Source organism: Gammaproteobacteria bacterium (genome assembly GCA_034522055.1).
Lineage (GTDB): Bacteria > Pseudomonadota > Gammaproteobacteria > JAABTG01 > JAABTG01 > JAABTG01.
The window spans coordinates 3248879-3305828 of sequence record JAXHLS010000002.1 but is presented as its reverse complement, the minus strand read 5'-3'; the positions used below and the strand labels follow the sequence as shown (position 1 = coordinate 3305828).

General features: G+C 65.5%; 58 protein-coding genes and 1 pseudogene (2 of these 59 cut by a window edge). 23 read left to right on the top strand and 36 right to left on the bottom strand.

Going from position 1 to position 56950, the window contains the following annotated elements:
* The 3 genes from U5S82_16000 to U5S82_15990 form a co-directional block, all read right to left on the bottom strand.
* Positions 1–95, bottom strand: the start of a protein-coding gene (locus U5S82_16000; GenBank protein ID MDZ7753113.1) for a serine/threonine-protein kinase. The gene continues 1189 nt to the left of window position 1, outside the view; only the first 95 of its 1284 coding nucleotides appear in the window; the start codon lies at positions 93–95; its stop codon lies off the left edge, out of view.
* A 121-nt stretch (positions 96–216) separates the two neighbouring features.
* The gene (locus U5S82_15995; protein MDZ7753112.1) at positions 217–3846 is read right to left on the bottom strand and encodes a DUF1631 family protein; all 3630 of its coding nucleotides are present in this window, start codon (positions 3844–3846) and stop codon (positions 217–219) included.
* Positions 3847–4053: 207 nt separating this feature from the next.
* Positions 4054–4335 (bottom strand): hypothetical protein, encoded by a 282-nt coding sequence (locus tag U5S82_15990; protein MDZ7753111.1) that lies wholly within the window; start codon positions 4333–4335, stop codon positions 4054–4056.
* Positions 4336–4704: 369 nt separating this feature from the next.
* Here U5S82_15990 and U5S82_15985 point away from each other — a divergent pair, with 369 nt between their 5' ends.
* Positions 4705–4881, top strand: coding sequence for a hypothetical protein (locus tag U5S82_15985; protein MDZ7753110.1), 177 nt, complete (start codon positions 4705–4707; stop codon positions 4879–4881).
* Between the two features lie 98 nt (positions 4882–4979).
* On the opposite strand, the gene U5S82_15980 is transcribed toward U5S82_15985, so the two are convergent.
* The 5 genes from U5S82_15980 to U5S82_15960 form a co-directional block, all read right to left on the bottom strand.
* Complete coding sequence (locus U5S82_15980) at positions 4980–5345, bottom strand: hypothetical protein (GenBank protein MDZ7753109.1); 366 nt, start codon at positions 5343–5345, stop codon at positions 4980–4982.
* An 18-nt stretch (positions 5346–5363) separates the two neighbouring features.
* Positions 5364–5624, bottom strand: coding sequence for a hypothetical protein (locus U5S82_15975; protein MDZ7753108.1), 261 nt, complete (start codon positions 5622–5624; stop codon positions 5364–5366).
* A 149-nt stretch (positions 5625–5773) separates the two neighbouring features.
* Positions 5774–7594 (bottom strand): RNB domain-containing ribonuclease, encoded by a 1821-nt coding sequence (locus U5S82_15970; protein ID MDZ7753107.1) that lies wholly within the window; start codon positions 7592–7594, stop codon positions 5774–5776.
* A gap of 114 nt (positions 7595–7708) precedes the next feature.
* On the bottom strand, positions 7709–8059 hold the full coding sequence (locus U5S82_15965) for a DUF3301 domain-containing protein (GenBank protein ID MDZ7753106.1): 351 nt from the start codon (positions 8057–8059) through the stop codon (positions 7709–7711).
* Positions 8059–9045: an MBL fold metallo-hydrolase gene (locus U5S82_15960; protein MDZ7753105.1), complete on the bottom strand. Its 987-nt coding sequence runs from the start codon at positions 9043–9045 to the stop codon at positions 8059–8061. The genes U5S82_15965 and U5S82_15960 overlap by 1 nt, the downstream gene beginning before the upstream one ends.
* A gap of 277 nt (positions 9046–9322) precedes the next feature.
* Here U5S82_15960 and U5S82_15955 point away from each other — a divergent pair, with 277 nt between their 5' ends.
* Positions 9323–9787, top strand: a complete 465-nt coding sequence (locus U5S82_15955) for a PilZ domain-containing protein (GenBank protein MDZ7753104.1) — start codon at positions 9323–9325, stop codon at positions 9785–9787.
* Positions 9788–9847: 60 nt separating this feature from the next.
* Here the strand turns inward: U5S82_15955 and U5S82_15950 are convergent, their stop codons facing one another.
* The 6 genes from U5S82_15950 to U5S82_15925 form a co-directional block, all read right to left on the bottom strand.
* A complete protein-coding gene (locus U5S82_15950) occupies positions 9848–10594 on the bottom strand; it encodes a peroxiredoxin-like family protein (protein MDZ7753103.1) in 747 nt (248 codons plus the stop codon).
* 172 nt (positions 10595–10766) lie between these two features.
* A complete protein-coding gene (locus U5S82_15945; protein MDZ7753102.1) occupies positions 10767–11033 on the bottom strand; it encodes a hypothetical protein in 267 nt (88 codons plus the stop codon).
* Between the two features lie 91 nt (positions 11034–11124).
* Positions 11125–11937, bottom strand: a complete 813-nt coding sequence (gene tcdA, locus U5S82_15940; protein ID MDZ7753101.1) for a tRNA cyclic N6-threonylcarbamoyladenosine(37) synthase TcdA — start codon at positions 11935–11937, stop codon at positions 11125–11127.
* Positions 11938–11962: 25 nt separating this feature from the next.
* Positions 11963–12958 (bottom strand): zinc-binding dehydrogenase, encoded by a 996-nt coding sequence (locus tag U5S82_15935; GenBank protein ID MDZ7753100.1) that lies wholly within the window; start codon positions 12956–12958, stop codon positions 11963–11965.
* A 17-nt stretch (positions 12959–12975) separates the two neighbouring features.
* The gene (locus U5S82_15930) at positions 12976–13380 is read right to left on the bottom strand and encodes a hypothetical protein (GenBank protein MDZ7753099.1); all 405 of its coding nucleotides are present in this window, start codon (positions 13378–13380) and stop codon (positions 12976–12978) included.
* Positions 13377–14033, bottom strand: a complete 657-nt coding sequence (locus tag U5S82_15925; protein ID MDZ7753098.1) for an MBL fold metallo-hydrolase — start codon at positions 14031–14033, stop codon at positions 13377–13379. The genes U5S82_15930 and U5S82_15925 overlap by 4 nt, the downstream gene beginning before the upstream one ends.
* Before the next feature lie 149 nt (positions 14034–14182).
* Between U5S82_15925 and greB the strand changes: the two genes are divergently transcribed.
* The gene (greB, locus tag U5S82_15920; protein ID MDZ7753097.1) at positions 14183–14689 is read left to right on the top strand and encodes a transcription elongation factor GreB; all 507 of its coding nucleotides are present in this window, start codon (positions 14183–14185) and stop codon (positions 14687–14689) included.
* Between the two features lie 16 nt (positions 14690–14705).
* Here the strand turns inward: greB and U5S82_15915 are convergent, their stop codons facing one another.
* The gene (locus U5S82_15915; protein MDZ7753096.1) at positions 14706–15254 is read right to left on the bottom strand and encodes an RNA pyrophosphohydrolase; all 549 of its coding nucleotides are present in this window, start codon (positions 15252–15254) and stop codon (positions 14706–14708) included.
* Positions 15255–15381: 127 nt separating this feature from the next.
* Here U5S82_15915 and U5S82_15910 point away from each other — a divergent pair, with 127 nt between their 5' ends.
* Positions 15382–16035, top strand: a complete 654-nt coding sequence (locus tag U5S82_15910; protein ID MDZ7753095.1) for an HAD family hydrolase — start codon at positions 15382–15384, stop codon at positions 16033–16035.
* A gap of 578 nt (positions 16036–16613) precedes the next feature.
* On the opposite strand, the gene U5S82_15905 is transcribed toward U5S82_15910, so the two are convergent.
* Positions 16614–17609, bottom strand: coding sequence for an IS110 family transposase (locus U5S82_15905; protein MDZ7753094.1), 996 nt, complete (start codon positions 17607–17609; stop codon positions 16614–16616).
* A gap of 450 nt (positions 17610–18059) precedes the next feature.
* A complete protein-coding gene (locus tag U5S82_15900; GenBank protein MDZ7753093.1) occupies positions 18060–18638 on the bottom strand; it encodes a hypothetical protein in 579 nt (192 codons plus the stop codon).
* Positions 18639–18974: 336 nt separating this feature from the next.
* Between U5S82_15900 and U5S82_15895 the strand changes: the two genes are divergently transcribed.
* On the top strand, positions 18975–19346 hold the full coding sequence (locus U5S82_15895; protein MDZ7753092.1) for an Mth938-like domain-containing protein: 372 nt from the start codon (positions 18975–18977) through the stop codon (positions 19344–19346).
* Positions 19347–19358: 12 nt separating this feature from the next.
* Here U5S82_15895 and rpoS read toward each other — a convergent pair whose 3' ends face one another.
* The 7 genes from rpoS to U5S82_15860 form a co-directional block, all read right to left on the bottom strand.
* On the bottom strand, positions 19359–20408 hold the full coding sequence (gene rpoS / locus U5S82_15890; GenBank protein MDZ7753091.1) for an RNA polymerase sigma factor RpoS: 1050 nt from the start codon (positions 20406–20408) through the stop codon (positions 19359–19361).
* Positions 20401–21213, bottom strand: a complete 813-nt coding sequence (locus tag U5S82_15885) for a peptidoglycan DD-metalloendopeptidase family protein (GenBank protein ID MDZ7753090.1) — start codon at positions 21211–21213, stop codon at positions 20401–20403. The genes rpoS and U5S82_15885 overlap by 8 nt, the downstream gene beginning before the upstream one ends.
* A 21-nt stretch (positions 21214–21234) precedes the next feature.
* Positions 21235–21870 carry a protein-L-isoaspartate(D-aspartate) O-methyltransferase gene (locus U5S82_15880; protein MDZ7753089.1) on the bottom strand — a complete coding sequence of 212 codons (636 nt, stop codon included), beginning with the start codon at positions 21868–21870 and terminating at the stop codon, positions 21235–21237.
* A gap of 23 nt (positions 21871–21893) precedes the next feature.
* A complete protein-coding gene (surE, locus tag U5S82_15875; protein MDZ7753088.1) occupies positions 21894–22649 on the bottom strand; it encodes a 5'/3'-nucleotidase SurE in 756 nt (251 codons plus the stop codon).
* 159 nt (positions 22650–22808) lie between these two features.
* Positions 22809–23720 (bottom strand): ornithine carbamoyltransferase, encoded by a 912-nt coding sequence (gene argF / locus U5S82_15870; GenBank protein ID MDZ7753087.1) that lies wholly within the window; start codon positions 23718–23720, stop codon positions 22809–22811.
* 2 nt (positions 23721–23722) lie between these two features.
* Positions 23723–24892, bottom strand: coding sequence for an aspartate aminotransferase family protein (locus tag U5S82_15865; protein MDZ7753086.1), 1170 nt, complete (start codon positions 24890–24892; stop codon positions 23723–23725).
* Positions 24893–25074: 182 nt separating this feature from the next.
* Positions 25075–25650 (bottom strand): Fe-Mn family superoxide dismutase, encoded by a 576-nt coding sequence (locus U5S82_15860; protein ID MDZ7753085.1) that lies wholly within the window; start codon positions 25648–25650, stop codon positions 25075–25077.
* A gap of 353 nt (positions 25651–26003) precedes the next feature.
* On the opposite strand from U5S82_15860, the gene U5S82_15855 reads away from it, so the two are divergent.
* The 3 genes from U5S82_15855 to grxD all read left to right on the top strand — a co-directional run bounded on the left by U5S82_15855 (position 26004) and on the right by grxD (position 30149).
* Complete coding sequence (locus U5S82_15855) at positions 26004–27545, top strand: hydantoinase B/oxoprolinase family protein (protein MDZ7753084.1); 1542 nt, start codon at positions 26004–26006, stop codon at positions 27543–27545.
* A gap of 389 nt (positions 27546–27934) precedes the next feature.
* Positions 27935–29716, top strand: coding sequence for an N-acetylglutaminylglutamine amidotransferase (locus tag U5S82_15850; protein MDZ7753083.1), 1782 nt, complete (start codon positions 27935–27937; stop codon positions 29714–29716).
* 103 nt (positions 29717–29819) lie between these two features.
* The gene (gene grxD, locus U5S82_15845) at positions 29820–30149 is read left to right on the top strand and encodes a Grx4 family monothiol glutaredoxin (GenBank protein ID MDZ7753082.1); all 330 of its coding nucleotides are present in this window, start codon (positions 29820–29822) and stop codon (positions 30147–30149) included.
* 32 nt (positions 30150–30181) lie between these two features.
* Here the strand turns inward: grxD and U5S82_15840 are convergent, their stop codons facing one another.
* Genes U5S82_15840 through U5S82_15825 form a run of 4 tightly spaced genes read right to left on the bottom strand, consistent with a single transcriptional unit; the run spans position 30182 to position 32599 of the window.
* A complete protein-coding gene (locus U5S82_15840) occupies positions 30182–30565 on the bottom strand; it encodes a SirB2 family protein (GenBank protein MDZ7753081.1) in 384 nt (127 codons plus the stop codon).
* A 51-nt stretch (positions 30566–30616) separates the two neighbouring features.
* The gene (gene dnaQ / locus U5S82_15835; protein MDZ7753080.1) at positions 30617–31339 is read right to left on the bottom strand and encodes a DNA polymerase III subunit epsilon; all 723 of its coding nucleotides are present in this window, start codon (positions 31337–31339) and stop codon (positions 30617–30619) included.
* On the bottom strand, positions 31336–31794 hold the full coding sequence (rnhA, locus tag U5S82_15830) for a ribonuclease HI (GenBank protein MDZ7753079.1): 459 nt from the start codon (positions 31792–31794) through the stop codon (positions 31336–31338). Before rnhA ends, dnaQ begins: the two co-directional genes overlap by 4 nt.
* The gene (locus U5S82_15825) at positions 31787–32599 is read right to left on the bottom strand and encodes a methyltransferase domain-containing protein (protein ID MDZ7753078.1); all 813 of its coding nucleotides are present in this window, start codon (positions 32597–32599) and stop codon (positions 31787–31789) included. The genes rnhA and U5S82_15825 overlap by 8 nt, the downstream gene beginning before the upstream one ends.
* 194 nt (positions 32600–32793) lie before the next feature.
* On the opposite strand from U5S82_15825, the gene U5S82_15820 reads away from it, so the two are divergent.
* From U5S82_15820 to U5S82_15805, 4 genes are all read left to right on the top strand, one after another.
* Positions 32794–34176 carry a LysM peptidoglycan-binding domain-containing protein gene (locus U5S82_15820; protein ID MDZ7753077.1) on the top strand — a complete coding sequence of 461 codons (1383 nt, stop codon included), beginning with the start codon at positions 32794–32796 and terminating at the stop codon, positions 34174–34176.
* Between the two features lie 99 nt (positions 34177–34275).
* On the top strand, positions 34276–35556 hold the full coding sequence (locus tag U5S82_15815) for a serine/threonine-protein kinase (protein ID MDZ7753076.1): 1281 nt from the start codon (positions 34276–34278) through the stop codon (positions 35554–35556).
* Positions 35557–35569: 13 nt separating this feature from the next.
* Positions 35570–36328, top strand: coding sequence for a phosphodiesterase (locus tag U5S82_15810; GenBank protein ID MDZ7753075.1), 759 nt, complete (start codon positions 35570–35572; stop codon positions 36326–36328).
* Between the two features lie 119 nt (positions 36329–36447).
* The gene (locus tag U5S82_15805) at positions 36448–36666 is read left to right on the top strand and encodes a hypothetical protein (GenBank protein ID MDZ7753074.1); all 219 of its coding nucleotides are present in this window, start codon (positions 36448–36450) and stop codon (positions 36664–36666) included.
* An 11-nt stretch (positions 36667–36677) separates the two neighbouring features.
* Here the strand turns inward: U5S82_15805 and U5S82_15800 are convergent, their stop codons facing one another.
* Positions 36678–37082, bottom strand: a complete 405-nt coding sequence (locus tag U5S82_15800) for a diguanylate cyclase (GenBank protein ID MDZ7753073.1) — start codon at positions 37080–37082, stop codon at positions 36678–36680.
* Positions 37083–37484: 402 nt separating this feature from the next.
* Here U5S82_15800 and U5S82_15795 point away from each other — a divergent pair, with 402 nt between their 5' ends.
* The 4 genes from U5S82_15795 (at position 37485) to U5S82_15780 (ending at position 43003) form a co-directional block, all read left to right on the top strand.
* Positions 37485–40388, top strand: coding sequence for an MMPL family transporter (locus tag U5S82_15795; protein MDZ7753072.1), 2904 nt, complete (start codon positions 37485–37487; stop codon positions 40386–40388).
* A gap of 40 nt (positions 40389–40428) precedes the next feature.
* Positions 40429–41208, top strand: coding sequence for an outer membrane lipoprotein-sorting protein (locus U5S82_15790; GenBank protein ID MDZ7753071.1), 780 nt, complete (start codon positions 40429–40431; stop codon positions 41206–41208).
* Positions 41205–42572, top strand: a complete 1368-nt coding sequence (locus U5S82_15785; protein ID MDZ7753070.1) for a hypothetical protein — start codon at positions 41205–41207, stop codon at positions 42570–42572. Before U5S82_15790 ends, U5S82_15785 begins: the two co-directional genes overlap by 4 nt.
* Positions 42573–42811: 239 nt before the next feature.
* Positions 42812–43003, top strand: a complete 192-nt coding sequence (locus U5S82_15780; GenBank protein ID MDZ7753069.1) for a hypothetical protein — start codon at positions 42812–42814, stop codon at positions 43001–43003.
* Between the two features lie 11 nt (positions 43004–43014).
* On the opposite strand, the gene U5S82_15775 is transcribed toward U5S82_15780, so the two are convergent.
* Positions 43015–46155: an MMPL family transporter gene (locus U5S82_15775; protein MDZ7753068.1), complete on the bottom strand. Its 3141-nt coding sequence runs from the start codon at positions 46153–46155 to the stop codon at positions 43015–43017.
* 166 nt (positions 46156–46321) lie between these two features.
* On the opposite strand from U5S82_15775, the gene U5S82_15770 reads away from it, so the two are divergent.
* The 7 genes and pseudogenes from U5S82_15770 to U5S82_15740 all read left to right on the top strand — a co-directional run bounded on the left by U5S82_15770 (position 46322) and on the right by U5S82_15740 (position 51399).
* Entirely contained in the window at positions 46322–47770 is a 1449-nt protein-coding gene (locus U5S82_15770) for a serine/threonine-protein kinase (protein MDZ7753067.1), read from the top strand.
* Complete coding sequence (locus U5S82_15765; protein MDZ7753066.1) at positions 47767–48639, top strand: DUF3365 domain-containing protein; 873 nt, start codon at positions 47767–47769, stop codon at positions 48637–48639. Before U5S82_15770 ends, U5S82_15765 begins: the two co-directional genes overlap by 4 nt.
* A gap of 528 nt (positions 48640–49167) precedes the next feature.
* Positions 49168–49866, top strand: coding sequence for a DUF3800 domain-containing protein (locus tag U5S82_15760; protein MDZ7753065.1), 699 nt, complete (start codon positions 49168–49170; stop codon positions 49864–49866).
* Positions 49866–50336, top strand: coding sequence for a hypothetical protein (locus U5S82_15755; protein ID MDZ7753064.1), 471 nt, complete (start codon positions 49866–49868; stop codon positions 50334–50336). Before U5S82_15760 ends, U5S82_15755 begins: the two co-directional genes overlap by 1 nt.
* Before the next feature lie 169 nt (positions 50337–50505).
* Positions 50506–50865: a hypothetical protein gene (locus U5S82_15750; GenBank protein MDZ7753063.1), complete on the top strand. Its 360-nt coding sequence runs from the start codon at positions 50506–50508 to the stop codon at positions 50863–50865.
* Between the two features lie 24 nt (positions 50866–50889).
* A pseudogene (locus tag U5S82_15745) lies at positions 50890–51102 on the top strand (DUF3365 domain-containing protein).
* Complete coding sequence (locus U5S82_15740) at positions 51079–51399, top strand: HAMP domain-containing protein (protein MDZ7753062.1); 321 nt, start codon at positions 51079–51081, stop codon at positions 51397–51399. The pseudogene U5S82_15745 and the gene U5S82_15740 overlap by 24 nt, the downstream one beginning before the upstream one ends.
* Before the next feature lie 19 nt (positions 51400–51418).
* Here U5S82_15740 and U5S82_15735 read toward each other — a convergent pair whose 3' ends face one another.
* From U5S82_15735 to U5S82_15710, 6 genes are all read right to left on the bottom strand, one after another.
* Positions 51419–52165, bottom strand: coding sequence for a VC0807 family protein (locus tag U5S82_15735; protein ID MDZ7753061.1), 747 nt, complete (start codon positions 52163–52165; stop codon positions 51419–51421).
* 200 nt (positions 52166–52365) lie between these two features.
* Complete coding sequence (locus tag U5S82_15730) at positions 52366–53418, bottom strand: class I fructose-bisphosphate aldolase (protein MDZ7753060.1); 1053 nt, start codon at positions 53416–53418, stop codon at positions 52366–52368.
* A gap of 167 nt (positions 53419–53585) precedes the next feature.
* Positions 53586–53789 carry a cold-shock protein gene (locus U5S82_15725; protein MDZ7753059.1) on the bottom strand — a complete coding sequence of 68 codons (204 nt, stop codon included), beginning with the start codon at positions 53787–53789 and terminating at the stop codon, positions 53586–53588.
* Positions 53790–53983: 194 nt separating this feature from the next.
* A complete protein-coding gene (locus U5S82_15720) occupies positions 53984–54514 on the bottom strand; it encodes a GNAT family N-acetyltransferase (GenBank protein MDZ7753058.1) in 531 nt (176 codons plus the stop codon).
* 412 nt (positions 54515–54926) lie between these two features.
* Positions 54927–55442 (bottom strand): DUF1269 domain-containing protein, encoded by a 516-nt coding sequence (locus tag U5S82_15715; GenBank protein MDZ7753057.1) that lies wholly within the window; start codon positions 55440–55442, stop codon positions 54927–54929.
* Positions 55443–55594: 152 nt separating this feature from the next.
* Positions 55595–56950: the 3' portion of an ABC transporter ATP-binding protein gene (locus U5S82_15710; protein ID MDZ7753056.1), read on the bottom strand. 684 nt of this gene lie beyond the right edge of the window; only the last 1356 of its 2040 coding nucleotides appear in the window; its start codon lies off the right edge, out of view; it ends in the stop codon at positions 55595–55597.

Here is a 56950-nt window from a genome sequence, read left to right as displayed (position 1 = left end):
AAGGGATCGTGGCCCGCATACACCACGCCCATGTTGCCACGGCCGGCCTCGCCGTGGATGTCGTACCTGCCCAGGGTCTTGGGGATGTCACTCATGGCTCATAGCATAACGGCCACCGGGCATAACAACCACGGGCGATGGCGGCTAACCCGTTGCGTGGTGAACATCGGGCTGTTCCCGCTGGCCCCGCGGCGGCGGACGGGATCACGACCCGGGTCAGCCATCGAGCCCCTGCGCCATGAGTTCTTCCAGGTAGCGGGGTCGGGCCACGTAGTAGCCCTGGGCGAAGTCCACACCCATGTCCCGCAGCCGCACCATGGCGGCCTCGCTCTCCACGTGCTCGGCCACCGTGCGCTTGCCCATCATATGGGCGATCTCGTTGATGGAGTTGACCACCGCATGGTCGCTGGGGCTGCGGGCCATGCCGGCCACGAAGCTACCGCCGATCTTGATGTAGTCCACGGGCAGATCCTTGAGGTAGGCGTAGGAGCTGTCACCATGGCCGAAGTTGTGCAGTGCGATACGGCATCCCAGATCCGTCACCGTGCGGATGAACTGCTCGGCATTGGAGTGGTGCGCCAGGGCGTCGGACTGGGAAACCTCGAAGCATAACCGCCCCGGCGGCGCGCTGGATTCGAGAAGCAGCTCGAGGACGTAATCCCCCAGGGTCTCGTCCACCAGGGATGCCCCCGACAGGTTGATGGTGAAACCATCGATGCGGTCGAGCCCCGGCGGGTTACCCGACAACCAGTGGATCACGTTGCGGATGACCCAGCGATCCACGGCCAGGAGCTGATTGTAATACTCTGCGGCCTCCAGGAACTCGCGGGGCGATATGGCCTCCCCATCCTCGTCCCGCAGTCCCAGCAGCAGTTCGTAGAAAGGCCGCGCACCGCCTTCGGCCTCGAGGGGTGCCACCTTCTGGGCCCGCAACAACAGGCGGTCCTCCTTGAGGGTGGCATTCAGGCGACCCGCCCAATCCGCCATGAGACGCTTGCGCTGGGCCCGCTTCTCCCCGTCCGACGCGACGCCCAGCATGCCCCCCTGGCTACGGGCGCGATGGCAGGCCCGGGTGGCCTCCTCGAGGGCGGACTCCACGCTCTCGGTATCGGGCCCCAGTTCCGCCACGCCGATGACGAAGCTGACGGGGATGTTCTCCCCTTCCCATTCCAGGGCATCATCCTCCCCGGGTTGGAGCAGCGGCTCCAGGCGCTCCCCGGCGGCAGCCGGGGTGGCGTCTTCCAGCAGCATGCCGAAGCGCCCCTGCCCCAGATCCGCGAAGCCGAGGCCGCCCTGGCCGCCCTGGCCGGCCTCTTCAAGGACCGCGCTGGCCACCCTCAGCAGCTCGCTCGCGGCATCGCTGCCGAGACGCCTGAAGACGTCCTTGTAGCCGTCCAGAGACAGATAGCCCACCACGTTGTCCGTCTTTTCCTGCACCGCGCGGTGCAGGGCGTCCGCCAGCAGGCGGCGGAACTCCCGCTGGTTGGGCAGGCCGGTGAGGGGCTCGTGGGTGGCTTCGCGCTGGAGCCGCTCCTGCGCCCCCCGCAGCATGTCCAGCATGGCCCGTTCCACCGGCGACAGGGAGTGGGGCGGCAGCACCTCGACGGTGCCGCGCCGCAACCCCATGGCCAGTTCGTGGGCGCTCAGAGCATCGCTCTTGCGGCCCCGGCCATCGACGAACACGAACTCGTCACGGCTGTCATCCACCCACACCAGCTGGCCGCGCCGCGCCGCCGGGGTGCCACGATCGAAGATCAGGGCGTCGCCCTCCTTGAGGCGGTCCACCCGCTGCGTCCACTGGCGCCAAGCCTGCTGTTCCTGGGGCGTACCCACCATGCGCCGGGCCGGCGGATCCTCCTGGCCCTCCTTGCGCCGCGAACGCATGAATTCCGCACGTTGCCGGCATTCCTTAACCACGTCGGCGATGCCGCTGCTGTAGACCTGCGCCTGCTCCTGGCGCAGGGCCTCCACCTCTGGCAGGGCCTCCTCGAAAGCCCGGGCCGGGTCCTGACGCTCGTCGAGGATGCGTTCCACCAGGGCATCGAGGTGGTCTCCCACGACGCCTCCCGTGACCTCCATGTCCATCTCCAGGCCGGCCAGCTTGTCCAACACTTGGCGCGCGGTGTGGTTCTGGTCGGTGATGAAATTCTCGTCCTCGAGACCCACCCGATGGATGGGTACCCGTAGCCGGCGGATGCGCTCCTTGACCGCTTCGGCCACCTCGTCGTCCGACAGCAGCGCCGTGAGCAGGTTGGTGATGAGGCGGATGTTGTTGCGTTCCCGCTGTGCCAGCCGCTTCCGGCCGTGTTCCGGGTGGCGGGACATGAGCTGGCGAAAGAGCTGATCCTCCATCTCGTCGAAGGACAGGCCCCCTGCCTCTGCCGCTGGAAGGCGCTCCTGGAGGTCCGCCAGACCGTCCGCCACCTCGCGGCTGGAGTAGCTCGAGGCCCCTGCGCCCTGGGTGACCATGGAATGGGGCAGGGTCAGTTCCTGGGTGTGTTCGATCAGACCCTGCTCCATGTCCAGCAGACGCTGTGCGGTATGGTAGGCGGCATCGATGACCCGCGAGCGTTCGGCCAGTTCCGCGGCGGATACCGTCAATGCGGACGCCGCGCCCTCCCCGGCCGGCGCTGCCGCAGAATGGGCTGGGGCGGCGACCGCAGACACGGCGGGCGCCGGCCGGGCCGGTGCGTCATCCGCACCAGATGGGAGGGCCACCGGTTGCACCGGCCACGAGGCCCCCGCTTCTTTGGTATGGGGCTCCGGTGCCTGCTCGCCGGCATGCTCGCGTGGTGCCGCCGCGGTGGGAGATTCTCGTGGGACATGGCCGGGGGACGGCCCCTTGGGCGTCGTACGCACGACCCGTAGGCGCTGGTCTTCGGCCGGTTCCACGCCGCGTTCGGCGAGGAGCTGGTTCACCGTGTCGTAGAGCTCCCCGAGTCCCTTGACTACATGGGTCTCGAAGGACCGATAGATCACCAGCAGGGCCGTGCGGTGGGCGCGCAGGTCCTTGATGGCGTCCCGAAAGACTTCACAGACGGCCTCGGGACTCAACGGGTTGGTGCGTTGCTCGATGGACGTGCCGGCCAGACGGCTGAAACGGCGGTTCAATTCCTGTAGGCGATCCGTGTAGCGATCGTTGGCACGCACCGCGATCTCGCTGAGGGCGAGGAAGTCCTCGAAGATGTCCTCATCGACCAGGGACAGACTGCCGGACCACGTGGCCTCGAGGATGTCGCTGGGTTGGAGGGCGAAGCGCCCCAGTTCCATCACGTGATCGGGCAGTTGGTCGCGCAGCGCCGCTTCGATGCCGGCACGCATAGGCTTGATGGCCGTGGCGGCATCGAAGTAGCGGGACTGCTCCACGTTGCTGGCGGCGGCAGCCGCCGCATCCACCAGATCGTTGCCGATATGGGCGTTGAAATGGCGAATCAGGGGGGACAAGGCATCGCGGGCGAGATGGCGACACGCCTCGAGGATCTCATTCACCTCCGGAGCACGATCCAGGGACACCCCGGAGACCCTCCGGTGACTGTCGATGGCCATCTTCTGCAGCGCCGAGAGGGCCGCCCGATCGGGGTTGCGGAAGGCGAGCCCCACGCCGTTGGACAGGCGACGCACCACCCTGGCGGTGATGGCGAAATCCTCATCCCTGACGCTGACATTGACCGTCACCCCCTCCCCCTCGGCCAGCACATCCCCGCCATCGGGACGCGCCATATCGATAACCATGAACACGCCACCGGCGCAGAAGTCATGGATGACACCCGCGACCGTGCGCCCCTGCCGATCCATCAGCAGGGCGTCGAGGCGCATGGGGACGCGCGGGAAGGCGCGTTTATCCACCGCTGCCGTCGGGGTTGCAGAAATGGGGCACGGGACTCCTCGGGAGATTGTCTCTCCAACCCTTTAAAATCAGGTTAAGTTTAGACCCTATCGCCTTGAATTAACAGGAACTAACGGGAATTCGTTTTTCCTGCCGGCATCGGCCACTCCCATGCCTCGTGGCATCGCCTCGAGGCGTGTGGATTAGCCGCCGGAGAAAGGTGCGTTTCAGGCGCCGCCCGAGGATGACGGCCGGGAGACGGGTGCATCCTGCGACGAACCTGAATCCCGCGAGCCCCCGGCGCAATGGCGCCGCAGACAGTTGATGACGTAGACGAGCAGCAGCGTAACCACCCCCAGGAACACGGCCGTGGTCCAGCCGAAGTTCACATGGGCGGCCACGCCCGCGGAAGCCAGGGTCAGCCAGGTGAGGAAGGCGCTGAAGCCGGCCACGAACACGACGATGGTAAAAGGCCAGATGCGGCGACCGAATCTTACGCAGATAGACATACAGAAATACCCTTCCGTACTTGGTTGTAACTTACAATATAAGTATATTCTTATGTTCCAAATTTTGCCACTGGGAATTCACGTTGACGCCATGGCCGTCGATGCGAAAACCCCGTCGTAATCGGCCATCCATGCGCCGCGCCGACTCTGTCCGCTCTCCGACCCGCATCCCTGTCCTCGCCGCCATTCCAGAGCGCAACAGCCCTCGCGACCACGCGCACGCGTTGCCATGCCGGTGTTTTCTTTTCGTTCTCCACCTGATAAGGTAGCGACATAGGGGAAACGAACGGAAAACGTAAAGTCTTTTACCCTTCGTTTACAGTGAGTTGCAACCTGTTCCTGAAATCCCCACCCGGAGGTGGCATCGTCATGGCTTCGAGTAATCAGTACATCATGCGTGACCAGGTGAGAAACCGCGTCGCATCCATCATGGAATACCCACGTCGGGATCCCAACCCACGACAGGCCTGGACGACACCGCCCGCCGCAGTCCTGTCGTTCATCGCCGTGGTGCTGTATCTCACCGCCTTGTCCACAGCCAACTGAATCGGCATAAAAAACCCCGGCCGATTTCGAGGCCAGGGTTTTCTTGAACACACCCAGGGTGCCCAGGTCAACGAGGGCACGGGTATCGCGGGCTGGTATCAGGGGGTGCGTAGCAACGCCGCCGCATCGCCGGGCGGGCGGCTCGCCTGGGCGATCAGGGCCTCACCGCTAGCGGACTGGATTTGCTCCCGCACCGTGGCGGCCACCCGGGTGGCTTCCTCCGCACCGTCGAGGGGGTTTTGGGGGGTACGCCCGCCATCACCTCCCGCCTCACGGGCGAAGACCTCCCGTGCCTGCTCCACATTCACCATGTTGCCGTCGGGTAATTCCTCCACCTCCGGCACCTGGGTCACGGCGCGATCCGGTGCGGCGTTGGGCGCCACGGGGGCCTGAGAGGACACGGTGCGGGCCTCTACCCGTTCGCGGTTGGTCGATTGGGTCGTATTGCCTGGGGGTTGAATCACGCTATTCACTTGCATCGGCTAGGATCTCTGTAGAGTATAGCGGTTGATGGCATGGGTTACCGGCTGCGGCTTGCAGGTCACTTCTCCGGCACATTCATCCCCATAGACCTCCATGATCTCCGACAGTTCGAGCAGAACCATGTTGCGCTCATAACCGCCGAGCCCGCGGGTCTCCGGCAGGTTCTCGCCGGCAGACAACCGGGAGACCTTGTCCCTCACCACACGACAGCCCTGGGTACAGATCTCCTCTACCACATGATCTATATCGTCCGACACCATAGCATCTTTACCCCATGTCATCTCCCGCAGCCTGAATGAACCAGGGCCCCTGCGGCTTCTCCATCAGAGTCTGACAATATTGTAACCTGGGACGCTATCCAACTTTATGGACCTCGATCAATAAACCCAACGTTTCCGGGACCGGTACCTCATAGCACCGTGAAACGCGGCGTCAACGCGGGCAGGTCCACCTCACGACACTTCAGCTCCACCTGGTCATCCAGAACCAGCCCCCGGCGCGAGGGGATGCGGGTCTCGAGGGCCAGTTCGGAGATGATTACCACCTGGGAGCGGCCTCGCTCCTCCACCACCGTGGCCTGCCAAACCCGGTCCGGCTGCGCGGCGAGATGCACGAGCTTCCAGTGCAGGTTGGACTCCCGCTCGGCGCGCCGGATGCGGCCGGTCAGGTAGTCCGCCTCCCCCACCCGCGCCATGATCTCGTCACGGTCGAGCACCGCCTTCCCTGCCAGCCATGCCCTGAGCTGCTGGTGAAGCACCAGGTCCAAATAGCGCCTGAGGGGGCTCGTGGCCTGGGAATACATGGGTAGGCCGAGGCCGCCGTGGGGCTCCGGCGCCGCCCGCTTCTGGCTGGCCTGCATCTGGCGGCGGCGCGCCACCATGGAGGCCAGCCCGTCACCCTTCACGCCCCCCTGGGGCGCCGGCTGCACGGTATAAGGGAAGGGGATGACGTGCTCCGTCGCGAAGCGCGCCGTGGCCTCACCCGTCATGAGCATGGCCTCTGTCACCATGTCGCGACTGCGGGTACGCGCCATGGGGATGACCTCCACCCGGCTATCGCGCACCTTTACCTTGGCCTCGGGAAGTTCGATGAGCTGGGCCCCCTGGGCCACGCGCCGCTGCCGGTAGAGGGCGGCGAACTCCGCCAGGGTGCGCAGGGGCTCTTCATGCAGACGCCGATCCGCCTCCTGATAGCTGAGACGGCTGACCCTGACCAGGCTGGGATGCATCTCCACCTCGTGGATGGCCCCGTCATCCCCGACCCGCAGGGCGAAGGACAGGGCCGGCGATACGGGCTGGAGCCCGAGGCCGAGGCGGCTGGTGATGCCGCCGGGCAGCATGGTAAGGGTGGATTCGGGCAGATACAGATTGGCCCCGCGTTCCCGCGCCGCCGCGTCCAGGGTGTCGCCGGGCACCACCAGCGCGCCCACATCCGCGACGTGGACCCACAGCCGCTCGCCGTCCCAACTCAGGGCATCGTCCGGGTCCTGATTGCCTTCGTCGTCGATGGCATAGGCGGGCAGATGGGTGAGGTCCAGACGATCCTCTTCGGGCAACGGGGGTACCTCGCCCTCCGCGGAACGCAGCGCCGGTGCCCAGCGGTAGGGATACGGATTGCGGTGGGGTGTCCAGTGACCCACCTTGAGCAGCAGGCGATGGGCCTGTTCCGGCGTCTCCTCGCGTCCCAGGGCCTTGAGTACCCGCGAGCGCTCACTGCGGCCATCGGCGACGGCCTCCACCTCGGCGAGATGGTCGGCATCCGCGGGCGTGCTCTCGCCCCGCTTCATGCGCTCCAGAAAGGCACTCCACGCGGCCTCCCGTCCCGCCACCTCCTCCTGGCGCTGACGCTCGGCCTCCACGGCCTCTCGCGAGTGCACGGAAATGCCCGTGGGGGTCCCGCTGAATAGCACCCCCTCGGCCACCAACCGCCAGGTGCTCCAGGCACTGGCCGGCGTGAACGCGCCGAAGGCCAGCTCCGCCAGCTCGGCCAGGTTGGTGTCCCCGCCTTCCAGCAGTTCCCATGCCGCATCCACCTCGCCGTCCTCGACGTCGAGGCCGGCCAGGGACTGCACCGGCCCGGGATGGAGCAAGGTCACGTCCTTGGGACGCACGCGCTGGGTCCGCCCCTGCCCCAGGTCGAGTTCCAGTTTGTCGGTCACCGCGGTGACCCGGGCGGGCCGGCCCCGATAAAGCACGAGGCTGTGGACCACGGGATCCGAAACGGCGTTCATCGACCGCTCCCCCTGACCGCGGCCCGGAGCCACCGCGGCCGTGCATCATGCCAGACATGGACACGCTGGAACGAGGGTGCGATGACGGCGACGGGGTACACGGATGGGTGGACCTTACTGGACGGCATCGACGACCCTGAAGCGCCCGTCCAGGATGGTGGCTCCGTCGGGGAAATCCATGTGCACCAGATCGATGCGACGCCCCAGGATGATCACTCGGGCCTGGAGCCGGCTCACGCCGTCCACCGTGAATTCGAAACCGAAGATGCGCAGCAGGCTGAGCCGGCCGGCCTCGTTGCGACGCAGCCTCATGCCGCTCAGGGCCACGGTCTGGTCGAGGAGCTGCACCCCCATCTCGCGGCAGGCCCGCTCGCTGGCCATAAGAGCAACCTCCCGGCAGCGCAGGCTGTCGGACCAGAACCACAACACCAGGCCCACGATGGCGAGGGCCACGAGGATATCCATCAGCTGGCTCCGGCGGCGGAAGCCGCCCGCGCACGGCGCTGCAGCCACACCTCGAGACCCTGGGCATTGAGTTGGATATCGACCCCCAGAAGGGCCTCCTCGTCGGTGGCATCGAGTCTGATCCCATGGTCCCGGGCGCGCTCCCGGAGGAGGTGGCGGACGGCAGTCGTGAGACGCTGCGGCCGGTCCTCGCCGTCGCGGCCCTCTTCCTCGAGGGCGAGGGCCTCGTGATCGGCTATGCTGCGCCGCAACTCGGCCGCGTGACGCCCCACGTCATGGATGGGACCGAAATGGGTGACATACATGACCGCGGGGCGGTATGACATGAGGCGATCCAGGCTGCGGCGCCAACCCTCGGGATCGAAGGCCACGGGCGTGGTGGGGGCGAACACCAGCCGCGCGTCCCCGGCGGCCACGTCGGGATAGGCCACACCGAAGGTATCGCCGGTGAAGAAGCCCCGGGTCTCGTCGTCGAACAGGCAGCCGTGGTGATTGGCGTGACCCGGCGTATCCAGGAATTCCAACCGCCGCCGCCCGAGGGGAAAAGTGGCCCCATCATCCGCCGCCACCACCCGATCTTCGGGCACCGGGACGATAGCGCCGAAATGGGCCTCGAACTCGCGCTCCCCGTAGACGGCCAGGGCCCCCGCCCGCAGCTTCTGCGGATCGATCATGTGCGGCGCCCCCTTGGGATGGACGACGAGCCGGGCCTCCGGCAGCTCGGCCATGAGGGCCCCGGCGCCGCCGCCGTGGTCGAGGTGGACATGGGTGGGAATGACGTACCTGACCTGGCGGCGCGCCACGCCGAGTTCATCCAGGAGGGCAAGCAGCCGCGGCACCGTATGCGAAGTGCCCGTGTCGATGAAAGCCGCCTCGTCTCCGGACTGGATGAGATAACAGGCGGCGTGGCGGCTGCGATAGAGACCGGTATCGATGCAGCGGATGCCGTTGCCGATATCCCGGTAGGTCGTATGATCGATACTCATGGCGGGCCCATGATCCCCCATGCCCGTGCCACCTGCAAACCCGGTTCCCCAGGGCTCAGGAGCGCCGACATGCGTCTCCCACGCCAGCGCGCCGCCGCAACAACGGAGCATGCCGCAATTCCCGGAGGCCGGTCACAAAAAAGCAACCGCGTCGATCCCGGGAACTCCACAGTCATCGGCAATGTGACCCATCAGACACAAGCCCCCTCAGTGATGGCGGCGGCGGGCCGACACAGGCGATGAACCCAACGGGCTAGACCACGTTAAGAGGAATCCAATGGAGCGTAGAGAATATACCCGCATCGCCTGCCACGTGGACGCCGTCCTCCACCTGCCCGGGGACAGCCGCCAGCACGGCTTGGTGCGGGACATCAGTTTCGGCGGCGCCTACCTCGAGTGCGATAGCAAGGAGACCTGCCAACCCGGTGACGGCCCCAGCAGCACCTGCACCCTGGAGCTGCGCGTCACGGACACCCCCCGACCGACCCCTGTGCGGATCCGCTGTCAGGTGGTGGAGGTGGCACAACATCGCGTGGGGCTTCGCTTCACCGGCGCCGATGCCGCGGACTACGAGCAACTGCGGCAATTTCTGTTACACGGCGCCGAAGATCCGGCCGCCCTGCTGGAAGAGATGCAGGTTTTTCCCAACCCTGCCTTTTCCGACGAGTTTCACCTGCCGGGCTTCAGCCACTGGCTGAAGCGCATGCTGGAGCGCGTCAAGCACCGGGATGCCAACGTGTGACGGGGATGGCCGGCATGATGCGGGGGAACGAGGTCGACGCCACGACGCCCCGAAGTCGGATCATGGATTCAGGGCACGCAGGGCGGCGATGACCTCCGCGGGCTCCATGCGCTGCCGGTAATCGGTATGGGCGGAGGCCGCCACGATGCGGCGGTCCTCATCGATGACGAAGGTACCCGGAACCGGTAACACGTTGCGCCCGGGCCCGTTGAATTCCTCGAGGTCCAGGCCCAGTCTTTCCCGGTAGACGTGGGTGAGGGCCGGTGGCACCTCGAAGTACAGCGCGTAGTCCTTCATCACCGCACTGTCGAGGTCGCTCAGTATCTGAAAAGGAAACCCGTCCTCCTCCACCTGGCCGAGGGACTTGTCCGGTTGCTGAGGCGTAACCGCCACGAGGCGCGCACCCAGGGCCTCGATGGCGGGCAGGCTGCGGTGCAGGACATTGAGATGGAGGTTGCAATAGGGGCACCACGCCCCCCTGTAGAACACCAGCACCACGGGCCCGTCTTCGAGCATCGCGCTCAAGCGGACCTGCTCGCCGCGGGCGTTGGGAAGGGTGAAATCAGGCGCCACATCCCCCGGCTTGAGACCGGGATCCGGCATGTCACGGGCCAGGTCCTGCGCAGCCTCTTCCATCACCTGCCGGTCGGCGGCACCGAGGGGCGAGGAGCCGCCTCTGCGTGAGGCCTGGAACTCTTCCAGGGCCTCGCCATAGCTCGGCACCGCGGATTCGGCGGCACCCGCCAAGGGCAGGGCCAGACCGAGGGCCAACCCCAGGCCGGCCACCAACACCCGTATTGAGACCATACTCGCGCTCCCCTTCAATTTATCCGCCTATCCATGGACCGTCCGGATGGGCGGAAACTCACGTCACGGGGCGGGCTTTTGCTCGCGGCGTGCCCCTGCACGCTCGTCCTGTCATCCCTGACGGGACGGCCTGACTGAGGGCAACGGCTGGCACGGGGTTCCGAACGGCTATTCAGTTCAGTCCGTAGACTCCGCTCGGGCAGGAGCCTGTCGGGCAGGCGGTGCCCGTTCCACACGGGGCCGGGTTGCCCAAGCGCTCGGCACCGATCACGTGTCCCCCGGTGCTGAGCCGGCTGACTGCGGCCTCCCGAGGGGTGTCGCCCGGGTCGATCCCGGCGCGCTCGCACAGATCGCCCCAGTTTTCCACGCTGTCGGACATGGGGTGTTTCACCTCCACCACGCGAGCGTTGGCGTCGCATCGATAATCATAGGTAGGCATCTCTTTCCCTCTCACTGCGGTTAATGACCATGCGCTTATTATATGGGCCGCTCGGGGGAAAAACAGCCGCCGTCCTCCGGGATCCGCGGGGTCATGCCCCGGGACCCGCCGGCGGCCCCCCCGCCTCCATGAGCCTGACCCGGCGCAGGGCGCGCTCCATGGCCGTGGCGGCGGCGAAGAAACCGAAGGTGGCGGTGACGGTGGACACCGCACCGTAGCCGAAGCTGCAATCCAGGGACACGCCGTGGATCCCTGGCTTGGCGGGGCTCACCGAGCCGTCGCCGCGCGGGTAGACCGGCGCTTCCGTGGAAAAGACGCAGGGCACCCCGAAGGCGCGTTTCGGGTTCCGCGGGAATCCATAGTCCTGGCGCAGCTGCTTTCGCACCCGGGCGACCAGGGCATCGTTGGAGGTACGACTGAGGTCGGCGACCTGGATCCGCGAAGGGTCGCGCTTGCCCCCCGCGCCGCCGGTGACCACCACGGGAATACGGGAGCGACGGCAGGAATGGATGAGGGCCGTCTTGAACTTGATGCTGTCGATGGCATCCACCACGCAGTGGTAGCCGCGATTCACATAGGTCTCCATGGTGGCCATGGTCAAAAAGTCATCTATGGCGTCGACCCGCATGATGGGATTGATGGCCAGCATGCGTTCCCCCATGACCTCCACCTTCTGGCGGCCGACGGTATCGCCGAGGGCGTGAACCTGGCGGTTGATATTCGATTCCGCCACATCGTCGTTGTCTATCAGGGTGACGCGGCCCACCCCCGTGCGGGCGAGGGCCTCGGCGGCCCAGGAGCCGACGCCGCCGATCCCCACCACGCAGATATGCAGCCCCGCGAGGCGTCCGGCATCCGCGCTGCCATAGACCCGTCTGATCCCCGCGAATCGCTCCCCCGTCAAAGGGTCGGCCTCCCGGGAGACGGGCTCAGGAAGGCATCCTGAGAACCACCTTGCCCTGCATGTGCCCCGCCTCCAGGCAGGCGTGGGCCGCCGCCGCCTCCGCCAGCGGAAAGGTATGGCTCACGTGGATATGGAGCCGGCCCTCATCGGCCAGGGCGGCGCAGGCATCGAGGATCTCGCCGTGGTGGGCACGGGCGGCGGGCAGATCCCGCAGCATGGGGGTGAGCATCAGCACCAGGCCGATGCGCAGATTGCGGTTGCGGGCCTCCTTCCACTCGGCCGCGCCCGGGTCGAGAACGGTCACCAGATCGCCGTAGTGGGCCACCGCCTCCACCGTGCGCTGAAAGACCTCTCCGCCCTGTGTGTCGAGAGCGATGTCCACCCCCCGGCCGTCGGTGAGGCGATTCACCTCCGAGACAAAATCCTGCTCCTGGTAATAGATCACCTCATCGGCCCCCAGGCCACACACGAACTCGGCGCGGTCGCGCCCGCCCACCGTGGTGATCACCCGCGCGCCGGCGTGTTTCGCCAACTGGATGGCCACGTGGCCCACACCCCCGGCACCGCCATGGATCAGCACCACCTTGCCGGGCTCCGCCAGAGCCCGATCGAACAGGGCCTCCCAGGCGGTGATCAGTACCAGGGGGGCGGCGGCGGCATGGACGAAACCGAAGGCCCGCGGTTTCGGGCGCACCACATGGCCCGGGACGAGGGCATATTCGGCGTAGTTGCCCGCCGCGCCGCCGAGGCCGCCATGGCAGAACCACACCGCGTCGCCCACCGCCAGATGATTCACGGCGGGGCCCAGCGCCGCCACCACACCGGCACCGTCGCAACCGAGCACCGCCGGCAGAGAGCCGGTCAACAGGCCGCGACCGCGGATCTTGGTATCCACCGGGTTGACCCCGGCGGCCCGCAGCCGCACCAGTACCTGATCATCGTCTGTCAACGCGGGAACAGCCACCTCCCGGGGTTGCAATACCTCTACGCCCCCCGCCGCCGTCATGTGTATCGCCTGCATAGACCCTCCTCGTTCCATCAGGAACCCTTGCTATCATCCCCGGGGGAAGGAAACAGGCGCTCCAGCTCCTCCCTGGCGCGCCGTACCTCTTCACTCTCCTCGGCGCCCGCCTGCGGCGGCGGAGCCAGGCCGAACAAGGCCTCGAGTTCCGCCCTGGCGCGGGCCGCCGCGTCGTCGTTGGCCGGCGCATAGGCACCCGCCCGCGGCTCGAAGTAACCGCAGAAGTTGGCCCGATCCTTCGCCTTCACCTCGTCCGCCACGGGCTCGCTGCAGGACTGGGCCGCCGTCTCGTCGTAGAAGGCGCACATCAGGCAAACGTGCAGATCGGCACTGCAGGCCGGGCACTCCGCACGCCGCGACAGGGGAAGGGGCAGCCCGGCGATGGAAGCGCCACAATGCCAGCACACCAGGGCTTCGGTCATGGGACACTTCCCGCCACCGCGGCATCCCCCACGAAGGGGTTGGAACGACGCTCATCGCCGAAGGTGGACACGGGACCATGCCCGGGCAGGAAAGTCACGTCGTCCCCCAGAGGGAACAGCCGCTCGCGAATGGATGACAGCAGCGTGGCGAAGTCACCGCGCGGAAAGTCGGTGCGCCCGATGGAGCCTTTGAAGATGACATCCCCCGAGACGGCGAAACCATCCGCGGCGTCGAAGAACACCACGTGCCCCGGCGTGTGGCCCGGGCAGTGCAATACCTGGAGGGTGGTCTCGCCCACCGCCACGGTATCGCCGTGGACGAGCCAGCGATCGGGCGTGAAGGGGCGACAGGCCGCCAGGCCGAACTGCCGCGCCTGCTCGGCCATGGCCGTCACCAGGAAGAGGTCGTCCCGATGGGGTCCCTCCACCGGTACCCCGAGATACTCGGACAGATCGGCCACGGCGCCGGCATGGTCGGCATGGCCATGGGTAACCAGTATGCGTTCCACCTCCACGCGCTCCCGGTGGATGATCTCGAGTATGCGCTCCAGCTCCCCCCCCGGATCCACCACCGCACCGCGCCCGCTGCCCTCGCACCGGAGTACGCTGCAGTTCTGTTGAAACGCGGTAACGGGGATGACGGTGACCTTCAGCATGCCCCTATAGTGACAGACCTTCATGGCCCCATGCACTAGATCGCCCACCAGAGGGTCCGCAGCCGCGGCACGGGGCCGGCGCCCTTGACCACCCCCACGATTTGACGCACCTTGCCGCGGCAACATTAACCGAACGAGGCAAGACCATGGGCCGTTACCGTCCTCCTGCCGCCCCTGCTTCACCCTACGTCACGCCCGAAGGGTTTTTACGTCTCCAGGAGGAAAACGCCCAACTATGGCGCCGCCGCCGGCTGACCACCCAGGCCCTGGCGGACGCCGCGGCCGAGGGAGACCGCTCCGAGAACGCAGAATACATCTACCGCAAGAAGGAACTCCGGGAGATCGACCGGCGCATCCGCTACCTGCAGAAGCGGCTGCCCGAACTCAGGGTGGTGGACTCCCGCCCCGACGACGAGGAGCGGATCTTCTTCGGCGCCTGGGTCACCCTGGAGGATGCGGGCGGCGGGGAACTGACTTACCGCATCGTGGGCACGGACGAATTCGATCCCCGGCACAATTGGATCAGTGTGGAGTCGCCCATGGCTCGGGCGCTGTTGACCCGCCGGGTGGACGAGGAGCTTACCGTGGAGACGCCGGCGGGGCGTGCCCGTTACCTCATCGTGGACGTGCGTTACGGGTCGACCGATGAATAACGCCGTTTTAAACGATCTAACGGGCCGTCTGGATCCGCGCGCGCACGACGTAGTGCTGGATTCCCCCGTCCGCCGCCTGGGTCGGCTGGGGCTGGGGCAAGGCGAGGGGGGCGAGTTCGTTGAGGGCGCGTCTGTAGACGCTGCGCTTGAAGAAGACCACCTCGCGCAGCGGACGCCAGTAATGAACCCACCGCCAGTGGTCGAACTCGGGCTTATCACCGGCGTCGAGCCGCACATCCGAGGCCTCACCGAGGAAGCGCAGGACGTACCAGCGTTGCTTCTGGCCGATGCAGATGGGTTCGCAGTTGCGACGGATATAGCGCCTGGGCAGACGGTAGCGCAGCCAGCTCCGGGTGCAGCCCATCACTCTAACGTGGCTGGCTGTCAACCCCACTTCCTCATGGAGTTCGCGGTACATGGCCTCTTCAGGGTGCTCGCCCTGGCGGATCCCGCCCTGGGGGAACTGCCACGAATCCTGGCCGATGCGGCGCGCCCACAGGACCCGGCCACGGTCATTCACGAGGATTATCCCAACATTCGGCCTGAAGCCTTCCTCGTCTATCACGGTTGACCACCCTGGAAACACCCACTTATGGAGATTGTTTCATATCTGCCAGAGGGCGGCAAACCGCCTGTACGCGGGGGCCTCTCCTGTGTATGCTTGCGCGCCCTTCCGGCTTCGTGAGGTCCCCATGATTCTCGCCCTGTTCGACCTCGACAACACTCTCATCGGCGGTGACAGCGACTACCTGTGGGGCCAGCATCTGTGTGACATCGGTGCCGTGGACCGGGAGTGGTTCAAGAGGGAACATGACCGCTACTATCGCGAGTACCTCGAAGGGACCCTGGACATCGCCGATTTCCTTCGCTTCCAGCTGGCGCCCCTGGCGGACAACAGCCTGGCCACTCTGATGCAGTGGCGCGATGACTACATGGAGACCCGCATCTCGCCCATCATCCTGCCACGCGCCAGGGAACTGGTGGCGTCCCATCGGCATCGCGGCCACCTGCCCGTCATTATCACCGCCACGAACCGCTTCATCACCGAACCCATCGCGCGGGAACTGGGGGTGGAGCACCTCATCGCCACGGAACCCGCCGTCTCTGACGAAGGCTTTACCGGAGAAGTCTCCGGGACGCCATCTTATGCCCAAGGCAAGGTCAGCAGGCTAGAGCAGTGGTTGAATGGCAGGGAAGAAAGCCTCCATGGAAGCTGGTTCTACAGCGACTCCCATAACGACATACCGTTGCTTGAACGCGTTGACAACCCGGTCGCCGTAGACCCCGACGCGGTCTTGCGGGAGGAGGCGACGAAGCGGGACTGGCCCATCATCAGCCTGCGCTGAGTTTGAATGTCGGGATGAATCCCGACCTACAAGAAGCGTAACCGCGAAAGACGCGAGTGACGCGAAAAGGGAGAAGGTCAGGGAGGAGTGGCAGTTCGAAAAGGCGCAGCGGATCCACCGTTTCGGCGTCAGCAGAGCGGACGCACGGGTGGTAATCTTTTCCCCTTTCCCATTTCCCTTTTCACATTTCCCCTTTCCCCGGGGGAGAAGGACAGAGGCGTAGGTCGGTTGCTCTTGGCGGCCGACGGAAACTCGGCGCTTTGCGGGCGCGGATGTCGGTTGCCGAGAGCAACCGACCTACAGACTGCTTGACGGGAAACGGAGTATCTACATCCCGATAACGAGGCGAGCTGGTGGGTCCGCTGCGCTTGACCCACCCTACGTTGCTGCGCGCATCGACGTCATGGGAAGGTCCCTTCTCCCTTGGGGAGAAGGACAGGATGAGGGGATGTTGGGCGGGCGCATGGGGCGAAGGGATGTCGGGATGAATCCCGACCTACATCAGTGTCAAAGGAATGCGCAGTAGGGGTGTTGTGCAGGTCGGGCTGTAGGTCGGGCTGTAGATACTCCGTTTCCTGTCAAGCGGTTTGGAGATGCTGATCGCTAAACAGCTTGGAGGAGTCGAAAGGCTGATCATGCTGCATGCAGGCCCAGATTCCGGTGAGGTACTTGCGCATGACGGCGCACAAGGCTTGGATCCGCTTTTTGCCCCGGGCCACCAGAGCGTTATAGAACGCCTTGGCATACGGGTCATGCACGATCGCCACCATCGCTGGCATGTACAGGGCGCTACGCAGGTAGGCATTGCCGGTCTTGGCTAGGCGCCCGGGTCGATGGACGCTAGAGCCCGACTCATGCAGGCGCACGTCCAGCCCAGCATGACGAGCGACTTGTTTGGCCTTCAGGTCCCTGGGCAGTGTGGATAGCTCGGCCAGCAGAGCCAGGCTGCTGGCTGCCGCGAGGCCGGTGGCGGCACAGAGATGGGCCTGATGTTGCGCCAGCTCGGGGGTCTGCTGGATCAAGTCCTGGGCCGCTTGTTGCACCCGTTCGATGCGTTGGTCCAGTTGAGCGATGCTTTCCTCGGCATCCTCGATCAGCAGGGCTGGCGTGCCCCGTTGCGCCTTCAGGGCGTGCAGGTGGTTCTTGGCCTGGGTCCGCGCGTCCATTAGGCGATTGAGATGCCGGCCGAAGTCGCGTAGGGCCCGATAGGTCGATGGCGGCGGGGTCCAGCGCCTAGGCGTCATGCGTTCGGCGTATTCGGCCAACAGGGCGGTGTCGAGCGGGTCGGTCTTACTGCCGCGCAGCGTAATTTCGGCGAAATGCCGGAAGCTGCGCGGGTTGATCACGGACACCGGCAGCCCGGCCTCGTGCAGGGCCAGCGCGAGGTCCAGGTAGTAGATGCCAGTGGCCTCCAGCACGATGCCCGCCGGTTGCAGCGCCTGCAGCTTGCGGATCGCCTGGGCGTGACCTTGGGCAGTCTGTGGGAAGGTGTAGACCTTACTGTTCTTGCCGTCACGACGGCAGAGCAAGTCGAAGGAGCGTGCGGCGACATCAATGCCGATATAAACGCTCATCGTTGTTCCTCCTTTCCCTTCTGGGGTCGGTTGCGTCACACTGATCACCGGTTCCCCGACCTCGCATTTCTTGCCGGTTCGACCTTGTGATACGAAGTCCAGCCAGGCTGGCTTCCCGATACTCCTCGAAATCGGCAATGAGGCGGGGAGCCCATCTACGCGCGAGGTCAGAAACTTCCTGCCTCCAGGTCGGGACGGCTTCCCCGGTGTCTGGCAAAAAACCTAACATGCCAGATAACTCCAACATACAAGGTCGGGCTTCAGCCCGACACCCAGCGCTGGCGGGTGGTACCGGCCCGGCGTGAGGTATGCGCGGCGGGTTTGAATGTCGGGATGAATCCCGACCTACATCCGTGCCACAGGAAGATGCGTTGTCTTGTCTTTGTAGGTCGGGCTGTAGGTCGGGCTTCAGCCCGACAGGCGGGGCCTATATCTGCGGACGAGCCGGAATTATTTCCCTCTCTGGGCTGCCGCGAGCTTTTTGATACGGGCCTGTTCCTTGCGGCGCAAGGCTCTGGCCTTTTCCTTCAACTTCTCGTTGCGCCAGAACTCACGTTCCCATTTGGCCGCGAAGGCCTCGATGGCCTTCTGCCTGGCCTGCTCCATGCGGGCCAGCAGCGCACTCCCTGCCCCCTTTGCCGCCGCACCTTCACTCCCGGGTGCGGCGCTACTAGGTGCGGCTTTGGTTTTGGCCCCTGCCTTCTTTTTGGGCGCGGCCTTTTTCTTCGGCGACGCCTTCTTCTTGGGCGCGGCCTTCTTCTTGGGCGCGGCCTTCTTCTTGGGCGCGGCCTTCTTGGGCGCGGCCTTCTTCTTCGGAGCGGCCTTCTTCGGGGCGGCCTTCTTGGGCGCGGCCTTCTTCTTCGGAGCGGTCTTCTTCGGAGCGGCCTTCTTCGGAGCGGCCTTCTTCTTCGGAGCAGCCTTCTTCGGAGCCACCTTGGTCGCCGATGCCGTCTTCCTCGTAGCGGCCTTCTTCGCCAGCGCCGTCTTCTTCACGACCTTCTTAGTCGCCGCCTTTTTCGTTACAGCCATCTTCAATCTCCCCCACCATGATGAACGTCATGACCTACATACCTAGGCTTACTTTAGTCCACGGTGCACGCTATGCAAGGTTGAAGCCTTCAAAACCTACGTTTTCGCGCCCTTCAGCAAAATTCGTGGCACCAGGAAAAACAACCGACCCTCGTTAAGACCAAATGCGCGCCGGGAAATCGATTCTTCACGCGGCGATCATTGCGAGGACATATCCTTTCACGAACTCCGCGGAGAGGCCGGGTTTTTCATCGATACCACCCTGTGATTTAATCGAAGTCATTGAGGCGGTATCGCACGCACCCGCCTTCATCACCATCGACCATCGGGGTTCACTTGAAACTACAACTCGATAGCGGCGACAGTCAGTTCGCCATCACATCCTACGGTGTGGGCCAGGTGGTCGTGAACGAAGAGCGGCTCACCCGATCATGCATCGTCGGACCGGGGGGGCTCGTGCGGGACTGGGGTCCCGGGGATGTGCGGGAGATGTTACCCCGGCACCTCGAGGCCATCCTCGCCCTGGAGCCCGAGGTCATAATCCTGGGAACGGGTGCGCGTCAGATCTTCCCGGATACCCGCGTCATGGAACCGCTGATCCGCCGTCAGGTGGGACTCGAGGTGATGGATACCGGAGCAGCCTGCCGAACCTACAACATCCTGCTGGCCGAGGGCCGCAGGATCGCGGCGGGACTGATGATGATTTGAAAGGTGTGGAACTCAGGGCTCGAAGACGGTCTCCACCGAGAAGCCTTCCCGCTCCAGGATATCGCGCAGCCTGCGCAGGGCCTCGATCTGTATCTGGCGCACCCGCTCGCGGGTCACGCCCAGTTCGTTCCCCACCTCTTCCAGGGTCGCTATCTCGCGCCCGTAGAGACCGAAGCGGCGTTCCACCACCGCACGCTGTTTGTCGTTCAACTTGCTGAGCCACAACTCGATATGGGCCTGCACGTCCCGGTCCTGGAGCAACACGGATGGATCGGCGTTGTTCTCGTCGGGAATGGAATCAAGCAGTGACTTGTCGTTGTCCGGGGCCCGCGGCACATCCACCGAGGTCACGCGCTCGTTCAGCCCAAGCATGCGTTTGACCTCACCGATGGGCTTGTCCAGCATCTCCGCCACATCCTCGGGGCTCGGCTCGCGGTCCAGTTGCTGGGCCAGTTTGCGGGCGGCACGCAGGTAGACGTTGATCTCCTTGACCACATGGATGGGCAGGCGGATGGTGCGGGTCTGATTCATCAGTGCCCGCTCGATGGTCTGGCGGATCCACCAGGTGGCGTAGGTGGAGAAACGAAAGCCGCGCTCCGGATCGAACTTCTCGACGGCCCGGATGAGTCCCAGGTTACCCTCCTCGATGAGATCGAGCAGCGCCAGCCCTCGGTTCATGTAGCGGCGCGCGATCTTCACCACCAGCCGCAGATTGCTCTCGATCATGCGCTTGCGCGCCGCATCGTCACCCTTCTGGGCGAGGCGCGCGAAGTACACCTCTTCTTCGGCGGTCAGGAGGGGGGAAAAACCGATCTCGCCGAGGTAGAGACGCGTGGCATCCATCTCTCCCTCCGCCATCTCCCGAGGCCCGAAGGTGGTTGCCTTGGAAGCCCCTGGTGTCATGTCGGAATCGGCTGGGATATCCGGTGCTCCTATGGTGTCGCCGGAGAGGTCGGTATCGCCGTCGTCGTCCACATCGAGGACACCATCGGCGATAATATCGGTATCGTCGTCACGCTCGACCATCAGGATTTCATCCCTGTCCTCGTCTCTTTCAAGCATCTGCTCTCTCCGCTGGCGGTTTCTTCCCCGGAAGATAAAGCAAAGGGTCGACTGGCTGACCGTTACGACGAATCTGGAAGTGCAACTTCACCCGGGTTGTACCGGACTGCCCCATACGGGCAATGAGCTGACCTCCATCCACCCATTCCCCTTCCTGTACCAGCAGCTGCTCGTTGTGCGCGTACGCGCTCAGGTGGGTGTTGTTATGTTTGACGATAATAAGCTTGCCGTAGCCTCGAAGTCCACCGCCCGAATACACGACCTTGCCGGCCGACGCAGCGACTATCGCCGTACCGGGAAGGCCTACGATGTCAATGCCCTTGTTGCCCCCGCCGCCATCGAACCGCGCTTCCAGACGGCCCGCCGCGGGCCACCGCCACTTGGGTTTCCCGGCGGTCTCGGGAGCTGCAGAGGTTGGAGGACTCCGGGCCGGTGGCGCGGGCTGCGGCTGGGACTTGACAGAGGGCGCAGACTTGGCCGGCGTCTCCCTGGCCGGGGGACGCCGGGCCACCGTCCCTGACCCGGATGGCGCGGTCAGGGACAACCGCTGGCCGGGATAGATCCGGTAGGGTGGCGCAATGGCGTTCCGGCGCGCCACGTCACGAAAATCGAGACCGTGGGCCCACGCGATGCTGTACAAGGTATCGCCCTTGCGCACGGTATGGACGCCGGCCGCCGGCCGTTCGGCGACCGGCGCCTGGCGCCCTTCGACGGGGGCACGGGCCGGCGACCCGCCACAGCCCGCCAGCATGGCGGCGAGCCAGAATAGCAGCAGCGGTTTGATGAGGGATGGTATCGGCGACATGAGCAAACGCCGCGAGGATCGTTACTGGAGCCCACCCAGCATGGGAACGAAACTCACGGCCTCGAGTCGTTCGCGTTTGAATTCATCGCCATGCCGGGTGATGACGTTGAGGTACTGTAACCCATGCTGCTCACCCACCGGTATCACCATGCGCCCACCGTCGGCCAGTTGCTGGCAGAGTTCCATGGGCACCGCGGCGGGAGCCGCCGTCACCAGCACTCCGCCGAAGGGGGCATACTCGGGCCAACCCCAGCTGCCATCGCTGTGATTGACCTTGATATTGTGAAGACCGAGGGCATAGAAGCGCTCCCGCGCCTGATTGATGAGGGCACCGATACGCTCGACGCTGTATACCCGGTCCACCAACTGCGCCAGCACCGAGGTCTGATAACCACAGCCGGTACCGATCTCCAGCACCTTGTTGATGGGGCCATCGGCCAGCAGGGCCTCGGTCATACGGGCCACCACATAGGGCTGGGAGATGGTCTGTCCGAAGCTGATGGGTAGAGCGGTATCCTCGTAGGCCCTGCTGGAGAGGGCCTCGTCCACGAACACGTGGCGGGGAGTCACGCCAATGGCGGCTAACACCCCCTCGTCCCTGATGCCCGCAGCGCGCAGCCGCGCCACCAATCGGTCGCGGGTGCGCTGGGAGGTCATGCCTTTACCTCGCAGGTTCGCCTTCACCCGAGGTCGACGCCCCGCACCCATTCATGCATCTCGTCCATGGCACTGTAGCGGGTCAGGTCGACCTGAATGGGCGTGATGGATACGAAGCCATTGTTCACGGCGTGGAAGTCGGTGCCCTCGCCGGCGTCCTGCTCAGGCCCCGGAGGCCCCACCCAGTAGACCGTGTCACCGCGGGGATCCGTCATGGGGATCACGGGCTCGGCCTTGTGACGATGACCCAACCGGGTCACCTGGATACCCTGCAGGCGTTCCCAGGGCAGGTCCGGCACGTTGACGTTGAGTATGGTGCTCGGTGGCATGGGGCTCTCGGCCACCTCTTCCACCAGCTGGCGCGCCACCCGCGCCGCCGTGGCGAAATGGTTTCCACTTTTTCCTACCAGGGAGACGGCCAGCGCCGGCAGGCCGAGGAAACGACCCTCCATGGCCGCCGCCACCGTGCCGGAATAGATGACATCATCCCCCAGATTGGCACCCGCGTTGATCCCGGACACCACCATATCCGGATCCACGTCCAACAACCCGGTAATGGCCAGATGGACGCAGTCCGTGGGCGTGCCGTCCACGTAGATGAAGCCGTTGGGCGCGGTACGGGCGCGCATGGGGAGGGTCAGGGTCAGGGAGTTGCTGGCCCCGCTGCGATCGCGCTCGGGTGCGACCACCGTGACCTCGGCGACTTCCGCCAGAGTCGCCGCCAGGATCCCGATACCCGGAGATTGATAACCGTCGTCGTTGCTGACCAGAATGCGCACGCGTCTACCCCGCCACGCCGAACATGGAGGCCGGCGCGAGAATGAATGATGTGTGCCCCCTGCCACGACGACCGTCGTACCCGCGACGGGCCGGGCATGATGGCCGGCGCGAAGTATACGGCCAAACGCCGCGGCACCGCACCTGGGCCGGGGATGGGATCAGGCAGGGCCCACCAGCAGGAACTCCAGCAGCGCCTTCTGGGCGTGGAGACGATTCTCCGCCTCGTCCCACACCACGCTCTGGGGCCCCTCCAGCACGTCCACCGTCACCTCTTCGCCGCGATGGGCCGGCAGGCAGTGCATGAACAGGGCCTCGGGGTGGGCCCGGGACATCAGCCCGGCATTGACCTGATAGGGCGCGAAGCGGGCGGCACGTTCCACCTGCTCGCCCTCCTGGCCCATGCTGGCCCACACGTCCGTGACCACCAGGTCCACCCCCTCGACGGCGTCCCTCGGGTCCCGCACCAGTTCCGCGTCGCCATTGGTCTGCAGGATATCGGGGTCCGGCATATAGCCCTCGGGACAGGCGATACGCAGCTTGAAACCGAGCTGGCGGCTGGCATTGATATAGGAGTGACACATGTTGTTGCCATCCCCGACCCAGGCCACGGTACGACCGCGGATGTCTCCCCGGTGCTCGGCGTAGGTCTCCATGTCCGCGAGCAACTGGCAGGGATGGAAGCGATCCGTGAGGGCATTGATCACCGGCACCCGGGAATAGCGCGCGAACAGCTCGAGCTTGGCGTGCTCGAAGGTGCGCACGGTGATCACATCCACCATCCGCGACAACACCCGGGCGGTGTCCTCCACCGGCTCGCCGCGGCCGAGCTGGGTATCCCGCGGCGACAGGAACAGCGCCCCGCCTCCCAGCTGTTGCATCCCCACCTCGAAGGAGACTCGGGTACGGGTGGATGACTTTTCGAAGATCATGCCGAGGGTGCGGTTCTTGAGGGGCTCGAACACGTCGCCGCTACGATGGAGGGTTTTTAGGATGCTGGCGCGGGTGATGATACGGGTGAGTTCATCCGGCGAGAGGTCCAGCAGGGAAAGGAGTTGGCGCGGCATGGCCATGGCTAGGAGAGGAACCCCCGGACCAGATGGATCACACCATCGGCCAGTTGATCCGCCTCCGCGTCACTCATCACCAGGGGCGGCAACAGGCGGATGACCCGCTGAGCGGTGACATTGATGAGCAGCCCCTGCTCCAGGCCCCGCGCCACCAGTTCGCCGCAGGGCCGGTCCAGCTCTATGCCCATCATCAGACCGCGCCCCCGTATTTCCACCACGCCCGGGAGCCCGGCCAGGCCGCTGCTGAGACGCTCCCGCAGCCGCCTCCCCAGCACGCCGGCCCGTTCCACCAGATGCAACTCATGGACGGTCTCCAGTACCGCCGACACCACCCTCGACGCCAGGGGACTGCCACCGAAGGTGGTGCCATGGCTGCCGGGGCCCATCAGGGACGCCGCCGTCCCCTGGGCCACACACGCGCCCACGGGAAAGCCGTTGCCCAGGGCCTTGGCCAGGGACATGGCATCGGGCTGGATATCCTCATACTGGTGGCCGAACCAGTGGCCGGTCCTGCCGATCCCCGTCTGCACCTCGTCCAGCAGCAACAGCCACTCCGCGTCGTCGCATAGCTGACGCAAACCTTGCAGATAGCCTTCCCCGGAGACGTTCACGCCACCCTCGCCCTGGATGGGCTCCACCAGCACCGCCACGATGTCGTTGTCGCCCCGGGCCAGGGACTCGAGGGCGGACAAATCACCGAAGGGCACGCGCAGGAAGCCGGACACCAGGGGCTCGAAGCCCGCCTGGACCTTGCGGTTACCGGTTGCCGACAGGGTGGCCAGGGTGCGACCGTGGAAGCTGTTGTCCATCACCACGATGACCGGGGACTTGATGCCCCGCTGATGCCCATGCAACCGCGCCAGCTTGATGAGGGCCTCGTTGGCCTCCGCGCCGGAGTTGCAGAAGAACACCCGTTCCATGCCGGCCCGGGCGGTGAGCAACTCACCCGCCTGCTCCTGCAACGGTATCTGATAGAGATTCGAGGTATGCACCAGACGCGAGGCCTGGTCCTGCAACGCCTCGGTGATGGCGGGATGGGCATGGCCGAGGCCACACACCGCGATACCCGCGACGCCGTCCAGGTAGCGCCTGCCCGCCGTATCCCACAACCACACGCCCTCCCCGCGGTCGAATGCCACGGGCTGCCGTGCGTAGGTATTGAACAAGACCGTCATACTCCGCCGATTCTTCGTATCATCCAAAGCAAACGCGGCAGCACGAAGCTGCCGCGGGAATCCACAGGGGTTGGATAGTTAATCAGGCTACGCGCTACAAAACAAGTCACGCCCGGGCGGCGGCCCCAAAGCAGGACGCCACCCGAAGGTGGCGTCCCGGGCACTTCATGGCAGGGAAGGGCTCAGAGCCGGCCGGCCACCGCGTTCCAATCCACGAGGTTCCAGAAGGCCTCCAGGTACTTGGGACGGGCGTTGCGATAATCGATGTAGTAGGCATGCTCCCAGACGTCGCAGGTCATCAGCGGCGTCTTACCGTCCGTCAGGGGCGTGGCGGCGTTGCTGGTATTGACGATCTCGAGCCCACCGTCGGCCCCCTTCACCAGCCACGTCCAGCCGGAGCCGAAGTTGGTGACCGCCGACTTGGTGAAGGCCTCCTTGAAGTCCGCGAAGGACCCGAACTTGGCATCGATGGCATCCGCCAGGGCACCGGCGGGCTCGCCGCCGCCCGTGGGAGACAGGCAGTTCCAGTAGAAGGTGTGGTTCCACACCTGGGCGGCGTTGTTGAACATGCCCCCACTGGACTTGGTGATGACGTCCTCGAGGGACATGTCCGCGAACTCCGTCCCCTCGATGAGGTTGTTGAGGTTGGTCACATAGGTCTGGTGGTGCTTGCCGTAGTGGTACTCCAGGGTCTCGGCGGAGATGTGGGGCTCGAGGGCATTCTTCTCATAGGGCAGCGGCGGCAGTTCATGTACCATTTACTTCTCCTTTGACTTGCGAGTTACGGCCTCCAATCGGAGGACCGCTTTCTTGAAGCTTCGCGTAACGTGAAAGTCGCGAAGCACGATCTCCCCCTCTCCCGCTGGGAGAGGGATGGGGTGAGGGAACGAGCATGGCGATACGCGCTCCTCTTTCATCATCTCGGGCGGCACGCATCGCCATGAGAGTTACCCGGGCCCCGACCGGCCGCGACCGGAAGAATACCCGAGCAAATAAGTAGACTTAGTCTAATGTCCGCCCATCACCTTTTCAAGAAATGCCCGGCATTACAACCGCGGCCCCGTGACGGCCATGTTCCCCGCCACCCCGGGAGCCATGGCCCGGCCTGATCATGGACGCCATCGAACTCAGCCTGTTCCATAGCCGCGTCCAGGCGGTATGCGAAGAGATGGGGGCGGTGCTGCGACGCACCGCCCTGTCCACCAACATCCGCGACCGCCGCGACTACTCCTGTGCCGTCTTCGACCATGCCGGCCGCCTGGGCGCCCAGGCGGCGCATATTCCGGTTCATCTCGGCAGCATGGCCTACGCCATGACCGCCATCGTGAGGGAACAGGACTGGCAGCCGGGCAGCACCCTCATCCTCAACGATCCCTTCATGGGGGGCACCCACCTGCCCGACGTCACCCTGGTCTCGCCGGTGTTCCTCCACGGTCGCCTCAAGGCTTTCGTAGCCAACCGCGCTCACCACGCGGACATCGGAGCCACGGCCCCGGGTTCCATGCCCGTCTCCACCACCCTGGACGAGGAAGGCCTGGTGATCCCACCCACCTTCATCGCCCGCCACGGTCGCCTGCTGGACCAGCGCCTGGCCAACCTCTGCGCCGCCACCGCCAATGCCGCCGACTGCCATGGCGACATGATCGCCCAGCTGAGCGCCAACCTGAGCGGCGTCCAACGGCTCCAGGGGCTCATGGAGACCATGGGGGAAGGCGCCTTCGATAGCGCCCTCGGCGCCCTGAACGCCTATGCTGAGACCCTGGCCCGCCAGACCGTGGAGCAGATCCCGGACGGCCGCTACACCTTTACGGATATCCTGGACGACGATGGCGCCGGCACCCTGGACTTGCCCATAAGGGTGCAACTGGTCATCGCCGGCGACGCGGCCACGGTCGATTTCGCCGGTACCCACGACCAGGTCACCGGCAACGTCAACTGCCCCCTGTCGGTGACCGCGGCTGCCGTGTTCTATGTCTTCCGCTGCCTGATGCCCGCCCCCACCCCGGCCTGCGACGGTGCCCTGCGCCCCCTCGCCATCGCCGCTCCCGCCGGCAGCCTGGTGAATGCCCGCCGCCCGGCGGCGGTGGCCGCAGGCAACGTCGAGACCAGCACCCGCATCGTCGATGCGGTGCTGGGGGCCCTGGCGGCGGCCCTGCCGGATCGCATCCCCGCCGCCAGCCATGGCTCCATGAACAACCTGGCCATGGGGGCCCGGAAGACCAAGACCCCGTGGGACTACTACGAGACCATCGGCGGCGGCATGGGGGCAGGCCGGGACGGCGGTGGCCTGGACGGTGTCCAGACCCATATGACCAACACCCTCAACACCCCCGCCGAGACCCTGGAGATGCGCTACCCCCTGCGGGTGACCCGCTACGCCCTGCGCCGGGGTTCCGGGGGCGCCGGCCGGCGCCGTGGCGGCGACGGCCTGGTACGAGAGATGACCTCCCTGCAGGAGGCCACCGTCACCCTGCTGACGGAGCGCCGCCGCCACCCCCCCTGGGGCCTCGCGGGCGGCGGCGACGGCAGCCCCGGCCGCAACCTGTTGAACGACCGGACCCTGCCGTCCAAGACCACCTTCACCGCCCACCCCGGCGACCGCCTCGCCATCGAGACCCCCGGCGGCGGCGGCTGGGGTGCCGCCGAGGAGTAGCCTTGTTGGGCTTCGTTCCTCACCCCAACCTACGAGCTGTCGGGCTGAAGCCCGACCTACAAACACCCCCCCCACCGTCGGTTCCCGGGGCACGCATGTAGGTCGGGATTCATCCCGACATCCCGGCCAGATACACCCCCACCGCCCATTCCTTCGGCACGGATGTAGGTCGGGATTTATCCCGACAATCAAACAGGTTCCTTGGTGTTCTTGGCGTTCTTGGCGAGAGGAAATTCTCCTCTCTACACCCACGAATTCTGCTGACGAGTCCGCTTTTTTTACAGCCAGACGAACACGCAGATCGCGCCCGGCTTGATCCCGCCAGGGTGTGGGGCGCGGCGGAACTGTTAGGATCGGGGTCCGACGGAACCATGGGAGGTGCATGATCGATGTGTGGCATTTGTGGCGAGTTACGGTTCGACGGCGCCCCGCCCGAGGCTGAACCCCTGGAGCGCATGAGCGCACGTCTGGCGCGCCGCGGCCCCGACGACCGGGGCGAGTTCTTCGACGGCCCCGTGGCCCTGGGCCATCGCCGCCTCGCCATCATCGACCTCAGCGAGCGGGCCCACCAACCCATGCTCGATACGGCCCACGGCCTGGCCCTGGTGTTCAACGGCACCATCTACAATTTCCGTGCCCTGCGGGACGAACTCGCCGGCCTCGGCCACACCTTCCAATCCGAGGGTGATACCGAGGTGATCCTGCGTGCCTACCGGCAGTGGGGCGACGACTGCCTCCGGCGCCTCCAGGGCATGTTCGCCTTCGCCCTGTGGGACCGGGAGCGCCGGCGCCTGCTGCTGGCCCGGGACCGCTACGGCATCAAGCCCCTCTACTATGCCCTGGATGGCCAGCGCCTGCGTTTCGCCTCCAATCCCCAGGCCCTGCTGGCGGCGGGCGGCGTGGACACCCGCATCGACGCGGTGGCCCTGCATCATCATTTCACCCTCCACGGCGTGGTGCCGGCGCCGCGCACGGTGCTCGCGGGCGTGCGCAAGGTGGAGCCGGCCACCACCCTCGCCGTGGATATCGGCGGGCGCACCGAGACTCGCGGCTACTGGAGCCTGCGCGCGGAGCGTCCGGCCGCGCCCCGCAGCGAGGACGAATGGGTGGAGGACATCCATGACGCCCTGCGGCGCGCCGTGGAAAAGCGCCTCAAGGTGGCCGACGTGCCCGTCGGGGTGCTGCTGTCCGGCGGCCTGGATTCGAGCCTGCTGGTGGGTCTGCTGGCCGAGGCCGGGGTGGCCGACATCCGCACCTTCTCCATCGGCTTCGAGGACGTGGCCGGCGAGGCCGGCAGCGAGTTCGTCTATTCGGACCAGGTGGTGGAACGCTTCGCCACCCGCCATCACCAATATCGCATCCCCAACGACGCCGTACTGGCGCGCCTGCCCGAGGCCGTGGACCAGATGGCCGAGCCCATGGTGGGCCAGGACGCCGTGGCCTTCTTCCTGCTGGCGGAGCAGGTGGCCCGGGAGGTCAAGGTGGTGCAGAGCGGCCAGGGGGCCGACGAGGTGTTCGGCGGCTACTTCTGGTACCCGCGCATGTACGCCGACGGCGACGGCACCCCCACCGAGCGTTTCGCGCGTCACTATTTCGACCGCGACCACGAGGAGTACCTCGCCATGGTCACCACTCCCTACTGGGGACCCGACCACAGCGCCCGTACCGTGGCCGAGCGCCTGGCCCGGCCCCACGGGGACGAGTTCCTGGACCAGGTGCTGCGCATGGACGTCACCATGCTCATCGTGGATGACCCGGTGAAGCGGGTGGATAACATGACCATGGCCTGGGGTCTGGAGGCGCGAGTGCCCTTTCTCGACCAGGAGGTGGTGGAACGGGCAGCGGCCATGCCCCCCGCACTGAAGCTCGGGGCCGGTGGCAAGTACGTGCTCAAGCGCATCGCCCGCGGCCTCATACCGGACGCCGTCATCGACCGCCCCAAGGGCTATTTCCCCATGCCGGCCCTCAAGTTCGTGCGCGGGCCCTTCCTGGACTTCATGCGCGACATCCTCAACTCCGAGGCCTGCCTGGGACGCGGACTCTACCAGCGCAGCTACGTGGAACGCTTACTGTCCGAGCCGGAGACCCACTTCACCCGCCTCCAGGGCAGCAAGCTGTGGCATCTGGCCCTGCTGGAGCTGTGGTTGCAACGCAACGTGGACGGCGCTTGATCCGCGGAGCGAATAGCCTCATAACCCACACCTTTATCGTGCCGACCCCGCCCCCTAGACTGAGAGACTCTAATTTTTAGACACAGCTGAACGAGGTAGCGCAATGGACGTAATGGACCGGATCCGCGACGCGGTGGAAAGCAACCCCGTGGTCATCTTCATGAAGGGTACGCCCCAGTTTCCCCAGTGCGGCTTCTCCAGCCGCGCCGCGGCGGCCCTGTCGGCCTGCGAGCAGGAGTTCGGCTACGTGAACGTGCTGGCCGATCCCGAGATATTCGAGAACCTGCCCCGCTTTGCCGACTGGCCCACCTTCCCCCAGATCTACATCAACGGCGAACTCATCGGTGGCTGCGACATCACCCTGGAACTCTACGAGAAGGGCGAGTTGAAGAAGATGGTGGATAGCGCCACTGCCAGCGCCAAGGAGGCCTGAGCCCGGGGGCCACCTGCAGCGACAGGACGCCGTCAGGCCGGTAGCGGCCAGGGGTCATGGTGGATGGCCACCGCCAGCATGTAGCCATATACCCCCAGCGCCGCCACCAGGGCGACGATCCTGATGGTGCGGGTACGGCCCCGCTTCAAGGCCAGGGTGCCCAACAGGATATAGACCAGCAGGGCCACCAGCTTGGCCATGAGCCAGGGCTGATGAAGGGGATTGAGGTGGGCCCACAGCGCCAGGCCGACGCCACTGGCCAGCAGCAGGGTATCCACCCCATGGGGCAGCACCCGCGTAAGACGCCGTCGCAGCAGCGCCGACTCCCGCAACATCCACCAGCCCCGCAACACGAAGCCACCCAGGGACAGCAGCACCAGGGCGACGTGGAGTTGCTTGAGGAGCAGATAAGTCACGGCGTCCACCGGGGGTAACCGGCCCCGCCCCCGGGGATAGCCCGGGGGCGCTCAGGAAGGGCCATCCGCACCGTCCTCCAACCACAGGCACCCCGCCTCACTGGCCGCCTGGATCTCCTGCAGGCGCGCCTCGTGGGCGGCCACTTCGTCGGGATTGGCACGCAGCACCCGCAGGGGCGGCCGTCCCGACGCCAGCCGCCTGACGCCGCCGCCGGCGTCCGTACCCTCGTCCTCACGGGCCAGCAGCAGGGGCGCCTGCCCCCCCGTCATGGCCAGATATACCTCCGCGAGGATCTGGGCATCCAGCAGCGCCCCATGAAGTTCGCGGCCGGAGTTGTCCACTCCATAGCGCTTGCACAAGGCATCGAGGCTGTTCTTCTGCCCGGGGTGGCGGTCGCGAGCCATGAGCAGGGTATCCAGGACCCGGCAGCGGTCGCCGATGCGCCCCAGATTCTTCATCAGATACTGCAGCTCGGCATTGATGAAGCCGACATCGAAGGGGGCGTTGTGGATCACCAGTTCGGCATCCCCCAGGTAATCCAGGAACTCCGTCACCACATCGGCGAAGCGGGGCTTGTCCGCCAGGAATTCGTTGTCGATGCCATGCACCGCCACCGCGCCGGCATCGATGCGACGATCCGGATTGAGGTATTGATGGTAGTTGTTGCCGGTCAGGCGCCGGTTCATCAGTTCCACGCCACCGATCTCGATGATGCGGTGACCATCCAGGGGATCCAGCCCCGTGGTCTCGGTATCCAGCACGATCTGCCTCATGACGAACCTCCTGCCTTGCGCCGGTTCGCCATACCCTCGCGGGCCAGGGCGTCGGCACGTTCATTCTCCGGGTGCCCGGCATGCCCCCGGACCCAGTGCCATGACACGGCGTGGCGGGCGGTGGCGGCATCGAGGCGACGCCACAGGTCCTCGTTCTTGACCGGCTTCTTCGCGGCGGTGCGCCAACCCCGGGCCTTCCAGTTCGCCAGCCATTCGCTGATGCCTTTCTGGACATATTGGGAATCGGTGTAGAGGCGCACCGTACACGGACGCTTCAGGGCCTCCAGACCCTGGATGGCGGCCATCAACTCCATGCGATTATTGGTGGTCGCGGCCTCGCCCCCCGACAGGGTACGTTCATGGCCGTCGTAGCGCATCAGCACCCCCCACCCACCCGGTCCGGGATTGCCGCTGCAGGCGCCGTCCGTGTAGAGTTCCACTGCCTCGTCAGCCATGGTGGACCACCCGGGCGGCGCGGCGCGTGGTGGGCGCCCCCAGCCCCGACGGCAGCAGGCGTCGTTCGGGGCGCCAGCGGGGCTTGAGGGGCGTGACGGCCACCACCCGCTTGCGTGCCACCATGACGTAGATCCCGCCGCCCATGCCCCATAGCCGCCGCCCCACGCCATCCAGGAATCGCAGCCTGTCCATCAGCGCCGGCTGGGACAATGGGGGGCGATAGAAGCAGCTGTCGGTGACGATCACGTCGAAACCCAGCAACGCCAGCCAGTCCTTGAGACGGCTGGCGCTGATGAAGTCACCGTTCCACGGCGCGCTGCCACGGCGCCGGTCGAACAGGCGTCGCAGCCCCATCAGGCTCCAGGGATTGAAGCCCGTGACCACCAGGTGGCCCTCGGGGACCAGGACCCGCTCCGCCTCGCGCAATGCCTGATGGGGGTGGTCCTCGAACTCCAGCACGTGGGGCAACACCACCACGTCGATGCTCTCGGAGGCCACCGGCAGGGCCTTCGGAATACCACGAAAAAAGCTGTGCCGGAGATGGGACGGGGGAGTTCCGACGCCCATGATCATGGCGTTCTGCACCCGGCTGTCCTCGAGCAGATCCACGCCGTCCAGGGACTCCACCTGCAGCAGGTGATAGCCGAACAGATCCGGCAGGACCTGACCGAGGGCCGCCACCTCCTCCTCCAATACCCAGGCGCCGGGGCGGGTGCGGAACCATGCCCTCAGCCGCCGCCGTCTCTCGGCCTTCAGTGACCCGGCGGCCGTGCTATACGGTTGTTCTCGTTCTTCCAGGGACATGACTCGACTCGGACGCTGACGGGCGGAAAATCGCATTTGGGATACGGGTGACCTGAGCATAGCTCACGGTCACGCCGGCGATCATAGCGCATCCGGCACCCCGTCCGCCCCCGCCGCGACCCCACCCTGATGCCGCCGGGATGAGCGTCTGCCGGACTTGACCGCCTCCCCTCCCCTCCCTAGCATTGCCCGCCATGTCGGGAGGATACAAGCCATCATCACTTCGCCTGCCGGTCCTGGCCGTGCTGGCCCTGGCCCTCGCCCTGGCCTTGTCCGGGTGCGGGATGCTGCCTTCCCGCGGTGGGCCCGAGGCCACGGTGACGGGGCCGGCCACCGGGGCCGCCCCCGCGCCGTCGCCCCCGGCCGCGGCCGATCACCCCCCGCCGACGGCCCATGAGTCTCCCCTCCCGCCACCCGATCTGTGGACGAGACTGCGCGGCGGCTTCCGCCTGACGGCGGCGCGTCATGATCGCATCCGGCAACAGACCCGACACTGGCAGGAGCGGGGACGGCATCTCACCACGGTCAGCGAGCGCGCCGAGCCCTTTCTCCACTTCATCGTCTCCCGGGTAGAGGACCGCGATATGCCCGGCGAAGTGGCGTTGGTGCCCTTCGTGGAAAGCGCCTTCGACCCTCACGCCCGCTCCTATCTGGAAGCCGCGGGCCTGTGGCAGTTCATGCCGGCCACGGCGCGCCACTTCGGGCTGCGCAGCGACTGGTGGTATGACGCCCGCCGCGACGTGGTGGCCTCCACGGGGGCGGCGTTGGACTACCTCGAATACCTCAACGATCTGTTCGATGGCGACTGGCTGCTGGCCCTGGCGGCCTACAACGCCGGCGAGGGGACGGTGCGCAGGGCCATGGAGCGCAACCGCTTCCGGGGCCTGGGCACGGATTACTGGTCCCTGGAGTTACCGCGGGAGACCGAGACCTACGTGCCACGGATCCTGGGCCTGGCCCGGGTACTCGCGGCCCCGGAGCGCCACGGTGTCCGGTTGCACCCCATCGACAACCGGCCACGGCTCGCCGTGGTGGACCTCGAGGCCGCCGTGGAGATGGAACTGGCGGCGGAGCTCAGCGGCCTGGATGCGGCCACCGTGCGCGACCTGAACCCCGGTTACCTGCGCTGGGCCAGCGCCCCAGACGGCCCCCACTATCTGGTGATGCCTGCCGACAGGGCCGATGCCTTGCGCCGGGCCCTGGCCAGGACACCTTCCGCGCGTTGGGTACGCTGGCACCGCCATCGCGTACGCCGGGGAGACTCCCTGTATGTCATCGCGCGCCGCTATGGCACCTCGGTCGACACCCTGATGCGACTCAACGGCATGTCGGGCCATCTGCTGGCCGTGGGCCGCGACCTCAAGGTGCCCCGTGCTCCCGGCACCACGGCGTCCGCCCCCGCCGGCGCGGCCACCACCCGCGCCTACACGGTGCGCTCCGGCGACAGCCTGTGGGCCATCGCCCGGCGCTTCAACGTCCGAGTCCACGACCTGACCCGCTGGAACGACCTGTCCAGGGACACCGTGCTGCGCCCCGGCCAGGTGCTGGCACTCCGACCGCCCACCAGCACCGCCTGAGCCCACTCCCACCGCGGCCCGATGTGGCCGCTGCCATACCCGGCCCCGAACCGCGCCACGCCGCGTGTCCGCCGGCGCCCCATGGGTTAATCTTCCGCCATGCTTCAAGTGCCCGAAAAACTCGGCAAATACGAGGTCCTGGAACTCATCGGCAAGGGCGGCATGGCCGAGGTCTACCTGGGTTACGATCCCTTCGCCGATCGCAAGGTGGCCCTCAAGGTGCACAAGACCAGCGGCGAAGACGACCACGCCCTGCGCTTCCAGCGCCGGCTGTTTTTCAACGAGGCCCATACCGCCGGGTTGCTGGACCACAACAACATCATGACGGTCTACGATGCCGGGGTGGAGCAGGACCTGCCCTACATCGTGATGGAGTACGTGGCCACCGCCCGCACCCTCAAGGACCATTGCAGCCGGGACCGCCTGTTGCCGGTGAAAGACGTGGTGGAGATCGTCTTCAAATGCGCCCGCGCCCTCGACTACGCCCATCGCCAGGGCGTGGTGCATCGCGACATCAAGCCCACCAACATCATGCTGACGGAGAGCGGCGACGTGAAGATCGGCGACTTCGGCATCGCCCAGCGCATCGCCTCCGAGACCACCCAGATGCTGGGCATGATCGGCTCGCCCCGTTATATGTCTCCCGAACAGGCCCAGGAAGGGGATGTATCCCATCTCTCGGACCTGTTCTCCCTCGGGGTGGTGTTGTACGAGTTGCTGACGGGCAGGCAGCCCTTCACGGCCAAGACCTTCTCCCACCTCATCTACACCATCATCAACGACAACCCGCCCGCCCTGCGCCAGGTGCGACCGGACCTGCCGGCGGATCTGGAACCCATCGTCGACAGGCTGCTACGCAAGGATCCCACGCGCCGCTACCAGCGCGGCAATGACCTTGCCGCCGATCTCAGCCGCGCCTTCGGCTATCTGGAGGCGGCCGAAAGCACCATCGACGATGACGAGAAGTTCAACATCGCGCGCAAGTTGGAGTTTTTCGGCGAGTTCACGGATGCGGAACTGTGGGAGGTGTTGCGGGCCGCCCTGTGGGAGCGTTACACCACCGCCGACCGCATCATCACCGAAGGCAATGTGGACCAGGCCTTCTACATCATCGTCCACGGCGACGTCATGGTGAAGAAGGGCCCCAAGCTGCTGGGCATGCTGGAGACCGGCGACTGCTTCGGGGAGATGGCCTACCTGTCCAGCAGCCAGCGCACCGCCAGCATCTATGCCGTCAACGACGTGGCCACCATGAAACTGAACGAGTCCCTCATCGAGCAGACCTCCACCGAGTGCCAGTTGAAGTTCCTCAAGGTGTTCCTGCGCACCCTGGTGACCCGCCTGACCCATACCAGCGAGAAACTCAGCAACAACCCATGAGGCCATCGCCACCGTGACCCTGCGCGTACTCCACATCACCGACACCCACCTGTTCGCTACGCCCCACGCGCGGCATCGCGGCCTCGACACGGAAGCCACCCTGGAAGCCGTAATCGGGATGGCCGCCACCCACCCCTGGGACCTGGTGCTGGTGACCGGGGATCTCGTCCATGACGGCGCCCCCGAGGGCTACCGGCGTCTCGCCGACCATCTCGACGTGTTCGGCGTCCCCGCCCTGTGCATTCCCGGCAACCACGACGACCCCGCCGCCCTCGCCGGGGCCCTGCCCAGGGGCGCCCTGGCCTGGCAGGGTCTCCACGAGGCCGCGCCGTGGACCCTCCTGATGCTGGACAGCCACCTCCCGGGCGCGGTGGGAGGCGAATTGGGCGAGATGGAACTGCAGCGTCTGACGGCCGAACTCGCCGGCGGTGAGGGCCCGGTGCTCATCGCCCTCCATCACCCGCCGGTGGCGGTGGGTTCGGCCTGGATGGACACCGACGGACTGCGTGATGCCGCCGCCTTCTGGGACGTGGTGGACCCAAGCCCGCGGGTAAAAGGTGTCCTGTGGGGCCACATCCACCAGGCCTTCGACACCACCCGGAGCCGGATCCGGCTCATGGCGTCCCCTTCAACCGGCCTGCAGTTCACACCCCACAGCCCCGAATTCGCCCTCGACCCCAGGCCCCCGGGTTACCGCCGCCTGCTCCTCGACAGCGATGGCGGCATCGATTCCGAGGTCCTGAGACTACCCCGAAGCCCGGGATCTCTATGAAGCCCAGCATCTCTATAATGAACCACGAAGCGCCGGCGCATACGCCATTTCTCCAAGAAGATCCCATGAATCACTTGCGCGGTTGATGCCAATCCATACAGTCCGATAAGGAGAACCCCATGTCCGACATCATCCAGATTGACCCAATGGATCCGGGCAAGCGCAACTCGCCCATCGCCATTCCCGCCGACGAGAACTCCACCGTGATGCTCGATGGCAGCGACCGGACCTGCGCCTGGAACGACCAGGACTTCGCCGAAGGCGACCGGGTATGCGACGGCGGTATCACCTATGAGTGCAGCTTCGGCAAATGGGTGAAGACCGACGGCAGCTGCTGACCGGACTTCCTTCACGCGCCCGCCGCCGGCTCGCCAAGCGCAGCGGCAACCCGCTCCAACACCGCCTCGGGATCGTCACCGTCGTCATAGGGCACCACGGCGGTGCGTAACGAGTAGCCCGGGAGGGTGACCACCCGGGCCTGCAGGCGCTCGACGATGAGTTCCGCCCCCGCCAGCGGCGTGCGACTCAGCATGAGGATGAAGCGGTTGCCACCGCAGCGGGCGAACAGGTCCACGGTACGGGTGGCCTCACGCACGTAGTCGGCGATGACCTTGAGCACCACCTCCTCGATAGCCGGGCTGTCCGCCGCTTCTTCGTCGCCCGCCAGCACGTCGAAGGCCAGCAGCGTCAGGGGCTCGGCATAGCGCCGCACCTTTTCCACCTCGAGGCCGAGGTGGGCCTTGAAATAGGCCATGGAGAAGGCCCCGGTGGTAGGTAGAACGTGCGGCATTGCCAAGCCGCTGCTGTCCCCCTTTTCTGTGCCGTTTCTGTGCCGTTTCTGTGCGATAGAACCAACGCTCAAGCGTTTCCCGACTTTCACGTTAAGTTTCTTGGTTGAAAAGCAGGACACAACTCCCTTGGGCAATGATCAACTCGTTTGAAGGGTTTTTTCTTTCCCCAGCACGTATTCTGACTCAAATAACGGCTAAAAGCCGGCAGATATCGTGCTTGTGCTCGTCTCCAAATACAAGCCATACTATTTTGGCCTTTGTGCAGTCTTACTGCATGCATTCAAGAGGGCTCCGGCCGACGCTGACTTACGGTCGAGCTAGGGAACAGCCAACAAGCCGGTATCGGCCTGCGGGGGGCCAAGGGCATGAAGCGCGTCGAAGCGAGCGACCAGCCGACTCAACCGATCATTCGATTTTCGCTCGGCCACCCTGGATGGGTGATCCGGATAACTACGCTGCTTACGCTCGTCCTGGCGCTTCTGGCGGCACTACCCAGTATCTGGCCTCAGATGTTCTTTCCGTTGGCCGCGCTGAAGGTGGATACCGATCCGGAGAACATGCTGTCTCAGGACGAGGCAGTGCGAGTATTCCATAATCGGATGAAGCGCGAATTCTCCATTTACGACATGGTGGTCGTCGGTGTGGTGAACGACACGCATCCCGCCGGCGTATTCAATCCGCAGACCCTGGGCAATGTGTATGCTCTGACCGAGTTTGCGAAGACCCTGCGCTGGCCGGACGATGCGGCGCCCGATGGTATGGGCGGCGTGATCGAGTCTGAGATCCTCGCTCCATCGACGCTGGACAACATAGAGCAAGACGGGCTTGGTACCGTTCGCTTCGACTGGCTGATGCCCGCACCACCGACCACCCAGCAAGAGGCGGCGGTGGTACGCGATCGGGCGTTGAAAATCCCCTTTCTTAAGGGCACGGTGGTGTCGGAGGATGGCAAGGCCCTGAGCCTGTATCTGCCGCTCAACAGCAAACACCTGACCTACCGCACCTATACGCAGCTGCGTGATCGTATCGCCGAGTTCGAGGGTGACGAGCGTTACTTCATCACCGGACTGCCGGTCGCAGAGGACAACTTCGGGGTCGAAATGTTCATCCAGATGGCCATCTCCGCGCCGTTGTCGATGCTAATCATCTTCCTGCTGATGTGGTTCTTCTTCCGCAAGCTGTCCCTTGTGGTATCGCCGATGATCATCGCGATGGTATCGGTGATCTGCACCATGGGCCTGTTGATCGTGACCGGCCACACCGTCCATATCATGAGTTCCATGATCCCAATCTTCATTATGCCGATCGCGGTGCTGGACTCGGTGCACATCCTGTCGCAGTTCTTCGACCGCTATCAGGAAACCAACGACCGGCGCACGACCATCGAGCGGGTCATGCGCGATCTCTTCAAACCGATGCTCTACACCTCCCTCACGACCGCGGCCGGTTTCGCCTCCTTGGCGCTCGCACCCATCCCGCCGGTCCAGGTGTTCGGCCTGTTCGTGGCCTTCGGCGTCATGTTGGCCTGGCTGCTCACCATCACCTTCATCCCCGCCTACATCATGCGCATGCCGGAGGCCTCTCTGCAGGGGTTCGGCATGCCGGGCGGTCCGGGTGGCTCGTCGCGCAATCCCCTGATGGCGCGCCTACTGCACTGGCTCGGTAACCAGACCTTCCGCTGGGCCAAGCCCATCCTGCTGCTCACCGTGGTCGGCAGCGCCATTTCCGTCTATGGCATTACGCGCATCGTCATCAATGACAATCCCATCCGCTGGTTCGCGGAGTCACATGAGATTCGAATCGCTGACGCGGTGCTCAATGAACACTTCGGCGGCACCTATATGGCCTACCTGAGCCTGAAGCCCAACGACGGCAGCAACATACTTGAACGCCTTGCGGAATGGGGGAAAGAACAGGCGACGTCTGGTCCAGAACAGCAGGTGTTGACCGATTTGCAGCGCGAGGCCATCGGCCTTGCGCGTGCCGGTAGAAACGACAGCGAGGCACTGGCCGCGCTCGGTGAGTTGGTACAGGGGCGGCTGGTGGCGGCACGGGGTGCGATGGGCGACGCATGGGAACAGGCAGCGGAGTTTGTCGCTGCCGAGCGCCTGCGTCTGCAGGTGTTCAAGCAGCCCGAGGTACTGGCCTATCTGGCGGGTCTGCAGGATGCGCTGGCGGCCACCGGCAGCGTCGGCAAAACCAACTCGATGGTGGATATCGTCAAGACGGTGCACCGTGAACTGCTGCTCAGCGAGACGGCGCAGTTTCGTATCCCTGATTCGGCCACAGCGGTCGCCCAGACCCTGCTGGTATTCCAGAACAGTCACCGACCGCAGGATCTCTGGCATTTCGTCACCCCAGATTTTCGTCGCGCCAGCATCTGGGTACAGATGACCAGTGGCGACAATCTGGACATGACGCGCGTGGTGGACAGCGTCGACCGCTACCTGGCTGCGCATCCACCGCCGGTGGAGTTAGAGGCCCGCTGGTATGGTCTCACTTATATCAACATGGTTTGGCAGGAACGCATGGTCACCGGCATGCTGCACGCCTTTCTCGGCAGCTTTCTGATCGTGTTTCTGATGATGCTGGTGATGCTACGCTCGGGCCTTTGGGCGCTGTTGTCGATGATCCCTCTCACCATGACGATCGGCTCCATCTACGGCATCATCGGCCTGATCGGAAAGGACTACGACATGCCGGTGGCGGTGCTGTCATCGCTTTCGCTCGGCCTCGCGGTCGACTTCGCGATCCACTTCCTGGTACGCGCACGAATACTGGCGACCGAGCGGGGTTCCTGGAAAGTGGCGGCCGGACCGGTATTCGGCGCGCCGGCGCGCGCGATAACCCGCAACGGCCTGGTGGTCTCGCTGGGTTTTCTGCCGCTGCTGCTGGCGCCGCTGGTACCCTATCAGACGGTCGGTGCGTTGATCGCTGCGATCCTGATCGCCTCGGGCGCCGCCACCTTGGTACTGCTGCCGGCACTGATCCGGGTGCTGGAGCCCTGGTTGTTTCCACGCAGCGAGGGTTGCCGCATGACCTGCAACTATTTGACCTGCACGCTATTGTCGCTGGCGCTGGTGGGCATCGTGCTGTTGAATCTGAATCAGTTCGCCGGTGTCTCGCTGCATACCCTCGGGTGGACACTACTGGCCGCGCTGATCGGCGCCGGCCTGTTGTGCCAGCCGTTGGCGCACCGGCGCAGGCAGGTCGTGCAAGCAGATGCTGCGCTTGGGTCCGGCGATAACGAAAGCAGTAAGGAGCAGTAATGTGAACGGTATGCGAATGAAAAGCTTTGGAGGCTTGGGCGTGCTGGCGCTGCTCATGGTCGGCGGCGGCGCGCTGGCTGACGGCCTGACGGTGGAGGAGATCGTGCAACGCACCGAGCAGGTGGCCTATTATCAAGGGGACGATGGAAAGGCGCGTGTGACCATGACCATCACCGACGGCCAGGATCGCGTGCGTAACCGCCGCTTCCTGATCCTGCGCCGGGATCAGGACGAGAACGCGGGTGAGGACACCGCGCAGCAGAAATACTTCGTCTACATCAAGTATCCGGCGGATGTAAAGAACACCGTCTTCATGGTATGGAAGAATCCTGAGCGCGATGACGACCGCTGGCTCTATCTGCCCGCGCTGGACCTAGTCAAACGCATCGCGGCCGGCGACCAGCGCACCAGTTTTCTGGGCTCGGATTTCTACTACGAAGATATCTCCGGCCGCAGCATCAACAAAGACCGTCACAGGCTGACCACGACCACTGACGATTACTATGTCCTGGACAGTGCGCCCAAGCAGCCCGAACAGGTCGACTTCGCTCGCTTCACCATGTGGATCCACCGCGAAAGCTTCGTTCCGGTGCGGGTCGAATACTTCGACGCGCAGGACCGCAAGTATCGGGAATACGAGGTCCTCGAGGTAGCCACGATCCAGGGACACCCGACGGTGATGAAATCGCGTATGAAAGATCTGCGCGATGGCGGTGAGACGGTGTTGGCCTTCGACCGGGTCGCCTACGATCTCGGTCTGCCCGAGGAAATCTTCTCCGAGCGATACCTGCGTCATCTCCCGGTGAGCTATCTGAAGTGATCGTCCGCTGCCTAGGCATTGCGTTCGCCCTGGTCTGCAGCGGCGCCTGGGGTGCGGCCCCGGCGCTGCCCAAGGGTCTGGGTGGGCTGGGTACGTCGCCGCCTGCGGCCGACAGCGCCGTGGACGAGACGGATTCGGCGCTGTCGCGCGATCTAACGCTGGCGGGCTTTTGGGAGGGGCGGTCCGGCATACGCACCCAGGACGATCCGAACCAAAACCAGGCGACTCTCGGCGAGACCCGCCTGCAGCTGCGCCTGGAGCATGCCGACGAGCGGGTGACCGCGAGACTGACCACGGACTTTCTGCTCGACGCTGTGCAGGACCAGGACCAGCATGGCCTGGATCAAGCGGACGGCGAGGGCTATGTCGATCTGCGCGAGGCCAGCCTGGCCTTCCGCGTGATTAAGCAGGCCGATATCAAGGCCGGCCGCCAGATACTGACCTGGGGGACCGGCGATCTCATATTTGTCAACGATCTGTTTCCCAAGGATTGGGTATCGTTCCTGATCGGTCGCGATGTGGAATACCTCAAGGCCCCCTCTACCTCGGTGAAGCTGGCGCTGTTCTCGGACTTTGCCAACCTCGATCTGGTCTACACACCGCGCTTCGAGCCGGACCGCTATATTGACGGTGATCGGCTGTCTTTTTTCAATCCGTTAGAGAATCGCCTGGTGGGTGAAGATGATAATCTGCACACCGACGTCCCGGACCAATGGTGGCATGATGATGAGTTCGCGCTGCGCCTGCACCGTCAACTGTTCGGTTATCAGTTCGCGGTTTATGGTTACCGCGGTTACTGGAAAAGCCCGGCAGGTTTCGATCTGACCAACGGCGACGGCATCTTCCCCGCGCTTTCGGTGGTCGGTGCCAGCGTAGAGGGGCCGCTGGCCGCCGGGATCGGCAATCTCGAGATCGGGTACTACGACTCCAGAGACGACCGCGACGGCGACGATCCTGGCATACGCAACAGCGAACTCCGTGTTCTCGCCGGATATCGTCAGGAACTGGCCCGCGACCTGACGCTCGGCCTGCAGTATTACCTGGAACGCATGCAGGACTACGGCGACTATCGCGACAGTCTGCCCCCGGACAACCCGTCGCAGGACCGCAGCCGGCATATGCTGACCACACGCCTGACCCGGCTGGAGCTGGATCAGAACCTGCGTCTGTCATTGTTTGTGTTTTATTCACCGTCGGATGACGACGGCTATGTTAGGCCGAGCGCGACCTTTTCCGTGGACGACCACTGGACCCTGGAGGGCGGTGCCAACTGGTTCTTCGGCGACGAGAAGCACACCTTCTTCGGTCAGTTTCAGGACGACACCAACCTGTATGCGGCCATCCGCTACAACTTTGCCCAGTAGCAGTCCACCTCTGCGTCCCGAACCATCCCGTAACGGCGGGCCATCCGTCCTATTTCATGCCGACCTCGATTGTCTGTGTCGTATCCAGCAGGCGCTCGGAGAGTGCGCCATCCGGTCGAACTGGCGAAGGATTGATTGCCAGGCAAATCAGTCGTTGAGTCAGCAAGCGGGCGGCGGCAAGCAACCGGTGACAAAAGAGCCGGAATCGGGTAGATGCAGAGAAAGATAATCGTGACCCAATGGATCCGGGCAAGCGCAACTCGCCCATCGCCATTCCCGCCGACGAGGACTCCACCGTGATGCTCGATGGCAGCGACCGGACCTGCGCCTGGAACGACCAGGACTTCGCCGAAGGCGACCGGGTATGCGACGGCGGCACCGGCTACGAGTGCAGCTTCGGCAAATGGGTGAAGACCGACGGCAGCTGCTGACCGGACTTCCTTCACGCGCCCGCCGCCGGCTCGCCAAGCGCAGCGGCGACCCGCTCCAACACCGCCTCGGGATCGTCACCGTCGTCATAGGGCACCACGGCGGTGCGTAACGAGTAGCCCGGAAGGGTGACCACCCGGGCCTGCAGGCGCTCGACGATGAGTTCCGCCCCCGCCAGCGGCGTGCGACTCAGCATGAGGATGAAGCGGTTGCCACCGCAGCGGGCGAACAGGTCCACGGTACGGGTGGCCTCACGCACGTAGTCGGCGATGACCTTGAGCACCACCTCCTCGATAGCCGGGCTGTCCGCCGCTTCTTCGTCGCCCGCCAGCACGTCGAAGGCCAGCAGCGTCAGGGGCTCGGCATAGCGCCGCACCTTTTCCACCTCGAGGCCGAGGTGGGCCTTGAAATAGGCCATGGAGAAGGCCCCGGTGGGCAGGTCCCGGATCAGGGTCCTCTGCTCTTCGCTGTGGGCGAGGCGCCGGGCGAGGATGTCGCTCAGATTGCGAAACAGCCTGGCGGCCAGCGGGGCGTTGCGCCGCGCCACCCGCTCCAGGCCCTGCCAGTCGAGGGCCAGCAGCCGAGCCGGCTCCACGGCGATGACGTCGGCGGTGCGCGGCGCGCTGGACACCAGGGCGATCTCGCCGAACACCTCGCCGGGACCCAGCACGCTCAGCAGGTCGCGGGTGCCGTCGGCCCGCCACTTCCATACGTCCACGCACCCTTCCAGGACCACGAACATGCGCCGGTCGGCAGCACCCTGGCTCACCACCCGGCTGCCGGCGGGATGCGCCTCGATACCGCCGAGCAGCACCGCCTGCTTGATCTGACGGGGCTTCAAGCCTCGGAACAGGGCACAGCGGCAGATCACCTCCGAGCGCAGCTGCAGGGACAGCATCTCCCACAGGGTGATGAGCCGGACACTGGCCAGCATCGCCGGTGCCACCAGGAAGGTGGCGATGAGCGCCAGCACCATCACCATGGCCGCCAGCAGCCCGAAGCGCACCAGCGGTGGAAAGCCCGACAGGGCGAGTACGGCGAAGCCCAGGGCCAGGGCCACCGAGGTGGCGACGATGGGACCGAGCTCGTCGCGGATGGTGGCCGCCAGCGCCGACTCCTCGCGGGCGCCGGCGTGGCTGTTCTCGTGGTAACGCACCAGGAAATGCAGAGTATCGTCCACGCACACACCGAGGGCGATGGCCGCCACCATGGCGGTGCCGTTGTCCAGGGGAATGCCGGCAAAGCCCATGACCCCGAACAGCACCACGATGGGCACGGCGTTGGGGACCACCGCCACCACCCCCGCCCACGGGTTCCAGAACAGCACCGCCACCACGCCGAAGATCATGGCCGCCATCAGGGCCAGGGACTGGGCCTGGCCCACGGCCATGCCGCGGGCGGCCTCGGCCGACAGCACCGAGGTCCCGGTGAGATGGAGCGTGAGCCCGCTCTCCAGCTCCTCCCCGGCGATGTCGCGAATGCCTTCCAGCAGGCCGACCAGCTCGGCGCTGGCACGAACGTGGTGGCGCACCACGATGCGGGTCTCGCTGAAGTCGGCGGAGACGTAGGGCCGCACATGCTCGCGGCGCAGGAACAGACTGTACTCCCGAAGCAGGTCGTCGGCTTCCGGCAGGTACAGCTGGTCACCCTCCTCCTCGGTCATGACGGTGTTCACCAGGGCCATGTAATCGGCGAAGGACAGGGTACGGTCCACACCCGGCAGGGCGTCGATGCGGCGTTGCAGGCGGCGCACGGACTCCAGGTAACGGGCCTTGAGGAAAGTATCGGAGATACCCGCCCGCACCACCACCGAAAAGGCCTCGGTGCCGGTGAGACGCTCCTCCACCAGGCGGGTATCCGCCACCACCGGGTCCCCCGCCGGCAGAAAGTCCAGGGCGTTGTTGTTGATGCGCAAGCCGCCGGCGCCCCAGGCGAACACCATCACCACCAGCAGGGTCACCACCAACAGCGTGCCGCGGCGCCCCATGGCCACGGCCGTCAGTACCCGCGCCACGCCGTCGCCGCCACCACGGACGCTAGCCGGGAAGCCACGGTGGGACCCCACGACGGCCAGGACCGCCGGCACCAGGGTGACGGTGATGAGGAAGTTGAACAGCAAGCCGGTGGAGGCCAGCAGCCCGAACTCTCGCAACATCTGCAGATCGTTGAGGGCGATGGACAGGAAACCCACGTAGGTGGTCACCGCCGTCAGGGTGACGGCGGCACCCATGCGCCGGGCCATGTGACGCACCGCCGCGGGCCGCCCGCCACCGCCGGCGAGACCGGCGCGGTACTCGGTGAGAAGATGGATATCCTCGGTGGAGCCGATGACCACCAGCAGCGCCGGCACGATGGCGGTCATCACCCCCAACGGGATGGCCAGTGCCGCCATCAGGCCCAGGATCCACACCACGCTGAGGCCCGCGGTGGCGAGCGGCAGCAGAGCGCCACCGGGGCTGCGCAAGAGCAGCGCCAGGGTCACCACCAGCAGCGCGACCGACAGCGGGATGATGCGGCGCTGGTCCTCGGCGATGCGCTGGCTGATGGCCTCCCGCACCCGTGGGCCACCCACCTGGATGATCTCGTCCACCACGCCGCGCAGGGGCGCGACGGCCCGCTCCAGCGCCGCCACCACGGCGGCGTCCCCCGCCTCGGCATCGCCGTCGAACTCCACGTCGATGGCCAGGGTGCGGCCGTCGGCGGACAGCAGGCTGCCCACCACCATGGGGTTGAAGCGCGCCGCCCGCAACAGCCGGTCACGGCCTTGCGCGGTCTGCGGCAACTGCGCGAGGTAGGGCTCGGTGTGAACGAAGTCGTCCACCACCCGCACGTGGGGCACCGAGAACAGGCTGCGGGTGGCGGCGACGAAAGGCAACCGCTCCAGGTCGTCGATGACGTTGGCGATGGCCTGCAGCCGCTCCGTGGCCAGCAGCTCGTCGTCGCTGAGCACGATGACCATGCCCTCGGCCGCACCGTAGCGGGCCTGGACCGCGTCGTGCAGTTGCCGGGCCTCACCGCCCGCCGGCAGCAGGGCCCGCGAGGAGACGTCCACAGTGAGCCGCGGTAGCGGCAGCACCGCCAACCCGGTCAGCAGCGCGAGGAGCACCAGCACCGGCCACGGATAGCGGGCGGCCAACAGCATCAGCCGGGTCATGGCGTGATTCCTCCTCCCTCGTCCCTGTCCGCATCGCCGCGGCTTGTTCTTGTTGAAGAACAAAAGCGTAGACCGGAAACGCCCCTGCCGGGAACCCCCTGCCGACATTCCGGCCGGGCACTTTGCTATCCTCTACGGATATTCGGCCACCGGCGCCACAACGACCATGAACGAAGTCCACGCCCACGCGTTGCCTGCCGGGACCCTGCTCGAAGGCTTCGAGATCACCGATATCCTCGGCACCGGCAGCTTCGGCATCACCTACAAGGCCACCGACCATACCCTGGAACGGGAGGTGGCCATCAAGGAGTACCTGCCCAGCGGCCTGGCCTACCGGGAGGCCGACAGCCGCACCCTCTCCCCCGTCTCCCAGTCCAGCGAGCACAGCTATGCCTGGGGTCTGCGGCGTTTCCTGGACGAGGCCCGGGTGCTGGCCCGCTTCAACGAGCCCAGCATCATCCGCGTGATCCGTTACCTTGAGGCCAATGGCACGGCCTACTTCGTCATGGACTACCTGGCGGGCGAGTCCCTCTATGAGCGTATCGGCCGTAATCCCATGTCCGAGGCCGAGGCCCGGGCCCTCCTGCATCCCCTGCTGAAGGGCCTCGCCACGGTGCATGAGAACCACTACCTGCACCGGGACATCAAGCCCCACAACATCTACCTGCGGGAAGACGGTTTCCCCATCCTCCTGGACTTCGGCTGCGCCCGCCAGCATCTCGGGCAGGCCGCCAATACCATGACGGTGATGGGATCACCGGCCTATGCACCCTTCGAACAGCTCCACGACGGCGACCAGCCCCTGCCCAGCGCCGACCTCTACTCCCTTGGAGCCACGGTGTTTCATTGCGTCTACGGGCGCCCGCCGCCGGTCTGCACCAAGCGCATCACCGAACTGATGGCCGGCACGGAGGATCCCCTCAGCGACGGGCTGGCGGAGATCGCGGCGGCCGGGACCTGCGGCGAGGCCTTCCTGAACGTCCTGGACTGGATGCTGAGCCCCTACCCCGCCGATCGGCCCCAGACCGCCGGTGACGTCATCGCGGCCCTCGAGGGCGGCGACCTCGACGACCTGCGCCGCGGCTCGGACGGCAAGCGCAGGCAACAGCAGGTATGCATGGAGAACATGGATACCATGCCCGCCGGCACCCCGCCCGCCACCACCGGCACGGGCTCCCCCTGGGAGGAATCCCTGCTCCAGGACCTGGAGGCCGTGCTGGCGCGCTACATCGGCCCCCGCTCCCTGGAACTGGTGCGGGGCGTGGCCGCCGGTCACCGCGACTTTCCGGCCCTGGTGGAGGCCCTCGCCCGCTTTATTCCGGCCCCCGACAGACGCGCCGCCTTCCGCGCGCGGGTGCACGAGGTCACGGGCCGGGAGGTCGTGGCACCGGCCCCTGCTGCGCCAGCCCCGCCCTCCAATCCGGGTTTCGATGCCGAGCTGCTGGCGCGGCTGCGCGAGGAACTGGCGGAATACCTCGGACCCATCGCCGGAGTGCTGGTGAAGCGTTACGCCCGTTCGGCGCCGAACCGTGATGCCCTGTTGCGGGAGCTCGCGGACGAACTCCCCGACCACTCCAGCGCCGAGGCCTTCCTCGCGAGGATGAGAAAGCCATGAGTCTGACCGCAAAGTTCAATCTGATCATCGTGGCCGCCTTCCTGCTGGGGCTGGCGGCCACCGGCGCCGTGACCTACAAGGTGCTGCAGGATAACGCGCGGCGCCACGTGGTGGAGAGCGCGGGTCTGATGATGAGCGCCGCCGGCGGCATCAGGACCTACACCGTGGGGGAGATCAGGCCCCTGCTGGCAGATCAGATGGCCCACGAGTTCCTGCCCCAGAGCGTGCCCGCCTACTCCGCCACCCAGGCCTTCCAGCACCTGCGCACCCTGCATCCCGAGTATGTGTACAAGGAGGCCACCCTCAACCCCACCAATCCGCGGGACCGTGCGGCCGACTGGGAGGCCGACATCATCAACCGCTTCCGCAACTTCGCGGACAGCCGGGAGATCATCGGCGAGCGGGACACCCCCACCGGCCGTTCCCTGTACCTGGCCCGCCCCATCAAGATCACCGACGAGGGCTGCCTGGTGTGCCACAGCACCCCGGACCGGGCGCCCCGCAGCATGGTGGCACGCTACGGCGACGACAACGGCTTCGGCTGGCAGATGAACGAGGTGGTGGGGGCCCAGGTGGTGTCGGTGCCCATGGCGGTCCCCGTCGCCGACGCCCAACGTACCTTCCTGGCCTTCATGGCCACCCTGACGGCGATTTTCCTTTTGCTCATGGTGGCCCTCAACATCACCCTGCGCCGGGTGGTCATCACCCCCGTCACCCGCATGGCCCGGGAGGCCGACAAACTCAGTAAGGGGGACTTCGGCGACACCGATCTGGACGACAGCGGCGGCGACGAGATCGCCACCCTGGCCCGGTCCTTCAACCGCCTGCGCCGCAGCATGGAGAAGGCCCTCGACATGCTGGAGCGCTGACCCGCCGGCCATGGCGTCCGGCACAGGCCCGGACCCACGTGGCCCATATCCATCCAGTGGGTAACACCCGGGCGAGACAGATGCGGCGACCCATTCCCGGGGACCACGGAGGACCCTGTGCCCTTCAGCCCTTCCCCTTGTTATCACCCTCTTCGGGGTCGAAGATGTCCTCCAGAGTGAGGTCCGTGAGCTGGCGTGGAGTTGACCCGCTTCGGTGGACACCCTAAGGCGTTGGATGAGATGTGTTCATTATGCCCAAGACACATGCCCCCTAAGCGCCGGAGTTCCGCCAGCAAATGATTGACCTGGTGCGCGTTGCTGCGCCTGATGCGCGAGCGCCAGCCGCGCACTGTGCTGGAGCTGGCCGAGTGGTCGGGTCGCGCGGCAAGGAACCTGTCACGCACGTTGCGTCACCTGGAGCGCCACGGTCTGGTCAAACTGCACGCAGCCCGGACACCCGCGCCGTGCGCCCGGAGACACTGGCCACCGAGTTTCTGATTGTGCTGGATTGACCTGAGAGGAACAGCGATGAAGTTCGAGGTGTATTGCGACGAGGCCAATCCGGATGTACTGACATCCGCGAATCCGCGTGCGCGACACCTCATGATCGGCAGTCTCTGGCTACCCGAAGAATTGCGTAACGAAATCAAATCACGTGTCGGGGCACTGCGGGAGCGCCACCAAGCCTGGGGCGAGATCAAGTGGAGCAAGGTGTCGCCCAACCGTCGCGACTTCTACGTCGAACTGATCGATCTGTTCTTCGCCTATGGCGACAATCTGCGTTTCCGCTGTATTGCCGTTGATCGAAACCAGCTCAATCTGGCGCTGCACGACAACGATGGCGAGCTGGGCTTCTACAAGTTCTACTACCAGCTGCTACATCACTGGATTCTGGATTTCAACGCCTACCGGATCTTCTGCGACGTCAAGAGCAACCGCGATCCAAAGCGTCTGCCTGTGCTGACCAAGTGTCTGGCGCGCGCGAATCTCACATCGAGTATCGAGAGCATCCAGTCGCTACCGTCTCACGAGGTGGTACTGATCCAGCTGTGCGATCTGTTGCTGGGCGCGGCCAGCAGTCGCATCAACGACACCCTGCGGGACGGTACCGCCAAGGCCGCCGTGGTTCAGCGTCTCGAATCAGCGCTGGGCCGACCGCTCGCCCCGACTCACAAGGGCGAAGAGAAGTTCAACATCTTCAAGATACGCCTGCAGGGAGGCTGGTAATGGCGTTACCGCCTCTCGTTCATTACGCCACGGTCGGTGAATACCGTTCGCATTACGCACGAGTCTACTGCCGGGGCCACATCCAGACCTTTGACGACATCCGCGTTTACTTCTCCGCCAGCAAGTTCGGGCACGTCTTTTACGAGAGCATGGCAAGGGATGGCCGCAAGAATGCCTTCTCGCCTGTTCGAGCACAGCGGATCGACTGGATTAAAGCCACCTTGGAACACCCTCAGGCCGCGCTGTTCGAGGGCTGGGACAAGAACGCACGCCGGTACGATGCGACACGCCGCGTGGCCGTGGTGTACGAGGACTTCGTGGTCGTGGTGGCGATGGGGCTGAAGCAGGACGGCACGCTGAAAGCCAACTTCGTGACCTGTTACCAGGCCGACAACAGCATCGGAAAGATCAGAAGGTCGCCGACATGGTCACGGACAGCATGCCTCCGCCTGCTGGGAGGTGGCCCGTGATGGCAGCCCAGAAAAGACAAAGGCCGCTGATTCGCTACGCGGGTTCAGCGGCCGAGACCTCGATACGTTCAAAGCCGATAGGCAGAGAACTCAACACGAAAGTCTATTCCAAGCGACACTTTTGTCAAGCCAGCTTGGCTATGGCTCAAAGCCGGACTAGCTGCCGGCCTTGCGCCAAACTGCCGAGCCAAAAGCCGGAGAAAACCACGTAACTCTTTGGCCTGGCGAGATTTTCGGTTCCGTCCATACCGAATACCCCAGCCAAAGCAATGCGCCGCACATGATCGGCGAGCAGCGCACCTTCACCAATGGCCGCATCATCGTCACCGGCGGTCGCGTGCGCCGTGGCAAGCAGAAGCGCGCTGACTACCTGCTGTACTACTGGCGCGCCTACCCGCTGGCCATCGTGGAAGCGGCTCCCCCGCACACGCGGGGATCGACCCGTCGTCGAATAGACGGTCTGGTCATGGGTTTGGGCTCCCCCGCACACGCGGGGATCGACCGTCCGCGAACGTCGAGGAAATCTTGACGTTGGTGGCTCCCCCGCACACGCGCGGATCGACCCTTCGCGGACAGCCGGGAGATCATCGGCGAGCGGGACACCCCCACCGGCCGTTCCCTGTACCTGGCCCGCCCCATCAAGATCACCGACGAGGGCTGCCTGGTGTGCCACAGCACCCCGGACCGGGCGCCCCGCAGCATGGTGGCACGCTACGGCGACGACAACGGCTTCGGCTGGCAGATGAACGAGGTGGTGGGGGCCCAGGTGGTGTCGGTGGCCATGGCGGTCCCCGTCGCCGACGCCCAACGTACCTTCCTGGCCTTCATGGCCACCCTGACGGCGATTTTCCTTTTGCTCATGGTGGCCCTCAACATCACCCTGCGCCGGGTGGTCATCACCCCCGTCACCCGCATGGCCCGGGAGGCCGACAAACTCAGCAAAGGGGATTTCGGCGAGACCGAGCTGGATGACAGCGGCGGCGACGAGATCGCCACCCTGGCCAGGGCCTTCAACCGCCTGCGCCGCAGCATGGAGAAGGCCCTCAACATGCTGGAGCGCTGATGGCGGCCAGCGCCGGCCGTCAGCCCCCTTTATCCTTGTCGTCTTCCTCGTCGAGGTCGAAGAGATCCTCCAGGGTCAGGTCCGTGAGCTGGCGGATGGTACGCCAGATGAGCACCATGATGGCCATCATCATGGCCATGGACGGCAGGGCGATGACGGGATAGCTGAGCAGGGTCATGCGGCCCAGTTCCTCGTTGAAGGCGCTGCTGCCGGCGGGGCTGGTGACTATCCATGTGGCCAGGATGTAGTTCATCACCGCAGAGAAGAAGAACGTGCCCGCCAGCAGATAGCTGGACCACAACAGGCGCTTCTCGAACAGGGCCTCGTTATTGCGCTGGGCCAGGCGCTCCTGGATCTTGGCCGTGTCCACCACCGTCGGGTTGTAGAGCATGGCCTTCAGCAGGGGATAGGGGGTGAAAGTGGAGATGAGCACCGCCAGTCCGAGTATGCCCGGGATCGCCGCCTCCTTGATGGCCAGCCATTGGGGGTCCAGCTCCATGAGGCCGATGCCGCCGGTCAGCAACACGCTCACCAGGCCGAGCACCGCGATGATGTTGAACTTGCGATAGCGCAGCCGCTCGAAGAGCCACCAGCCGATGGGAAAGAGCAGGGCCACCACCAGGGCGCCGCTGGCCCCGAGATGGTCGTCACCACTCAGCTTCATGAGAATGGCCGAGGGGATGACGATGCCCAGCAGCAGGTCTACCAGCGGCCGCGGCTTGTGGTCGGGTAAACCGACGTCGTCGCGGGGAGAACGGTCTGTCATGTTTTGCCTGTCACGCCTCACGAGCACGGGGCCGGCACCACGCCATACCCAACGTGGGGCATTGTAACCCGTCATCCCGCGGTGGAAACCTCGACACGCCCTCCTTGGCCGTGGAGGAAACGGCACCATCCCCGACCGGGAACCCACGTCCATCGCGAGGCATGCCGTGACGGCCGGCGCCTATGGGGAGACATACGCCGTCAGGCCACGGTGACGGCGTCGCTCAGATAGACATCCTGGATGGCGTGCAGCAGTTCCACGCCCTCGGCCATGGGGCGTTGGAAGGCCTTGCGCCCGGATATCATCCCCATACCACCGGCGCGCTTGTTGATGACCGCCGTGCGCACCGCCTGGGCCAGATCGCCACTGCCGCTGGACGCCCCTCCGGAGTTGATGAGCCCGGCCCGCCCCATGTAGCAGTTGGCCACCTGATAGCGCACCAGATCGACGGGGTGGTCGGTGGTGAGTTCGTCATACACCTTCTGATGGGTCTTGCCGAAGCCGATGGCCGGATAGCCGCCGTTGCCCACCGCCTGCTTCTGCTTGACGATGTCGGCATCGATGGTGACCGCCAGATGATTGGCCTGCCCCGTGAGGTCCGCCGCGGTATGGTAGTCGGTACCCTCGTGCTTGAAGGCGGGATTGCGCAGATAGGCCCACAACACCGTGGCCATGCCCAGCTCGTGGGCCTGTTGGAAGGCCTCGGAGATCTCCTGGATCTGGCGCCGGGACTCCTCCGAGCCGTAGTACACCGTGGCCCCCACCGCCACCGCACCCATATCGAAGGCCTGCTCCACGGAGGCGAACAGGGTCTGATCGTAGAAATTGGGATAGCTCAAGATCTCGTTGTGGTTGATCTTGAGCAGGAAGGGGATGCGGTGGGCATACCGGCGGGCCACCGAACTCAGCACCCCGAGGGTGGAGGCCACGGCGTTGCAGCCCCCCTCCATGGCCAGCTCGACGATGTTGGCGGGGTCGAAATAGGCGGGATTGGGGGCGAAGGAGGCCCCGCCCGAGTGCTCAACACCCTGGTCCACCGGCAGCATGGAAAGATAACCCGTCCCGCCGAGGCGACCATGGTCGAACAGGGTCTGCATGGCCCGCAGGACACCGGGTTTGCGGTTCTTGACCGCCACCACCCGGTCCACGTAGTCCGGGCCGGGCAAATGCAGGGCATCCCGCGAGATGGTCTCGCAGCGGTGCCCCAGCAGCGACTCGGATTCATCTTCTAGGTGTTTCTCGATATCGATCATTGCACACTCCCTCATGGCGACCATGAACAGCATAGTCGAAGCACGCGGGGTCGATGCAACCGGCGCGTCCACCGGGCACCGGGCGCGGCGGCGCCCGCGTGTGGCGCCCATAAAAAAAGCCACCCCGAAAGGTGGCTTCCCGTACGGCCCGCGCAGGCGCCGTCGCGTCAGGCAGGCTGTACGTTCGCGGCCGAGGGACCCTTGGGGCCCTGCTCCACCTCGAAGGTCACCTTCTGCCCTTCGGCCAAGGTCTTGAATCCAGAGCCGGTAATCGCCCGGTAGTGAACAAACACGTCCCGCTCACCACCCTCCGGGGTGATGAAACCGAAACCCTTCTTATCGTCGAACCACTTCACTGTTCCTGTAGTCACAGAAATACCTCTATCATAAAAAATTAAAATATCGCACTCGGATCCTGCAATATCTGGATGGGAGTAATAACAGCGAGACTGAAGATACCGCCCTATCGAAGGATTACGATGCGACGCCGGAACCTTACCCCACTCGCTCGTAAAAAGAAACAATCCCGGGCAGTCCCGGAACCACCCGGCAATTCAGCATTTTCTTATTCCCTGCATTCTCCATGGGACGTCAGGGGAAGCCAGTAACGGTTGGCGTAGTCCCGCTCCTCGTCCACCGCGGCCAGGGCCCGCATGCCCATATGTTCGAAGAACTCCCGGGCACCGGCCTGGGCCTTGACCAGCAGGCCGTCCCGGCCCAGTCCGCGGGCCTTGTCCTCTACCGACGCGAACAAGCGTGAGCCGACCCCTTTGCCATGCCACCGGGGGTCGACGTAGAGGCCATGCAGCAGCAATCCCTTATCCCCCGCGACAGGGCCGGTGGCGTCGTCGGGGTCCCAGGCGGCTATCCCCACCACGCCTCCCCCGACGTCCTCCGCCACCATGAAGCCCATGGCATCGAGGTCATGACGGTCATAACGGTAGACGGGCAGGCTCAGGCGCTTCACCCGTTCCGGCAGGTCCCATGACATCACGGCCGCCTCCACCACCGCGTTGATGGCGGCGAGGTCCTCCACCGCGGCCGGACGCATCCGCACTCTGTCCGTCTTGTCGTGCTCCTTCGATGGATGGTTCATGGTCTCAGGCCGGGATGTCGGTTGCCGGTAGCAACCGACGGGCGGTTTAAATTAACGTAAAGGTCGCGAAGCACGAACTCCCCCTCTCCCTCTGGGACAAATCCGTCGGGAACGGATTTGAACGCGCCTTGGCGCGGCCCGCAGGGCGAAGGGCAGGATGCCCGGAGTACAGGGATGGGGTGAGGGAACGAACATGGCGATACGCGCTCCTCTTTCATCATTTCGAGTGGCGCGTATCGCCATGAGAGTTAACTCGTAACCCGTAGGTTGGGATGAAGGACGAACCCCAACATGACCAGGGATCCAGCGAACAGTTGGGGTTCGCAGGCTCACCCCAACCTACGGGAGGCTTTGATTGGGTGTATGCGCAGGCCGACCTACCGGTCGCCGGCAACCGACGGGGATTCCGCCGTCAGGGAAAGGCCGGCACCGTGGGCTCTGTGCCCTCCACCTCGGCCTCGGGATGATGGCTCTTCACCAGATTCTCGATCTCCTCCACCCGGGCCTTCGGTACGTCGATGAGCATCAATATCTGACCGTCCTCCACCGCCTGCTCGAATTCCTTGAGCTGGGTGTTGGGGGCCGAGGCGCCGATCATGCTGGAGATCCAGGCACCGAGACCGGCCCCCGCGACACTCGTGCCGAGGATGGCGCCACCGCCGAGCACCAGGCCGGCAGGGGGAAAGGTGACCGCAGCGATGCCGGCCAGCAGCCCGGTCACACCCCCCACGGCCAGGCCGCGCTCGAGGGCGGGGACGAAATCGCTGGTCTGCAGAAGGGAGGCCTCCGGCAGGTGGCCCTGCTCGAGGGCCGCGGTGTCCTTCGCCACCAGGTGGATATGCCGTTCCTCGATACGCGCGAGCAGAAGCTCATCCACGATCTTCGATGCGCTTTCCACTTCCGGTACCAGAAAATATATCCTGCGCATATCGGACTCCTTCAGTTGTTGTAGATGGAACTTACCATATCAGTTCATGACCATCGGGCTAAAGAAGGCCCTCAGCGGCTCCATCCCCTTCATGGAAACAATAGCCGAACGCCGGATTAAAGCAATTCCCGGCGTAATCGCCTCGATGTTCGTCACCCGAGGTCCCGGGCGGGCGTGTCCCCCGTCCCAGGATACAGATGACAGGCCACCCGGTGCCCCTGGCCCCGCTCCACCGTCTCCGGAAAGACCGTGCGACAGACATCCATGGCCTCGGGACAGCGGGGATGGAAATGACATCCCGCCGGCGGGCTGTGGGGCGACGGCGGGTCGCCGGCCAGCCTGATGACCTCCCGGCGGGCCCGCGGATCCGGCACCGGGACCGCGGACAGCAGGGCACGGGTGTAGGGATGGGCCGGCGCCGCCATGACCCGGTCCGTGGGGCCGAACTCCACGATGCGCCCGAGATACATGACGGCGACCTCGTGGGCCAGGTATTCCACCACCGACATATTGTGGGTGATGAACAGGTAGGCGAGGCGAAGATCGTCCTGGAGGGCCCGCAGCAGATTCAGGATCTGGGCCTGCACCGAGACGTCCAGGGCGCTGGTGGGCTCATCGCACACCACCAGACGCGGCGATACCGCCAGGGCCCGGGCGATACAGATACGCTGGCGCTGGCCGCCGGAAAACTCATGGGGATAGCGGTGTTTCACCCCCGAATCCATCCCCACCTGCTCCAGCAACCGGTCCACCCGGGCCTGGCGTTCCCCCGAGCCGCCCCCCAGCCCCTGGGAGCGCATGCCCTCCTCGACGATGCGGTCCACGCGCATGCGCGGATTCATGGAGGAATAGGGGTCCTGGAAGATGATCTGCAGGGCCCGGCGGTAGGGCCGCAGGGCGCCCCCCCCCAGGGCCGTCAATTCGATGCCATCGAACAGCACCGAGCCGCCGCTGGGCCGGATGAGTTGCAGCAGGGCCTTGCCGGCGGTGGTCTTGCCGCAGCCCGATTCACCCACCAGGGCCACCGTATGCCCTTCGGGGATGCTCAGATCGATACCGTCCACCGCCCGGATGGCCCCGGTTGCCCGCCGCAGCAGGCCGCTGCGCACCGGGAAATGGACCCTGAGGTCCCGCACCTCCAGCAACGGCCGCTTGGCGCCGGGGGCCCCACCCGCCGGCGGCGGCGGGGACGGCTCGGCGCTGCGCTCGGCCTCGGCCGGCGGCTCGGCGGTGTAGAGGTGGCAGCGCACCGCCTGGCACTCGTCGACGGGGGTCCAGGCGGGTATCTCACCGGCACAGGGGGCGAAGGCGCGGTCGCAACGCTCGGTGAAACGGCACCCCGTGAAACGTCGGGTCAGGGGCGGCACCATCCCCGGTATGGACACCAGCCGCCCCCCCTTCTTGGCCGCGCCAGGCAGGGCGGCGAACAGGCGCCGGGCGTAGGGATGGCGCGGGTGGGCGAAAAAGGCGTCCCGCTCCCCCGTCTCCACCAGCTCGCCGGCGTACAT

Coding starts and splice junctions, on each gene's coding strand:
- U5S82_15805 (MDZ7753074.1), top strand. CDS start 36,448: ATGTCCGACATCATCCAGATTGACCCAATGGATCCGGGCAAGCGCAAC.
- U5S82_15900 (MDZ7753093.1), bottom strand. CDS start 18,638: ATGGCTGTAACGAAAAAGGCGGCGACTAAGAAGGTCGTGAAGAAGACG.
- U5S82_15885 (MDZ7753090.1), bottom strand. CDS start 21,213: ATGTCGCCGATACCATCCCTCATCAAACCGCTGCTGCTATTCTGGCTC.
- U5S82_15905 (MDZ7753094.1), bottom strand. CDS start 17,609: ATGAGCGTTTATATCGGCATTGATGTCGCCGCACGCTCCTTCGACTTG.
- U5S82_15990 (MDZ7753111.1), bottom strand. CDS start 4,335: ATGTCTATCTGCGTAAGATTCGGTCGCCGCATCTGGCCTTTTACCATC.
- U5S82_15930 (MDZ7753099.1), bottom strand. CDS start 13,380: ATGACCGAAGCCCTGGTGTGCTGGCATTGTGGCGCTTCCATCGCCGGG.
- U5S82_15970 (MDZ7753107.1), bottom strand. CDS start 7,594: ATGAACGCCGTTTCGGATCCCGTGGTCCACAGCCTCGTGCTTTATCGG.
- U5S82_15935 (MDZ7753100.1), bottom strand. CDS start 12,958: ATGCAGGCGATACACATGACGGCGGCGGGGGGCGTAGAGGTATTGCAA.
- U5S82_15910 (MDZ7753095.1), top strand. CDS start 15,382: ATGATTCTCGCCCTGTTCGACCTCGACAACACTCTCATCGGCGGTGAC.
- rpoS (MDZ7753091.1), bottom strand. CDS start 20,408: ATGCTTGAAAGAGACGAGGACAGGGATGAAATCCTGATGGTCGAGCGT.
- U5S82_15860 (MDZ7753085.1), bottom strand. CDS start 25,650: ATGGTACATGAACTGCCGCCGCTGCCCTATGAGAAGAATGCCCTCGAG.
- rnhA (MDZ7753079.1), bottom strand. CDS start 31,794: ATGGCTGACGAGGCAGTGGAACTCTACACGGACGGCGCCTGCAGCGGC.
- U5S82_15955 (MDZ7753104.1), top strand. CDS start 9,323: ATGGAGCGTAGAGAATATACCCGCATCGCCTGCCACGTGGACGCCGTC.
- U5S82_15730 (MDZ7753060.1), bottom strand. CDS start 53,418: ATGATCGATATCGAGAAACACCTAGAAGATGAATCCGAGTCGCTGCTG.
- U5S82_15950 (MDZ7753103.1), bottom strand. CDS start 10,594: ATGGTCTCAATACGGGTGTTGGTGGCCGGCCTGGGGTTGGCCCTCGGT.
- U5S82_15800 (MDZ7753073.1), bottom strand. CDS start 37,082: ATGGCCTATTTCAAGGCCCACCTCGGCCTCGAGGTGGAAAAGGTGCGG.
- U5S82_15765 (MDZ7753066.1), top strand. CDS start 47,767: ATGAGTCTGACCGCAAAGTTCAATCTGATCATCGTGGCCGCCTTCCTG.
- U5S82_15720 (MDZ7753058.1), bottom strand. CDS start 54,514: ATGAACCATCCATCGAAGGAGCACGACAAGACGGACAGAGTGCGGATG.
- U5S82_15825 (MDZ7753078.1), bottom strand. CDS start 32,599: ATGTCCCTGGAAGAACGAGAACAACCGTATAGCACGGCCGCCGGGTCA.
- argF (MDZ7753087.1), bottom strand. CDS start 23,720: ATGGCCATGCCGCGCCAACTCCTTTCCCTGCTGGACCTCTCGCCGGAT.
- U5S82_15770 (MDZ7753067.1), top strand. CDS start 46,322: ATGAACGAAGTCCACGCCCACGCGTTGCCTGCCGGGACCCTGCTCGAA.
- U5S82_15865 (MDZ7753086.1), bottom strand. CDS start 24,892: ATGACGGTCTTGTTCAATACCTACGCACGGCAGCCCGTGGCATTCGAC.
- U5S82_15985 (MDZ7753110.1), top strand. CDS start 4,705: ATGGCTTCGAGTAATCAGTACATCATGCGTGACCAGGTGAGAAACCGC.
- U5S82_15740 (MDZ7753062.1), top strand. CDS start 51,079: ATGAACGAGGTGGTGGGGGCCCAGGTGGTGTCGGTGGCCATGGCGGTC.
- U5S82_15880 (MDZ7753089.1), bottom strand. CDS start 21,870: ATGACCTCCCAGCGCACCCGCGACCGATTGGTGGCGCGGCTGCGCGCT.
- U5S82_15760 (MDZ7753065.1), top strand. CDS start 49,168: ATGAAGTTCGAGGTGTATTGCGACGAGGCCAATCCGGATGTACTGACA.
- U5S82_15735 (MDZ7753061.1), bottom strand. CDS start 52,165: ATGACAGACCGTTCTCCCCGCGACGACGTCGGTTTACCCGACCACAAG.
- dnaQ (MDZ7753080.1), bottom strand. CDS start 31,339: ATGAGGCAGATCGTGCTGGATACCGAGACCACGGGGCTGGATCCCCTG.
- U5S82_15945 (MDZ7753102.1), bottom strand. CDS start 11,033: ATGCCTACCTATGATTATCGATGCGACGCCAACGCTCGCGTGGTGGAG.
- U5S82_15820 (MDZ7753077.1), top strand. CDS start 32,794: ATGTCGGGAGGATACAAGCCATCATCACTTCGCCTGCCGGTCCTGGCC.
- U5S82_15795 (MDZ7753072.1), top strand. CDS start 37,485: ATGAAGCGCGTCGAAGCGAGCGACCAGCCGACTCAACCGATCATTCGA.
- U5S82_15815 (MDZ7753076.1), top strand. CDS start 34,276: ATGCTTCAAGTGCCCGAAAAACTCGGCAAATACGAGGTCCTGGAACTC.
- U5S82_15850 (MDZ7753083.1), top strand. CDS start 27,935: ATGTGTGGCATTTGTGGCGAGTTACGGTTCGACGGCGCCCCGCCCGAG.
- U5S82_15715 (MDZ7753057.1), bottom strand. CDS start 55,442: ATGCGCAGGATATATTTTCTGGTACCGGAAGTGGAAAGCGCATCGAAG.
- greB (MDZ7753097.1), top strand. CDS start 14,183: ATGGGCCGTTACCGTCCTCCTGCCGCCCCTGCTTCACCCTACGTCACG.
- U5S82_15965 (MDZ7753106.1), bottom strand. CDS start 8,059: ATGGATATCCTCGTGGCCCTCGCCATCGTGGGCCTGGTGTTGTGGTTC.
- U5S82_15975 (MDZ7753108.1), bottom strand. CDS start 5,624: ATGGTGTCGGACGATATAGATCATGTGGTAGAGGAGATCTGTACCCAG.
- grxD (MDZ7753082.1), top strand. CDS start 29,820: ATGGACGTAATGGACCGGATCCGCGACGCGGTGGAAAGCAACCCCGTG.
- U5S82_15960 (MDZ7753105.1), bottom strand. CDS start 9,045: ATGAGTATCGATCATACGACCTACCGGGATATCGGCAACGGCATCCGC.
- U5S82_15780 (MDZ7753069.1), top strand. CDS start 42,812: ATGGATCCGGGCAAGCGCAACTCGCCCATCGCCATTCCCGCCGACGAG.
- U5S82_15855 (MDZ7753084.1), top strand. CDS start 26,004: ATGGACGCCATCGAACTCAGCCTGTTCCATAGCCGCGTCCAGGCGGTA.
- U5S82_15775 (MDZ7753068.1), bottom strand. CDS start 46,155: ATGACCCGGCTGATGCTGTTGGCCGCCCGCTATCCGTGGCCGGTGCTG.
- U5S82_15755 (MDZ7753064.1), top strand. CDS start 49,866: ATGGCGTTACCGCCTCTCGTTCATTACGCCACGGTCGGTGAATACCGT.